General features: G+C 63.6%; 52 protein-coding genes and 1 riboswitch (2 of these 53 cut by a window edge). Of the genes, 30 read left to right on the forward strand and 22 right to left on the reverse strand.

Going from position 1 to position 56,930, the window contains the following annotated elements:
• The 3 genes in view from CIT26_RS25245 to CIT26_RS25255 are tightly spaced (at most 5 nt apart) and all read left to right on the forward strand, a layout consistent with a single transcriptional unit that may run on beyond the window.
• Positions 1 to 1,127, forward strand: partial view of a DUF5682 family protein gene (locus CIT26_RS25245; protein WP_095495082.1) — the end only. The gene continues 1,132 nt to the left of window position 1, outside the view; only the last 1,127 of its 2,259 coding nucleotides appear in the window; its start codon lies beyond the left edge, outside the window; it ends in the stop codon at positions 1,125 to 1,127.
• Positions 1,120 to 2,361 (forward strand): VWA domain-containing protein, encoded by a 1,242-nt coding sequence (locus tag CIT26_RS25250; RefSeq protein WP_095495083.1) that lies wholly within the window; start codon positions 1,120 to 1,122, stop codon positions 2,359 to 2,361. Before CIT26_RS25245 ends, CIT26_RS25250 begins: the two co-directional genes overlap by 8 nt.
• A gap of 5 nt (positions 2,362 to 2,366) precedes the next feature.
• A complete protein-coding gene (locus CIT26_RS25255) occupies positions 2,367 to 3,785 on the forward strand; it encodes an FAD-binding oxidoreductase (RefSeq protein ID WP_095495084.1) in 1,419 nt (472 codons plus the stop codon).
• Positions 3,786 to 3,827: 42 nt separating this feature from the next.
• On the opposite strand, the gene CIT26_RS25260 is transcribed toward CIT26_RS25255, so the two are convergent.
• The 3 genes from CIT26_RS25260 to CIT26_RS25270 form a co-directional block, all read right to left on the reverse strand.
• Positions 3,828 to 4,757, reverse strand: a complete 930-nt coding sequence (locus tag CIT26_RS25260; protein WP_095495085.1) for a pseudouridine-5'-phosphate glycosidase — start codon at positions 4,755 to 4,757, stop codon at positions 3,828 to 3,830.
• Positions 4,758 to 4,789: 32 nt separating this feature from the next.
• Positions 4,790 to 5,935, reverse strand: a complete 1,146-nt coding sequence (locus tag CIT26_RS25265) for a carbohydrate kinase (RefSeq protein WP_245319546.1) — start codon at positions 5,933 to 5,935, stop codon at positions 4,790 to 4,792.
• Between the two features lie 226 nt (positions 5,936 to 6,161).
• Positions 6,162 to 7,022, reverse strand: a complete 861-nt coding sequence (locus CIT26_RS25270; protein WP_095495086.1) for a MurR/RpiR family transcriptional regulator — start codon at positions 7,020 to 7,022, stop codon at positions 6,162 to 6,164.
• Positions 7,023 to 7,228: 206 nt separating this feature from the next.
• Between CIT26_RS25270 and murA the strand changes: the two genes are divergently transcribed.
• From murA to CIT26_RS25315, 9 genes are all read left to right on the forward strand, one after another.
• Positions 7,229 to 8,485: a UDP-N-acetylglucosamine 1-carboxyvinyltransferase gene (murA, locus tag CIT26_RS25275; RefSeq protein ID WP_095495087.1), complete on the forward strand. Its 1,257-nt coding sequence runs from the start codon at positions 7,229 to 7,231 to the stop codon at positions 8,483 to 8,485.
• Entirely contained in the window at positions 8,482 to 9,366 is an 885-nt protein-coding gene (locus tag CIT26_RS25280) for a glucosamine kinase nucleotide-binding domain-containing protein (protein WP_095495088.1), read from the forward strand. The genes murA and CIT26_RS25280 overlap by 4 nt, the downstream gene beginning before the upstream one ends.
• A gap of 198 nt (positions 9,367 to 9,564) precedes the next feature.
• Positions 9,565 to 10,488 (forward strand): N-acetylmuramic acid 6-phosphate etherase, encoded by a 924-nt coding sequence (gene murQ / locus CIT26_RS25285; protein ID WP_095495089.1) that lies wholly within the window; start codon positions 9,565 to 9,567, stop codon positions 10,486 to 10,488.
• A gap of 112 nt (positions 10,489 to 10,600) precedes the next feature.
• A complete protein-coding gene (locus CIT26_RS25290; protein WP_095495090.1) occupies positions 10,601 to 12,139 on the forward strand; it encodes an ABC transporter substrate-binding protein in 1,539 nt (512 codons plus the stop codon).
• Between the two features lie 43 nt (positions 12,140 to 12,182).
• Positions 12,183 to 13,142: an ABC transporter permease gene (locus CIT26_RS25295; RefSeq protein ID WP_095495091.1), complete on the forward strand. Its 960-nt coding sequence runs from the start codon at positions 12,183 to 12,185 to the stop codon at positions 13,140 to 13,142.
• The gene (locus tag CIT26_RS25300) at positions 13,142 to 13,978 is read left to right on the forward strand and encodes an ABC transporter permease (RefSeq protein WP_095495092.1); all 837 of its coding nucleotides are present in this window, start codon (positions 13,142 to 13,144) and stop codon (positions 13,976 to 13,978) included. Before CIT26_RS25295 ends, CIT26_RS25300 begins: the two co-directional genes overlap by 1 nt.
• Positions 13,975 to 15,723 carry an ABC transporter ATP-binding protein gene (locus CIT26_RS25305; RefSeq protein WP_095495093.1) on the forward strand — a complete coding sequence of 583 codons (1,749 nt, stop codon included), beginning with the start codon at positions 13,975 to 13,977 and terminating at the stop codon, positions 15,721 to 15,723. The genes CIT26_RS25300 and CIT26_RS25305 overlap by 4 nt, the downstream gene beginning before the upstream one ends.
• A 265-nt stretch (positions 15,724 to 15,988) precedes the next feature.
• Positions 15,989 to 16,993, forward strand: a complete 1,005-nt coding sequence (locus tag CIT26_RS25310) for a serine hydrolase domain-containing protein (RefSeq protein ID WP_095495094.1) — start codon at positions 15,989 to 15,991, stop codon at positions 16,991 to 16,993.
• Positions 16,994 to 17,001: 8 nt separating this feature from the next.
• Positions 17,002 to 18,117, forward strand: coding sequence for an anhydro-N-acetylmuramic acid kinase (locus CIT26_RS25315; protein ID WP_095495095.1), 1,116 nt, complete (start codon positions 17,002 to 17,004; stop codon positions 18,115 to 18,117).
• Here the strand turns inward: CIT26_RS25315 and CIT26_RS25320 are convergent, their stop codons facing one another.
• Complete coding sequence (locus tag CIT26_RS25320; RefSeq protein WP_095495096.1) at positions 18,118 to 18,543, reverse strand: GNAT family N-acetyltransferase; 426 nt, start codon at positions 18,541 to 18,543, stop codon at positions 18,118 to 18,120. It abuts the gene before it with no gap.
• Positions 18,544 to 18,668: 125 nt separating this feature from the next.
• Complete coding sequence (locus CIT26_RS25325) at positions 18,669 to 19,847, reverse strand: MFS transporter (protein ID WP_095495097.1); 1,179 nt, start codon at positions 19,845 to 19,847, stop codon at positions 18,669 to 18,671.
• 48 nt (positions 19,848 to 19,895) lie between these two features.
• Here CIT26_RS25325 and CIT26_RS25330 point away from each other — a divergent pair, with 48 nt between their 5' ends.
• Positions 19,896 to 20,435, forward strand: a complete 540-nt coding sequence (locus CIT26_RS25330; protein ID WP_095495098.1) for an Lrp/AsnC family transcriptional regulator — start codon at positions 19,896 to 19,898, stop codon at positions 20,433 to 20,435.
• A gap of 17 nt (positions 20,436 to 20,452) precedes the next feature.
• Here CIT26_RS25330 and CIT26_RS25335 read toward each other — a convergent pair whose 3' ends face one another.
• The 6 genes from CIT26_RS25335 to CIT26_RS25360 all read right to left on the reverse strand — a co-directional run bounded on the left by CIT26_RS25335 (position 20,453) and on the right by CIT26_RS25360 (position 26,430).
• Positions 20,453 to 21,289, reverse strand: coding sequence for a GNAT family N-acetyltransferase (locus CIT26_RS25335; RefSeq protein ID WP_095495249.1), 837 nt, complete (start codon positions 21,287 to 21,289; stop codon positions 20,453 to 20,455).
• A gap of 5 nt (positions 21,290 to 21,294) precedes the next feature.
• Positions 21,295 to 22,041, reverse strand: a complete 747-nt coding sequence (locus CIT26_RS25340) for an aspartate/glutamate racemase family protein (protein WP_245319547.1) — start codon at positions 22,039 to 22,041, stop codon at positions 21,295 to 21,297.
• 8 nt (positions 22,042 to 22,049) lie between these two features.
• A complete protein-coding gene (locus CIT26_RS25345) occupies positions 22,050 to 22,868 on the reverse strand; it encodes an ABC transporter permease (protein WP_095495100.1) in 819 nt (272 codons plus the stop codon).
• Between the two features lies 1 nt (position 22,869).
• On the reverse strand, positions 22,870 to 23,781 hold the full coding sequence (locus tag CIT26_RS25350; RefSeq protein WP_095495250.1) for an ABC transporter permease: 912 nt from the start codon (positions 23,779 to 23,781) through the stop codon (positions 22,870 to 22,872).
• Positions 23,782 to 24,018: 237 nt separating this feature from the next.
• A complete protein-coding gene (locus CIT26_RS25355; protein WP_095495101.1) occupies positions 24,019 to 25,308 on the reverse strand; it encodes an ABC transporter substrate-binding protein in 1,290 nt (429 codons plus the stop codon).
• Between the two features lie 33 nt (positions 25,309 to 25,341).
• Positions 25,342 to 26,430, reverse strand: coding sequence for an ABC transporter ATP-binding protein (locus tag CIT26_RS25360; RefSeq protein ID WP_095495102.1), 1,089 nt, complete (start codon positions 26,428 to 26,430; stop codon positions 25,342 to 25,344).
• Between the two features lie 260 nt (positions 26,431 to 26,690).
• Here CIT26_RS25360 and CIT26_RS25365 point away from each other — a divergent pair, with 260 nt between their 5' ends.
• Entirely contained in the window at positions 26,691 to 27,404 is a 714-nt protein-coding gene (locus CIT26_RS25365) for a GntR family transcriptional regulator (protein ID WP_095495103.1), read from the forward strand.
• A 164-nt stretch (positions 27,405 to 27,568) separates the two neighbouring features.
• Here the strand turns inward: CIT26_RS25365 and CIT26_RS25370 are convergent, their stop codons facing one another.
• From CIT26_RS25370 to CIT26_RS25400, 7 genes are all read right to left on the reverse strand, one after another.
• Complete coding sequence (locus CIT26_RS25370; protein WP_167391532.1) at positions 27,569 to 28,153, reverse strand: HupE/UreJ family protein; 585 nt, start codon at positions 28,151 to 28,153, stop codon at positions 27,569 to 27,571.
• Positions 28,154 to 28,190: 37 nt separating this feature from the next.
• Positions 28,191 to 28,712, reverse strand: coding sequence for a hypothetical protein (locus tag CIT26_RS25375; RefSeq protein ID WP_095495105.1), 522 nt, complete (start codon positions 28,710 to 28,712; stop codon positions 28,191 to 28,193).
• Between the two features lie 2 nt (positions 28,713 to 28,714).
• Complete coding sequence (locus CIT26_RS25380) at positions 28,715 to 29,923, reverse strand: agmatinase family protein (protein ID WP_095495106.1); 1,209 nt, start codon at positions 29,921 to 29,923, stop codon at positions 28,715 to 28,717.
• A 12-nt stretch (positions 29,924 to 29,935) separates the two neighbouring features.
• Positions 29,936 to 30,745 carry an ATP-binding cassette domain-containing protein gene (locus CIT26_RS25385; RefSeq protein WP_095495107.1) on the reverse strand — a complete coding sequence of 270 codons (810 nt, stop codon included), beginning with the start codon at positions 30,743 to 30,745 and terminating at the stop codon, positions 29,936 to 29,938.
• Positions 30,742 to 31,554 (reverse strand): ABC transporter permease, encoded by an 813-nt coding sequence (locus CIT26_RS25390; RefSeq protein WP_095495251.1) that lies wholly within the window; start codon positions 31,552 to 31,554, stop codon positions 30,742 to 30,744. The genes CIT26_RS25385 and CIT26_RS25390 overlap by 4 nt, the downstream gene beginning before the upstream one ends.
• A gap of 105 nt (positions 31,555 to 31,659) precedes the next feature.
• On the reverse strand, positions 31,660 to 32,724 hold the full coding sequence (locus CIT26_RS25395) for a putative urea ABC transporter substrate-binding protein (RefSeq protein WP_095495108.1): 1,065 nt from the start codon (positions 32,722 to 32,724) through the stop codon (positions 31,660 to 31,662).
• Positions 32,725 to 32,824: 100 nt separating this feature from the next.
• Positions 32,825 to 32,939, reverse strand: a riboswitch (guanidine-I (ykkC/yxkD leader).
• A gap of 139 nt (positions 32,940 to 33,078) precedes the next feature.
• The gene (locus tag CIT26_RS25400) at positions 33,079 to 33,765 is read right to left on the reverse strand and encodes a GntR family transcriptional regulator (RefSeq protein ID WP_095495109.1); all 687 of its coding nucleotides are present in this window, start codon (positions 33,763 to 33,765) and stop codon (positions 33,079 to 33,081) included.
• A gap of 296 nt (positions 33,766 to 34,061) precedes the next feature.
• Here CIT26_RS25400 and CIT26_RS25405 point away from each other — a divergent pair, with 296 nt between their 5' ends.
• From CIT26_RS25405 to CIT26_RS25460, 12 genes are all read left to right on the forward strand, one after another.
• Complete coding sequence (locus tag CIT26_RS25405; RefSeq protein WP_095495110.1) at positions 34,062 to 35,189, forward strand: BMP family ABC transporter substrate-binding protein; 1,128 nt, start codon at positions 34,062 to 34,064, stop codon at positions 35,187 to 35,189.
• Between the two features lie 57 nt (positions 35,190 to 35,246).
• Positions 35,247 to 36,371: an ABC transporter permease gene (locus CIT26_RS25410; RefSeq protein ID WP_245319562.1), complete on the forward strand. Its 1,125-nt coding sequence runs from the start codon at positions 35,247 to 35,249 to the stop codon at positions 36,369 to 36,371.
• Positions 36,371 to 37,297: an ABC transporter permease gene (locus CIT26_RS25415; RefSeq protein WP_095495112.1), complete on the forward strand. Its 927-nt coding sequence runs from the start codon at positions 36,371 to 36,373 to the stop codon at positions 37,295 to 37,297. Before CIT26_RS25410 ends, CIT26_RS25415 begins: the two co-directional genes overlap by 1 nt.
• A gap of 25 nt (positions 37,298 to 37,322) precedes the next feature.
• Entirely contained in the window at positions 37,323 to 38,024 is a 702-nt protein-coding gene (biuH, locus tag CIT26_RS25420; RefSeq protein ID WP_095495113.1) for a biuret amidohydrolase, read from the forward strand.
• A 9-nt stretch (positions 38,025 to 38,033) separates the two neighbouring features.
• Positions 38,034 to 39,563 (forward strand): ABC transporter ATP-binding protein, encoded by a 1,530-nt coding sequence (locus tag CIT26_RS25425; RefSeq protein WP_095495114.1) that lies wholly within the window; start codon positions 38,034 to 38,036, stop codon positions 39,561 to 39,563.
• Complete coding sequence (locus CIT26_RS25430; protein WP_095495115.1) at positions 39,563 to 40,231, forward strand: cysteine hydrolase family protein; 669 nt, start codon at positions 39,563 to 39,565, stop codon at positions 40,229 to 40,231. Before CIT26_RS25425 ends, CIT26_RS25430 begins: the two co-directional genes overlap by 1 nt.
• Positions 40,224 to 40,574 (forward strand): cupin domain-containing protein, encoded by a 351-nt coding sequence (locus tag CIT26_RS25435; RefSeq protein ID WP_095495116.1) that lies wholly within the window; start codon positions 40,224 to 40,226, stop codon positions 40,572 to 40,574. Before CIT26_RS25430 ends, CIT26_RS25435 begins: the two co-directional genes overlap by 8 nt.
• Entirely contained in the window at positions 40,571 to 42,403 is a 1,833-nt protein-coding gene (atzF, locus tag CIT26_RS25440; protein ID WP_095495117.1) for an allophanate hydrolase, read from the forward strand. Before CIT26_RS25435 ends, atzF begins: the two co-directional genes overlap by 4 nt.
• 338 nt (positions 42,404 to 42,741) lie before the next feature.
• Positions 42,742 to 43,065 carry a hypothetical protein gene (locus tag CIT26_RS25445; protein ID WP_095495118.1) on the forward strand — a complete coding sequence of 108 codons (324 nt, stop codon included), beginning with the start codon at positions 42,742 to 42,744 and terminating at the stop codon, positions 43,063 to 43,065.
• A gap of 372 nt (positions 43,066 to 43,437) precedes the next feature.
• The gene (locus CIT26_RS25450) at positions 43,438 to 45,579 is read left to right on the forward strand and encodes a di-heme oxidoredictase family protein (RefSeq protein WP_095495119.1); all 2,142 of its coding nucleotides are present in this window, start codon (positions 43,438 to 43,440) and stop codon (positions 45,577 to 45,579) included.
• Positions 45,576 to 47,006, forward strand: a complete 1,431-nt coding sequence (locus CIT26_RS25455) for a putative sulfate exporter family transporter (RefSeq protein WP_095495120.1) — start codon at positions 45,576 to 45,578, stop codon at positions 47,004 to 47,006. Before CIT26_RS25450 ends, CIT26_RS25455 begins: the two co-directional genes overlap by 4 nt.
• 45 nt (positions 47,007 to 47,051) lie before the next feature.
• The gene (locus tag CIT26_RS25460) at positions 47,052 to 47,759 is read left to right on the forward strand and encodes a phosphoadenylyl-sulfate reductase (RefSeq protein WP_095495121.1); all 708 of its coding nucleotides are present in this window, start codon (positions 47,052 to 47,054) and stop codon (positions 47,757 to 47,759) included.
• A gap of 118 nt (positions 47,760 to 47,877) precedes the next feature.
• Here the strand turns inward: CIT26_RS25460 and CIT26_RS25465 are convergent, their stop codons facing one another.
• Complete coding sequence (locus CIT26_RS25465; RefSeq protein WP_143747911.1) at positions 47,878 to 48,120, reverse strand: hypothetical protein; 243 nt, start codon at positions 48,118 to 48,120, stop codon at positions 47,878 to 47,880.
• Positions 48,121 to 48,969: 849 nt separating this feature from the next.
• Here CIT26_RS25465 and CIT26_RS25470 point away from each other — a divergent pair.
• Positions 48,970 to 52,212, forward strand: a complete 3,243-nt coding sequence (locus CIT26_RS25470; protein ID WP_095495123.1) for an AfsR/SARP family transcriptional regulator — start codon at positions 48,970 to 48,972, stop codon at positions 52,210 to 52,212.
• Positions 52,213 to 52,272: 60 nt separating this feature from the next.
• Here CIT26_RS25470 and CIT26_RS25475 read toward each other — a convergent pair whose 3' ends face one another.
• The 3 genes from CIT26_RS25475 to CIT26_RS25485 form a co-directional block, all read right to left on the reverse strand.
• Complete coding sequence (locus CIT26_RS25475) at positions 52,273 to 52,908, reverse strand: LysE/ArgO family amino acid transporter (RefSeq protein ID WP_095495124.1); 636 nt, start codon at positions 52,906 to 52,908, stop codon at positions 52,273 to 52,275.
• 353 nt (positions 52,909 to 53,261) lie between these two features.
• A complete protein-coding gene (locus CIT26_RS25480) occupies positions 53,262 to 54,281 on the reverse strand; it encodes an isopenicillin N synthase family dioxygenase (protein ID WP_095495125.1) in 1,020 nt (339 codons plus the stop codon).
• A 211-nt stretch (positions 54,282 to 54,492) separates the two neighbouring features.
• Positions 54,493 to 55,203 (reverse strand): SDR family NAD(P)-dependent oxidoreductase, encoded by a 711-nt coding sequence (locus CIT26_RS25485; protein ID WP_095495126.1) that lies wholly within the window; start codon positions 55,201 to 55,203, stop codon positions 54,493 to 54,495.
• A 416-nt stretch (positions 55,204 to 55,619) separates the two neighbouring features.
• On the opposite strand from CIT26_RS25485, the gene CIT26_RS25490 reads away from it, so the two are divergent.
• The 3 genes in view from CIT26_RS25490 to CIT26_RS25500 are tightly spaced (each overlapping or abutting the next) and all read left to right on the forward strand, a layout consistent with a single transcriptional unit that may run on beyond the window.
• Complete coding sequence (locus tag CIT26_RS25490; protein ID WP_095495127.1) at positions 55,620 to 56,534, forward strand: SRPBCC family protein; 915 nt, start codon at positions 55,620 to 55,622, stop codon at positions 56,532 to 56,534.
• Entirely contained in the window at positions 56,534 to 56,764 is a 231-nt protein-coding gene (locus CIT26_RS25495) for an AbrB/MazE/SpoVT family DNA-binding domain-containing protein (protein WP_095495128.1), read from the forward strand. The genes CIT26_RS25490 and CIT26_RS25495 overlap by 1 nt, the downstream gene beginning before the upstream one ends.
• On the forward strand, positions 56,754 to 56,930 hold the start of the coding sequence (locus CIT26_RS25500; RefSeq protein WP_095495129.1) for a PIN domain-containing protein. It continues 231 nt past the right edge of the window; only the first 177 of its 408 coding nucleotides appear in the window; the start codon lies at positions 56,754 to 56,756; the stop codon falls past the right edge of the window. The genes CIT26_RS25495 and CIT26_RS25500 overlap by 11 nt, the downstream gene beginning before the upstream one ends.

Genomic DNA, 56,930 nt, shown 5'->3' on the forward strand with positions numbered 1-56,930 from the left:
ATCTGCAGCGCAACCAGAAGGCGGCGCGGCTGAAACCTGAAGCGCTGGAGCGGGAACTATCCGTCGACCTGCGAAGCGACAGCGGGCTGTTTCGTTCGACATTGCTGCATCGGCTGAACGTGCTTGGTGTGCATTGGGGCAAGTTGACGGACGCCGGTCGCAGCCGTGGCACCTTCCGCGAGCGGTGGACCCTGGCCTGGGAGCCGGAATATGCCGTTCGCCTGGTGGAGAACCTGATCTACGGGCCGACCATCGAAAAGGCCGCCAACGGCCGCCTGATCCAGATGATCGAAGCCGCAGCAACCCTCGATACTCTTGCGGCACTGGTCCAGGGCGCCATCACGGCAGGCCTGTCGGAAGCATCGACGGCCGGTCTCGCGGCCTTGGAGGCGCGCGCGGCGCGCAGCAGCGAATGCCTGGAGATTCTGGCCTCGGTGCCGCCGCTCGCCGACATCATCCGCTACGGCGAGGCCCGCAAAACGGAGACGAACCGGCTTTCCGGCCTCATGGAGCGGCTGATCGTCGAAGGTGCGATCGCGCTTCCCTATGCGGCACGCGACCTGGATGAGCAGGCCGCCGCGACGCTGGCTAGCGCGATGCGCAAGGCCGATGAGGCGATCAGGCTGGTCGAGCCCGGGGAAGACGTGCTGAACGGATGGCGCAACGGGCTGGCTGCCGTGCTGGAGGGGTCAAGGGCGACGGCGCTGCTGGCCGGATGCGCCGCGCACCTGCTCTACGAGGCCGGCCGCCTGTCCGCCGAAGCCGCAGCCGGGCTGCTCGCGCGACGCCTGTCGCCGGGCACGCCAGTCGCCGAGGCGGCGGGGTTCTTCGAGGGCTTCTTCAGCACAGCCGGTCAACGGCTGATCTATGACGAAGGTCTGCGCGGCGCGGTCGATTCCTGGCTCAAATCTCTCGACGAAGATGCTTTCATCGCGCACCTGCCGTTGCTGCGCCGCGTCTTTTCCAATCTGGACAGCATGGAGCGCCGGCGGCTGATCGAAGCGGTTCTCGGCCGCGCCGCGCGCTTGCCGGCTGGCCTAACGCCGACGCCGGATGGCGGCGAGGCATGGCGCCGACACCTGGAACAGCTTGGACCATTGCTCATGGGAGGAAACGGCAATGGATGACGAGGGCGAAATGAACGGGCCCGGCCCACTCACTGCAGATGCCGGAGGGGAGCGCCGCTGGCGCCTGGCGATCGGCGCCGATGACGAGGCGTCGGCGGCACTTTCCAGCGACGACAAACGACTTTCGGCGGCACTCGATGCTCTCTACGGCGATGGTGCCAGCGCGGCGGCCAGTGACCCGCGCAAGCGGCGTGGCGGGCTTGGCCGCTCGGCACCGCGCGTTGCGCAATGGATGGGCGACATTCGCTCCTTCTTTCCCGCGCAGGTCGTTCAGATTGTCCAGAAGGACGCTTTCGAACGGCTGGACCTGAAGCAGATGCTGATGGAGCCGGAGTTCCTCAAGGCGATCGAGGCGGACGTCAACCTGGTCGCCGACCTGATTTCGCTGCGTTCGGTCATGCCGGCCAAGACCAAGGACATCGCCCGCACGATCATCGCCGACATCGTCGCCATGCTGATGCAGAAGCTGGAGCAGAAGACCGCCGAGACGATACGCGGCGCGCTCGACCGATCGAAGCGCACCAACCGTCCGCGTGCGCGCGATATCGACTGGCAGCGCACCATCTCGGCGAACCTTCGCCACTACCAGCCCGAGCACAAAACTATCGTGCCGGAGAAGCTGGTTGGTTTCATGCGCAAGCAGCGCCGGCTGGTCGATCTTGACGAAGTCGTTCTCTGCGTCGACCAGTCCGGCTCGATGGCAAGCTCGGTCGTCTACGCCTCGATCTTCGCGGCGGTGATGGCCTCGCTGCCGGTCGTGCGCACCAAGCTCGTCTGTTTCGATACGGCCATAGTCGACCTTACCGAAGAACTCAGCGATCCCGTCGAAGTGCTGTTCGGCGTGCAGCTTGGCGGCGGCACCGATATCAACCAGGCCGTCGCCTATTGCGCCGACCGTATCGAGCGGCCAACCAAGTCGCATCTGGTGCTGATCACCGACCTCTACGAAGGCGGCAATGGACAGGAGTTGCTGCGGCGGCTGGCGGCGCTGGTTCGATCCGGCGTCAATGTCGTCGTGCTTCTGGCACTGACCGACCAAGGCCGGCCCGGCTACGATCCGGCAATGGCAGGTTCGGTTGCCGCACTTGGCATTCCGGTCTTCGCCTGCACGCCGGATTTGTTTCCGGACATGATGGCGGCGGCATTGCGCCGGGAAGATATCGACGCCTGGGCCGCGGGAGCCGACATCAAGCTGGTTCGCGCCGAGGCCGAGGCGCCTAGGGCGAACGAGTGAGCCCCATGTCACAGAAGGTTGCCGAGCTCCTGTTGCGGCTGGAAAAACGGCTGGACAGATCAGCGATCGTTTCGGCCGATGAGGCCGGACCGCGCTACAGGGAAGATCCCGACGGCAAGACCAGCGCACTGCCGGAGTTCGTCTTGCGTCCGCGCACGGCCGGCGAGGTGTCGGACATACTGCGCCTGTGCAACGAGGCGCGGCAAAGCCTTGTCGTCCAGGGCGGCCGGACCGGGCTTGCCGGTGCGGCTCGCATCCAGCCCGGCGAAGCGGTGCTGTCGCTGGAGCGCATGACGGCGATCGAGACCCCCGACCGCGAGGCGGCGACGATCGTCGCCGAGGCCGGCGCGCCGCTGCAGATGGTGCAGGACGCGGCCGATGCGGCCGGCTTGCTGTTCGGCGTCGACATCGGCGCGCGCGGCACGGCCACGGTCGGCGGCAATGTCGCCACCAATGCCGGCGGTATCCGCGTACTGCGCTACGGCATGTACCGCGCGCAGGTGCTCGGGCTGGAAGCGGTGCTTGCCGACGGTAGCATCCTGACGTCGCTCAAGGGCTTGCCCAAGGACAATTCCGGCTATGATCTCAACCAGCTCTTCATTGGCAGCGAAGGCACGCTGGGCGTCGTCACGCGCGCCTGCCTGCGGCTGCACCCGAAGCCGGCCACCGAGGTCAACGCCTTCTGCGCGCTTGCTTCGCTCGACGCGGCGATCGCGCTGCTCGGTCTGCTCAGACAGAGACTTGGACCCCTGCTCTCGGCCTATGAAGTGAATTTCGCGCCGCTCTATGGCGCCATGGTCGCCGGCATGGATGCGCCGGCGCCGCTGCCCGTCGGCTCGCCCGTCTATGTGCTCGCCGAGATACAGGGCAGCGAGCCCGACCGCGACGGCGAACGTTTTGCCGCTGTGCTGATGCAGGCGGTCGAGGACGGCGTGATCGACGACGTGGTGGTCTCGCAGTCGCCGCGCGAATTCCGCGCGCTGTGGGCGGTGCGAGAGGACGCCAATCGCTTCCTGTTTTCGATAAAAGACCTGGTCGGCGTCGACATCAGCATTCCGCTGGCGCGGATGGGGACTTTCCTGCGGGAAGCTGAAGCGGCAATCCAGGCCGTTGACCGCAACGCCGACATCTACGTCTTCGGCCATCTCGGCGATGGCAATCTGCACTATCAGGTGCGCACCGTGGATCCGGCGGCCGCATACGATATCGTCTATCGGGGCGTCGCTGAGGCTGGCGGCGGCGTCTCGGCCGAGCATGGCATCGGCCTCGACAAGAAGGAATGGTTGCACCTCGTGCGCAGCGATGCCGAGATCGCGGCCATGCGGCGCTTGAAAGCGGCTTTCGATCCGAACAATATCCTCAATACCGGGCGGGTCTTCGACCTCGCGCCGGCGGCTAGCATACGTGACGTGCCGCCCCAATGAGGCTGGAGATCGAAGGCCGGTAGCGCAGGACTGGTGCTGACTCTAACTGCCCACGCGCTTCAACCGCGCATGCGCCACGGCAATGCGGGCAGCGAGCGCGGCGTTGTTGCCGACCAGCGCAATATTGGCCTTCAGGCTGCGACCCTGCGAAAGCTCATTGATACGGGCGAGCAGGAACGGCGTCAGTTCCTTACGCTCGATGCCGCGTGTCTCGGCTTCGGCCACCGCCGCCGCGATCGTGCCGTCGATGAAGGCCGGATCGAGCGCATCCACTTCCGGAATTGGATTGGCGACGAGGATGCCGGTGCACGAGCCGATCTGCTCGTGCAGCAGCATGGCCTGCGCAATGTCCTCCGGCGTATCGAGGCGGTGATCGGCTTTCAGTCCGCTGGAGCGCGTATAGAAGGCCGGAAAATCGTCGCTCTGATAGGCAATCACCGGCACGCGCTGGGTCTCCAGATATTCCAGCGTTTTTGCAATATCGAGGATCGATTTCACGCCGGCGCAGACGACGGTCGTGCCGGTCTGGCCGAGTTCGGTCAGGTCGGCCGAGATATCGAAAGTGGCCTCGGCGCCACGATGCACGCCGCCGACGCCGCCCGTCGCGAAAATGCCGATGCCGGCGAGTGCGGCGATCCGCATCGTCGCCGAAACCGTGGTTCCGGCCGAGCCGCCGCCCACCATGATGGCGGCGAGGTCGCGCCCGGAGGCCTTGACCACGTCTTTTGCCGCTGCCAGCTGCTCCAGCTCCCGGTCACCGAGCCCGACTTTGATCTTGCCGGCGACCACCGCGATCGTGGCGGGCACAGCACCGTTCTCGCGCACCACGGTTTCAACGCCACGCGCAGTCTCCAGATTGGCAGGAAAAGGCATGCCATGGGTGATGATCGTCGATTCCAGGGCCACCACCGCGCGGCCTTCACGAAGTGCTGCCGCGACTTCGTCGTTCAGGTGGAGAAGGGAAGGTTTCATCGTCAATTTCGCTTTCAGGGTTCGGCTCGCGTTCAGGCGGGAATTCGGTACATGCCGGCGGTGAGGAAGCGCGGCGACAGATCGGGATGAACGCTGGATTCGCTCTCGGTGGTCAGCGTGGCGAGCAGCGCGCCGGTGCGCGCAGCGTGAGGAACGGGATCTCCCGAAAGCACCTTGTACATGGTGCCGGCAATCATCGCGTCGCCTGCACCGGTGATGTCGACGGCGCGGGCCGGGACGGAACGCATCGTCGCCACGCCGCTCTCGGTCGCCACTGCAAATCCATGAGCGCCCATGGTCACGATCACCTCGCTGGCGCCGGCCGCGCGCAGCGCCGCCGCAGCCTCCTTCGGCTTCAGCCGCCTGTCGGCATCGGTGATGCCAAGCATCATATTGGCCTCGTCATGGTTGGTGAACAAAAGATCGATGCCGGTCAGGTCCTTCGGCAGGCGTGCCGATTTCGGCGACGACACCGTGTCGACGGCGAGCTTGAAGCGCGCGCCCTGCTTGCGTGACATCAGCGACTTGATCGTCGCAGCCGGCAGGTTGCAATCGATGAACACCCATGTCGCCGAAGCCAGATGCGGCCAGAAGCGGTCGAGATAGGAGGGCGAAAACAGATCGAATATCTCCATGTCGGCGATGCCGAGCACGAGATCGTTATTGAGGTCGAGGATCGCTGCATATTCCGCCGTCGGCCGCTCCGTGGTGGTGATCACCTGGCTGACATCGGCGCCGAGGTCGCGCAGATGCCGCACCAGCGAGCGGCCGGTCTCGTCGTCGCCGACAATCGAGACGAAGCTTATGTCGACGCCGAGGCGGACAAGGTTCTCGGCGACGTTGCGGGCGACGCCGCCGAAGCTGCGATAGCCGTCGACCGGGTTCGACGTCCCGAAGATCAGATCCTTCTTGGCGTGATACTTACGGTCCAGAACTGCGCCGCCGATGCAGATCATGCGCTTGGATGCCGGCAAGACATAGCCGCGACCAAGAATGTAGCCCTTGTTTACGAGCTGCACGATGTGGGCCGCGACGGTCGAGCGGGCAATGCCGAGCGACGTTGCTATGTCCTGCTGGCCGGCGAAGGGATTCGCCGCGATGAGATCCAGAACCGCTTGTTCCTGTGCTCCAAGGTCGTCCATCGCCTCACCCGGCCCGTTCATTCTGTGGCCGAACATTTTCGATATCAACAACAACAACAGATGCTATTGTCAACATTTGTTTGCGAAGAGAGCGCAATGCAGCATCGTGAACCGGAAAGCGCCAACCAAGCGATGCGATGCTCGGCCACCTCAGAACAGTCGAACGCAACCTTCTGGGCCGGTAGTTCTGAAAGCCGCGCTCCTCGGCGCGGTCGAGATACTTGAATCGCGGCGGGTCGGGGATCGAACCCGGTTTCTCACGTTACGAGGATCGGTCCGCTTTCAGCACCGAGACGGCCACTTCGCTGTTGTGGACATAGTCATTGGCGTCCGGCTGCTTTTGCACGAGCAGGATGAACAGCAAGTCGGTCAGCGTCAGCTGCGCATCGCGTGCGGTGATGGACGAGGAGCGTGCCCGCTCTTCGTCGGCGATAGTGTAGAGGCGGATGTCGGCGACGCGGCTCAACGGATTGTCATGCAGGCCGGTGACGGCGATCACCGTCGTGCCGCGCTTACGGGCAAGTTCGGCTATCCGCAAGGTTTCGATGCTGGCACCGGAATAGGAGAGCGCGAACAGCACGTCGCCGGGTCCGAGCGTCGAGACGTTGGCCATCTGCACATGGCTGTCGCTGTCGTGCAGCACATTACGGCCGAGCTTCATCAGCTTGTAGGAAAAATCGCGCGCCACCAGCGAGGAGGCGCCGACGCCGACCAGATGAATACGACGCGCGCGGTCCAGCATTTCCAGCGCCCTGGAGATGATCCGCTCGCTGTTGGCGGCGACGGTCTGCTGCATCGACAGAAGCTTGCTGCCGATCAGCTTCTTCAGGATGATCTGGTAGCTGTCGCCGACCTCGATCGAGCCGTGGATCACTCCAGCCGGCACTTGCCATTCCTGCAACTTCGCCTCGCTGACCGCGAGCTTCAGCTCCTGATAGCTGGCATAGCCGAGCTTCTGGCTGAACTTGACGACGCTCGACTGGCTGCGGCCGATCTCGGCCGCGAGAGCCGCCGTCGACAGGCGCAGCATCCGGTCCGGGTTGTCGATGATAAATTGCCCGATCTGGCGATCACCGGGCGCCATGGTTTCGAGCCTGGCCTCGATCTTCTTCAGGACGGACATCAAGTTCCTTTGCGCTGTTCAAGACGCCAGCCGGTCACCGGTTCTGGGCAATGCCAGCTCAAGGAATAAATTATTCCAACTCTGATTGACAGCCAAGAATGATCCATCGACTCTCGAACCGATATAGGTTCGGCCCTCGATTCGAACATGAAAGACAGCTTGCAAGGGCGTAGTCTCGCAGAGACGACAGATAAGGTTCCAGAGCCATGGACAAATTGCGGATCGTCGGCGGACAGAGGCTGCAAGGCGCGGTGACGATCTCCGGCGCCAAGAACGCGGCTCTGCCGCAGATCGCGGCGGCGCTGCTCAGCCCCTACCCGCTGGAGCTGACGAACCTGCCTGATGTGACCGATGTCGAAAATATGCTTGGGGTCGTCACGCTTCACGGCGCCGAGGTCACCAGATCGGCCCGTGCCGCCACCATCGATACAAGTGCTGCCCTCTCGAAGGAGACATCCTACGACACGGTCAGGCGCATGCGCGCGACGGTCCTTGTTCTCGGCCCGCTGCTTGCCCGCTTCGGGCAGGCAAGGGTTTCGCTGCCTGGCGGATGCGCGATCGGCGCACGACCGGTCGATATGCATGTCGCGGCGCTCGCCGCACTTGGCGCCGACATTGCCATCGAGAACGGGTTGATTGTTGCTTCAGCGCCGACCGGATTGAGAGGCGCGCGCATCGTGCTGAGCTCGCCGTCGGTCGGAGCGACCGAAACCGCGATGATGGCCGCGACCGCGGCGAAGGGCGAGACCGAAATCCTCAATGCGGCGCGCGAGCCGGAGGTGGCGGACCTCGCCGCCTGCCTGAACGCCATGGGTGCCCGGATTGAGGGTGCCGGCACGCACCGCATCCTGATCGAGGGCAGCAGCAACTGGCGTGCTGCCACGCACGACATCATCCCGGACCGGATCGAGGCCGGCACCTACGCGATTGCCGCAGCCATCACCGGTGGCCAGCTCGAGCTGACCCATGCACGGCTCGAGCACATGGCATCGGTGGTGCAGCTGCTCGAGGCCACCGGCGTGAAGGTCTGGCCCGGCGATCGCGGACTGATCGTGTTGAGGGACGGACCTCTCAGGGCGGTCGACGTTGCGACAGAACCCTACCCTGGCTTTCCAACGGATCTCCAGGCCCAGTTCATGGCGTTGATGTGCTGTGCCGACGGCGCATCGCTGTTGCGCGAGACGATCTTCGAGAACCGCTTCATGCATGTGCCCGAGCTGATGCGGCTCGGCGCCAACATCAAGCTGCAAGGGACCATGGCGCTGGTGCGCGGCGGTGAGAAGCTGAAGGGCGCGCAGGTGATGGCCACCGATCTGCGCGCCTCCGTCTCGCTGGTGCTGGCGGCGCTGGTCTGCGAAGGCGAGACAGTCATCAACCGGGTCTATCACCTTGACCGCGGCTACGAGCAGCTGGACCGCAAGCTCCGCCTGTGCGGCGCTCAGATCGAGCGGATAAGCGGATGAGTGCCGCCGCCGCGTCTGCGCATTATTTCCTGGGCGTCGACGGCGGCGGAACCGGCTGCCGGGCGCGCATCGAAGACGAAGCGGGAACGGTGCTGGGGCAAGGCCTGTCGGGCCCGGCAACGACGCGGCTCGGCATCGATGCGGCCTGGGCCTCCGTTGCCAAAGCGTTTGGCGCGGCGATCGAGGAGGCAGGTTTCGGGACGGCGGAGATCGCCCGGATCCGGGCAGGAATTGGCCTCGCCGGCATCGGGCGCAAGGGTGCGCTGGAGGCGCTTCGAGCGATTGCACATCCCTTTGCCAGCATTGACTTCGTCAGCGACGGCGTCGGCGCCTGCCTTGGCGCGCATTCGGGCCAGGACGGCGCCATCGTCATTGCCGGCACCGGCTCGATCGGCATCGGTTTTGTCGACGGGCGCGAGCTGCGCGTCGGCGGCTACGGCTTTCCGATCTCCGACGAGGGAAGCGGCGCCGATCTTGGACTGAAGGCCGTGCAGCTCGCCTTGCGCGCCCACGATGGCCGGCACGATCGGACGGCGCTGCTGGCGGAGGTCATGCAGCGTTTCAAGGACGACCCGATCGAGGCGGTCGCCTGGATGGACCGCGCCACAGCGACCGACTATGCCGCCTTCGCACCGATGGTGATCCGCCACGCCGACCAGGGGGATCCGGTCGGACGGCGCATCGTGCAAAGTGCGGCCGAGCACGTCGATACTTTCGTGCGTGTGCTTTTCGAAAAAGGCGCGCCACGGGTGACGTTGCTCGGTGGGTTGTCCAGCCCGCTCGAACCATGGCTTGCTCCCGACGTCCGCCGGCGTCTGAAGCCCGCCGATGGCGACGCCGTTTCAGGGGCCATCATCCTGGCCAAAAAGTCCCCTTGGTGACCGATAGCGTTTCCAACGTTAAGGAATATTATATTCCACCATCCGTTGACACTGCGAATATTCAATTCTAGAAAGTTAACAAAGCAGAAACCGGGACAGCCGACACGAAGCCAATGCCGCCCGCTGGCACTGGTCGACGCTTGGCGCGGCATCACATTAGTACTTGCTGCCGACGGCAAGAACTTTGAAAGCAAGTGGATGAGCGAACAAGGGTTGATGTCGGAGCTGGAGCGGTTGGTTTCCGAGGATCGGAACCCGAAGACGATGGATATCGACCTGCTGCCGACCATCGATATCCTGCGCAAGATCAATGACGAGGACAGAGGCGTTCCGGCCGCCATCGAGAAGGTCATTCCGGAAATCGCCGCCGCCGTAGACCGGATCGTCGGTGCTTTCCAGAAAGGTGCGCGGCTTGTCTATATGGGTGCCGGCACGAGCGGCCGGCTGGGGGTGCTCGACGCTTCGGAGTGTCCGCCGACTTTCGGCGTGCCCGAGACCATGGTGGTGGGCCTGATCGCCGGCGGTCCCGATGCGCTGGTGCGGTCCGCTGAGGGCGCAGAGGATGATCCAAAACAGGGCATGAAGGCCCTGCAGGAGATCAATCTCACCGCCGACGATGTGGTGGTCGGCATCGCGGTCAGCGGGCGCACGCCCTATGTCATTGGCGGCTTGACCTATGCAAAGCAGGTGGGAGCGACGACCGTAGCGCTGTCCTGCAACCCCAGATCGATTATTGCCGGCATTGCCGACATTGCCATCTCTCCGCTTGTCGGCCCCGAGGTTCTCACCGGCTCGACCCGGCTGAAGTCGGGAACGGCGCAAAAGCTCGTCCTCAACATGCTGACGACCGCCAGCATGATCCGGATCGGCAAGAGCTATCAGAACCTGATGGTGGACCTTAATCCCAGCAACAAGAAGCTCGTCGCCAGGGCCGTCAGGATGGTGATGCAGACGACCGGCTGCGCTGCGCAACAGGCACGACAGGCACTCGACCAGACCGGCAATGACGTCAAGCTGGCGATCCTGGTGACGATCACCGGCATGGGCGTCGAAGAGGCGCGCAAGGCGCTTGGCAATGCGGGAGGGTTCCTGCGAAAGGCGATAGGCGAAAAGACGGTGTGAAGCCGCATGGATACTGGGCCGATAGACTGGGCCGATATTCTGGAGGCACGTGTCCCTTTGAAGCGGTCCGGGGAACTGCAAGGCATCAAGTTCGATCACATGGGAGACGACGATGGTACAGCACCTTACGAAGAAACTGCTTTCCGGCATGACGCTATCTGGCATTGCCTTGGCGGCACTGCTCGGCATTGCGGCAGTCCCGGTGCAGGCGGATGCGGCGACGTTGCGTATGGCCTGGTCACAGGACGCCACCGGGCTTGATCCGCACAAGCAGACGGCCTTCTCGTCACTGCGGCTGCTGGAGCTGATCTACGAACCGCTGGTGCGGCTCGACACCAGCCTGCAGATCACCCCGGCCATCGCCGATTCCTGGCAGTTCTCGCCGGACGGCAAGGAGCTGACCTTCAAGCTCAATCCGAAAGCAAAATTCCAGAACGGCGCAGCGGTGACGTCAGCCGATGTGAAGGCATCGTTCGAGCGGATACTCGATGAAAAGACAAGTGCAGCCGCCCGCGCCAACTTTCTTTCGATCGCCAGCATCGATACGCCAGATCCGGCCACTGTCGTGTTTCACCTGTCGCAGCCGGATGTTCCGATCCTGACGGCGATGAGCGACATCAACGCAGCCATTGTCCCTGCCAGCGAAATCGCAGCCGGCTCGATCGGCACGACGACGATCGGCTCGGGTCCGTTCAAGCTCGAGAAATGGGATCCGAATTCCAAGGAAGTGCTTGTCGCCAACAACGACTGGGCCGGTGGCGCGACCGGCGTCGAGGGCATCGACATCTCGGTGCTTCCGGACGAAACGGCGATCCTGGCGGCGCTGCGTACCAAGCAGATCGATTTCGCGCTGCTCAACGACCCGCTTGTCGCCACGCTGGTTCCAAAGGAAGCCGGCCTGCAATTGAACCGCATGCCGGTTCTTGCCTATCACGTGCTGCAGCTCAATCCGTCACGCAAACCGATGACCGAGCTCAAGGTGCGTCAAGCCATCTCTTGCGCCATCGACCGGCAGGAGGTGCTGGACACCGCCTCGCTTGGCGAAGGCAAGATCACCGGTCCACTGACGATCCCTGCTCTGGCGACCGATCCGAACCAATTGTTCTGCTACACGCGCGACATCGAGAAGGCCAAGAAGCTGATGGCCGAGGCCGGCTATGCCGACGGCTTTTCAGCGAGCGTGATCGGCGCCACCGGCGAGCCGCCGACGGCGGCAGCCGAAGCCCAGGTCATCCAGTCGCAGCTCGCCGAGATCGGTGTGAAGCTCGACATCAAGATGATGGAGCTCAATGTCTATGTCGATGCCTGGCTGAAGGGCGATTTCGACATGGCCATCGCCTTGAACGGCGGCAGGGCCGATCCCTACACCATGTATAATCGCTACTGGACCAAGGCCGGAAATCTGCAGAAGGTGGCGAACTATATCGATGACACGCTCGACGGCCTGATGCAGAAGGGCCGCACCGAGACCGACCCGGCGGCGCGCAAGGTGATCTTTGGCGATTTCGAGAAGCATATCACCGAGATGTCGCCCTGGATCTGGCTCTACACCTCGTACAGCTATACGGCCCAGCAGAAGAATGTCGGGGGATTCGTGCCCGTGCCTACGGGATCGCTGTTCAGCCTCGCCAAGGTGACGCTCCAGCAGTAACCAATTCCGGCTTCGGACCCATCGCCCGAGAGGTATTCTTCGCGTGAACTATCTGATGCGACGGCTGGCGACGTTTCCTCTCGTCCTGATTGGCGTGTCCGTTCTCGTTTTCGTGGCGATCCGGATGGTTCCGGGCGACTCGATCACGGCGATGCTGGGGACCGAAGCCGGCCTCCTTACGCCCGCCCAGCGTGATGCGCTTGCGGCCTATTTCGGCATCGACCAGCCCTGGTTCATCCAGTACTGGCGCTGGCTGCTCGGTCTCTTGCACGGCAATCTGGGCATCTCGGTCACCTATGGCAAGCCGGTCCTCGACGTCATCCTCGAGCGCTTCCCGCTTACGCTCGAGCTGGCGCTGCTGGCGATGATCATCGCGCTTGCGGTCGGCATGCCGGCGGGGGTTTTCGCCGCCACGCACAATGAGAAGCTGTCGGATCTCGGCGTGCGGGTGGTCGCGATGATCGGTCAGTCGACGCCGAATTTCGTCCTTGGCTTACTGATCATCTACACTCTGTCCGCCGGCTTTGGCGTGCTGCCGGCGATGGGCGCGTTTTCACCCCTGTGGCAGGATCCGTTGCGCAATCTGGGCCAATTGCTCCTGCCCGCGGTGACGCTTGGATTTGCCTTCGCGGCCTCGGTAACCCGGATATCGCGTTCGGCCATGCTCGACGTGCTGAGCGACGACTATGTCAGGACGGCCCGCAGCAAGGGCGCGTCCAACCGCAGCGTCATCTGGCGCCACGCCTTGCCCAATGCGCTGATCCCAGTCGTGACGCTGAGCGGTATCGAGTTCGGTTACCTCCTGGGCGGCGCCGTCATCGTCGAGCAGATCTATGCGCTGCCGGGTCTCGGACGCATGGTCCTGGATGCGATCCTGCAGCGCGACTATGCGCTGGTGCAGGGTAGCGTCTTGTTCATCGCCTTCAACTTCATGATCGTCAATCTCCTGGTCGACCTCGCCTATGTCGCACTCGATCCGCGCATCCGGCTGGGGGAGCGTTGATGCGTATTCTGCGTGCCATCTTCGCGCATACCAGCGGCCGGATCGGCGGTGCGATCGTCGCGCTCTATCTGCTGCTTGCCGTGCTCGGAATGCTGGGACTGACGCCGCACAATCCGCTGATGCAGTATCGCGTCGACCGGCTGCATGCGCCGGATAGCGCCTACTGGATGGGCACCGACCTGTTCGGCCGCGATGTGGCAAGCCGGCTAATGACCGGGATCGGCCAATCCTTCACGGTGGCATTCTTCTCGGTCGCCTTCGCCACGCTCGCCGGCACCATCCTCGGGCTGGCGGCAGCGTGGTTCGGACGCTGGGACGGCCTGCTCATGCGCATCATGGACGTGCTGCTGGCGTTCCCGGCGATCCTTCTGGCACTGCTGATCGTCACGGTTGCGGGGCCGGGAACATGGACCAGCATCGTTGCCATCGCCATCGTCTACACGCCGATCTTCACGCGAGTCGTGCGCGGCCCTGCTCTGTCGCTCAAGGCGCGTGAATTCGTCGACGCCGCGCGCACTTTCGGCTCCAGTTCAAGCTACATCCTCACGCGGCACTTGCTGCTCAACCTGGTGGCGCCGTTGACCGTTCAGGTCACCCTGGCGCTGGCCTGGGCATTGTTGACGGAGGCCGGCTTGAGCTTCCTCGGCCTTGGCACACAGCCGCCCGCCGCGTCGCTCGGTTTGATGCTGAGCGACAGCCGCAACCTCATGGAAACGGCCCCCTGGCTGATGATCTTCCCGGGGCTCGCCATCATGATCAGCATCCTGGGCTTCAACCTGCTTGGCGATGCCTTGCGCGATATCCTCGATCCGAAGATGCGGAGGTCGATCGCGTGATTCCGCTTCTGTCCGTCAGCGACCTTCGCGTCGGCTTCGGCCGCAACCCTGAAGCCAATGAGGTCGTTCGCGGCGTCAGTTTCGACCTCGCCGACGGCGAGACACTGGCAATCGTCGGCGAAAGCGGCTCGGGCAAATCGGTCACCGCGCTGTCAATCAACCGTCTCGTCGATTATGGCGGCGGCCGCATCACCGGCGGCTCGATCAAGCTGAGACGGGCCGACAACAGCGTCGTCGACCTGTTGACGGCGACAGAGCAGCAACTGACAAAAATCCGCGGCGCCGAGATCGGCATGATTTTTCAGGAGCCGATGACGTCGCTCAATCCGGTGCTGACCATCGGCACGCAGATCGAGGAATCATTTCGCCTGCATCGCGGCCTGACCGGCCGGCAGGCCACGGCAGCAGCGAAGGATGCGCTCGATCGCGTACGCATTCCCGATGCCGCGCGGCGGCTGGAATACACGCCGAACCAGCTGTCGGGCGGGATGCTGCAGCGTGTGATGATCGCCATGGCGCTCGCCTGCAATCCACGCCTGCTCATCGCCGACGAGCCGACGACGGCGCTTGACGTGACGGTGCAGGCGCAGATCATGGCGCTGCTCGCCGAGCTCAAGCGGGAGACCGGCATGTCGATGATCTTCATCACGCACGACATCGGCCTGGTCGCCGGCATCGCCGACAAGATCATGGTGATGCAAGGCGGCGAGGCCGTCGAGCAAGGCGAGCTGAACCAGATACTCGACCATCCGCAGCATCCCTACACGCAGCATCTGCTGCACGCCGTGCCGCATTTCGCCAGCGGTCGCGCGACGCGTTCGGACGGGCGACGCGAAAAGGACAAAGGCACTGAGCCGGCGCTGAAGGTCGACGGCCTGGTGGTGCGGTTTCCCGTCAAATCAGGGTTTTTCGGCCGCGCCAGCGGCGCCGTGCATGCGGTCGACGGTGTGGATTTCGACCTGATGCCCGGCGAAACTTTGGCCATCGTCGGCGAGAGCGGTTCCGGCAAGTCCACCACCGCGCGCGCCGTCCTGGGGCTGGTGCGATCGACGCGCGGCACATTCTCGGCCGGCGCACGGAAGGCTGCCGCCGAGCAGAGCGCCCTGCCCGTGCAAATGGTGTTCCAGAACCCCTACGCTTCGCTCAATCCCAGGCTCACCATCGCGAGCATTCTGGCGGAACCGGTGATCGCCACCGGCGGCCGTGTGAACGCGCAGACGCGGGCGAAAATGGCCGCGCTGCTGAAACGCGTCGGCCTGCCGGAAAGCAGTCTTGAACGATACCCGCATGAATTTTCGGGCGGGCAGCGGCAAAGGCTGTGCATCGCTCGCGCGCTGATGCTCAACCCTTCCGTCGTCGTCCTGGACGAAGCGGTCTCCGCGCTCGATGTCTCGGTGCAGGCCAGGGTGCTGGAGCTGCTGGTCGACCTGCAGCGCGAGTTCGGGCTGGCTTATCTGTTCATCTCGCATGACATGGCCGTCGTGGAACGGATCGCTCACCGCATCGCGGTGATCTATGCCGGCCAGATTGTCGAGATCGGCGATGCCACATCAGTGTTGTCGGAGCCGAAGCACTCCTACACCAAGAAGCTTATTGCTGCCGTTCCCACCATCGACCGGCGGCATGAGCGTTTCGAGATTGATACGCGCCAGGTCCCCTCACTGGTGCGGCCGCTGGGATTTGAACCAAGTCCGGCCAAGTGGGATAAGTTCGGGCCGGATCACAGAGCGAGGGTGGAGGCGTGATGGATATCACCCAAAATTATCCAGACGCAGCGGGACAGCACCCCCCTCTGTCCTACCCTCTTTGCCAAAACTTGGCATCTCCCCCGCAAGGGGGGAGATCGGATGTCGCCGCCGTTTTCGCCAATCGCCGACGTTGTAGAAGTGAGCGGGGCGCCGAAACTGCCGATCTCCCCCCTTGCGGGGGAGATGTCCGGCAGGACAGAGGGGGGTGGGAAGGATCACCAACTTTTCGGTTTGACCACACACTGTCGGATGGAGGCGCGCGATGACCGACCTCGCCGACCTCTTCTCTCGTGCCTTCGCCCCTCTCGAAGCGGCGGTGGCGGCCTCGCGCATTCCCGGCGGCGTGCTCGGCGTTGTCGACCGGGACGGCCAACGCTTCGTCCGGGCAACCGGCTCGGCTCAAATCGTGCCGAAGGTCAGGCCCATGCATATCGAGACCTGGTTCGATCTGGCCTCGCTGACCAAAATCATCTTCACGACGCCACGCATCCTGGCGCTGGCGGAGGAAGGCGTCATCGATCTCGACGCGCCGCTGATCTCGGTTCTATCAGATCTTCGCCAGTACGATGAAAGGGCCTGGGAGCGGAGGGTGACGTGTCGCCAGTGCCTCGGCCACCAGACGCCGTTTCCCGCCGTCGCACCGATCTACACCTATGGGCGCGACCCCGAGCTGTTGCGGGCTTTCGTCCTGCAGCGCGAATGGCAGGCCGGGGAACCGGTCTATTCCGATATCAATTTCATCCTGCTTGGCTTTGCCCTGGAGCGCCTGTCGGGGAAGACCATCCGCGACATGGACCCCGGCCCGGGCTTTGCGTTCTCCGCCGAGCCGGATGCCTCGGCGGCGACGGAAGACTGCACCTGGCGTCATCGCGTACTCTGCGGCGAGGTCCACGACGACAATTGCTCGGCGCTGCAAGGTGCGGGTCACGCCGGGCTGTTCGGAACGGCTGCATCGATCCTCGATTTTGCGAAAGGGGTGCTGGACGGGACCGGCGCATCCGCGCGTACGATCGCGCTGATGCGCACGCCCTTGTCCTCGACCCGCACCCATGGCTGGGAGCGGCCCCATGAGGGCTGGTCCGGCGGCCGGCTGTGCAGCCCCGGGACGATCGGGCATACCGGCTTTACCGGTACCGGGCTGTGGATCGACTTCGACAAAGACAAGGCATGGACCTTGCTCACCAACCGGATCCATCCGACACGTCATTTCAACAGCGGGATCGCAGCGCTTCGCCAATCGGTCGGCGATCTCGTCAACGGAGCCTAGGGATAGATATGGAACCAATCTGGGCCGTCGGCCTGATGACCGGCACCGTCCTTGACGGCAATATCGACGTCGCGCTGATCAAGACCGACGGCGAGCGCATCGCGGATTTCGGCACCTACACGCTGGCGCCCTACCCCAGGTCGATCCGGACCCTACTGGAGGAGACGTTGCGCCAGGCCAGGGTGTGGAATTTCACCGGACCGGAGCCGGCGATCTTTGGCGAAGCTGAAGAAGCGCTGACGCGCGCCCAGTCAGCAGCCGTCAAGGACCTGGTCGAAAGCTACGGGCTGACGATGGCCGATATCGGCGTCGTCGGCTTTCATGGCCAGACCGTGCTGCATCGCGCCCCGCAAACCGGCCGGCTCGGCCAGACCCGCCAGCTCGGCGATGGGGCATTGATGCATGCCATACTGGGCACCAAGGTCGCCTACGACTTCCGCTCGGCCGACATGCGCGCCGGCGGGCAAGGGGCGCCGCTGTCCGCGGCCTACCACGCCGCGCTGCTGCGCGATGCCGATATCAGCGGCGACACGGCGGTCCTCAATCTCGGCGGCGTCGCCAACATCACCTGGTGGGACGGCAAGGACTATGTCGTCGCCTTCGATACCGGACCGGCCAATGCGCCGTTGAACGATTTCATCAAAGCGAAAGGGCTTGGCGACATGGATCGCGACGGCGCGCTCGCGCGGACCGGCACCGTCGACGAAGCCAAGCTGGCCAAGCTCCTGCAGCATCCCTATCTGGCCAAGCCCTATCCAAAGTCGCTTGACCGGTTCGATTTCGGCGCAGCCATGGCGGATGGGATGAACGCTGAGGATGGCGCCGCACTGCTGACGGCCTTCACCGCCGCAGCCGTCAGCAAGGCGCTCGACCTCCTGCCGCACCGGCCGAAGCGGCTGGTGGTCAGCGGTGGCGGCCGCCACAACCCGACGATCATGGCCATGCTTGCCAGCCGCGCCGGCGTCGAAGCCGTGCCGGCGGAGGCGCTCGGCTGGAAGGGTGACGCGGTGGAGGCGGAGTGCTTTGCCTTCCTTGCGGTTCGCGTGCTCAGGGGTCTGCCGATCAGCTTCCCGACCACTACCGGGGTGCCACAGCCGATGCGCGGCGGGCGCCTTGCCGGCTGATCAAGTCGACAATTTCTTCTGCAAGAAGACGCGGGCGCGGCCGACGGGAAAATCGGGAAGCACGCCGAAAGGCTGATATCCCTGACGCTCATAGACGTTTGCCGCTTTCGGATTGAACGTGTCGATCAGGGCGCCATGACAGCCGCGTGCGACGGCCTCCTGTTCGGCTGCGTCCAGCATCCTGCCGGCCATGCGCTGGCCGCGCAGTCGCTCATCAACCCACAGCCATTGCACATAGAGCCAGCCCCAGGCGGTGTATCCCGAGATGCCGGCGACAACCGCGCCGTGCTTGTCGCGCACGAACACGGCGAGCACCTTCCTATTGGCCGGACCGACTTCGCTGTCGTTGAACGCGCTGAGCCGCTCCCCGAGAAAAGCGAGTTCTTTCGGCGAAGGGTCGGCGGTGGTTTCAAGCGTCATGTTCATCGCTTGTCCAGACAGGCTCACAGCCGGATACCCGTATACAGCGCTTCAGGACGCGTGGCACTTTCATTTGCATTTATCGAAGGAAAGGAGGGGAGCGCAAGCTCTGCCGCCGCGTGGCTCCGCGACTACACGGGCCGCGGCGAATGCCACGCCGCCACCGAAGCGGCAACAAGCATGAGCAGCGCTGCGACCATTGCAGATGCCGCAAAACCAAAGCTGGAATAAAGCGGTCCGAAGGCGGTGGTGCCGACAAACACCGCGAGGTAGGTCACCGCGCTGTTCAAACCCATGATCGTGCCGCGCCGCGCCGGATCGAGCGCCGAGAGGCGCATCACCAGGACGTTCAACCCGAAATGATTGGCAAGGCCCCAGACCGCCACCATCGCGATGGTCAGGCCGAGGCTGCCGCTTGATGCGGCAAGCGCGACATACACGACCGCGACCAGCAGATAGGCGAACGGCATGACGCGTCGCGCGCCGAGGCGATCGATCGCGCCGTCAAGAAGTGCCGCCATGCCGAAGCCAACGCCATAGGCGAGCGCGGCCAAGCCGTTCGCGCTGACCGGCCGTCCCAAGCCATTGTGAAGGTGATCGCCGAGATAGCCATACACACCGTAGAAGGCGGTCATGAAGGCGCCGCAGGCGACCAGAAGCGGCACTATGCCGGGAACGGCCAAGGCGCCGAGCGGCGTCGGCGCCGGGCCACTTTTCCTGACATCGCTCAGCGACGTCAGCGTAAGACCGGTCAATGCAAGCGCCGCAAGCACTGCGACCGCCGCGAAAACAGCGCGCCAGTGCAGCAGATCGGCAAGCACCGCCGACAATGAGACGCCGGCCACCATGCTCAGGGTCCATCCGGTCAGCACGACGCCGATCGTCCCGCTTTCGCGGCCAGGCGGCGCGATCGCAGCGGCGCTGGCGTAGATTGCCGGCATGGCGACGCCCGCGGCGATGCCGGCGAGAAACTGGGCCGCAGCCAGCGCGGTTACCGTCGGCGCGGCGGCGCTGGCGAGGAGCGCTATCGCCAGCAGCAGCAACGCCCCTTGCAGCATGCGGCGAGCGCCAAGCCGGTCGATATAGCGGGCCAGGAACAAGGCGCTTGCGGATGTCCCGAGGCCGAACGCGGCGGACGCGATCATGACGGCCGGCACGCTCGTCGCAAACGACGCCGCCACCGCCGGTGCTATCGGACCGAGGACCAGCGAGTTCGAGCCGATCACGGCGATGCATCCGGTGAGCAGATAGGCGAGCGCCGGGATAGGCGGCCTTGCCGTCAATGTTGCGACTTGATCACTGTTCGTCATACGGCGATAATCGCCGTATTAAATTCTGTATCAATAAGGAATTTCACCATGGATGAAGAAACAGATGGCATTCTGCAGAACAGGCCTGCTGCCCGCGATGTCGACGCAACCGACCGAAAGATATTAGGCGTTCTGGTCGACGACGCCACGATCAGCTATGCCGAGCTCGGTGATCGTGTCGGCCTGTCGCCGCCGGCAGTGCATGAACGGGTGAAGCGGCTTCGGCGCAGCGGCGCCATTCGCAACACCGCGGCAATCATCGATCCCAAGGCGGTGCGCAAGCCGTTGCTCGCTTTCGTGCACATCGACACCAAGGGCTGGGGAAAGACCCCCGAACTGATGGCGATTTCCGAGCACCCGGAAGTCGAGGAGATTCATTCGGTGGCCGGCGACACATGCATGCTGATCAAGGTCCGCACCGAGGACACAAGGGCGCTCGAAGGCCTGCTGTCGCGGCTTTACGAAACGCCTGGCGTGACCTCGACGCGAAGCTATGTGGTTCTGTCGACCTATCTCGAGCGGCCGGTGCAGCCCGGGATCACGACCGAATGGCCGACGCCCCGGCACATGGCCAAGCCGCTGTATTAGGGTTGGCCTGGGTTCAATCAACCAAGTTCCAAGGTCGTTATCGCAAAGACGCCGGACTGCGCGAGCTGCGGCGCCTTTCCCTTGTACATTCGAGCGGTTTCGAAGCCCGGTTGAAGACCAGTGGACGACAGCAAAGCTGCAAATTGCCCGCTGGTCTCGGGAACGTCGAGATGGATATTTCCGGGTCCGGAGGCATTGGCGAGTGCCGCGAAGAGACGGCTTGCCGCGTCCAGACTGTTGGCAAAGAGCGGGCCTATCTTGCAACCGTCCCGGCACTGGCGCGCGACGCCATATCCCTCGATCGCGCCGTCCCTGACGATCGCAAGCGCCACGTGCGGCGGACGCAGCCAGTGTTCCAGGAAGGACCGCCTCGGAGCGGGAAAGAACCGGCTGTCGTAGTCCAGGACGTCGGGCACGAGTTCCGGGCCTATGGCACGGATGTTGCTGTCGGCGGCTGCCGGAACATTCGGCGATCCGACGAACCGGATCGTCCGGTAGACCGGCGCAAACTCCATGCTGCGATAGTTGGCCTGCTGTTCGACGACACCATCGAGGCCGATGGTGCGGTTTCCGAGCCGCGCCATGCCGGCATCCCAGACCGCCTTGCCATGGCCCTCTCCACGCCTGTCCGGCCGACAGATGTAGAGGCCGATGAAGCCGAAATCGTCGCCATAGGCCACAGCCGAAATACCGGCCACCATCTCGCCATCGACAATGGCGCCGATGAAGCCGTCGGGATCCGCCGCCTGGAACGCTGCGGCATCGCCAAGGCCAGGGTTCCAGCCTTCCGCTGCCGCCCAGTCGACAAGGATTTCCACTTCTTCAAGTGCGAGCGTTCTGATCGTTCGGCGCATTGCGATCACTCGGCGGCAACAGTACCGGGGGCGAAGGATTTCAATTCGCCACGATAAGGCTTTGCCAGCGGGCTTGCATAGGCGCCACGCTTGGAGGTCGACAGGCCAAGCGCGATCAAGGCCTCGGCCTGCTTGACCGCTGCGCCGACGCCGTCGATGACTGGAACGCCGAATTCCTGCTGCAGCTCGGCGGCGAGATCGGCCATGCCGGCACAGCCGAGCACGATGGCCTCGGCGCGATCCTCCTCGAGCGCGCGCGCGATCTCGCGGCGCAATTTCAGGATCGCGTCCGATGCCGGATCTTCGAGCGCAAGAACCGGAATATCGGCAGCGCGCACGCGTGCCCGCCCCGCCATGCCATAGCGCTGCACCAGCGCTTCGACCGGCACGCGCGAGCGCTCAGTCGTGGTGACGACGGTAAAGCGCTGGGCGATGAACGAGGCCGTGCTGAGCGCTGCCTCGCAGATGCCGATGACCGGAATGTTGGCCATGGCGCGCGCGGCATCGAGGCCGGTATCGTCGAAACAGGCGATGATCGCGGCCTGCGCGCCCGAGCGCTCGCCGGTGGCGATCTCGACCAGCAGGCCCGGCACGGCCAGCGCCTCGTCATAGTAGCCTTCGATCGATACCGGACCCATCGACGATGTGACGGCGACGATGTCCGTCTCGGCGCCGGCGACCAACCGCGCCGCCGCTGCAATGGTTTCAGTCATGCTGGCGGTGGTGTTCGGATTGACAACGAGGATTTGCACTGAAGGTCTCATGCACGCGCTCGGCGGCGGCCGACATAGACGATTGCACCGAGCGTCAGCAGGATCACCAGGAAGGAAAATACGGTGGTCACGGTGCCCAGCGCATAGAGCACCGGCGTCGTGACATTCGTCGTCATGCCGTAGATCTCGAGCGGCAGCGTGTTGAACGTGCCCGAGGTCATCAGCGTGCGGGCGAACTCGTCATAGGACAGCGTGAAACCGAACAGGCCGACACCGATCAGGCTGGGCGCGATCATCGGCAGGACGACATGCGCGAAGGTCTGCCATGAGGTCGCGCCCAAGTCCCGCGCGGCCTCCTCATAGGCCGGCGAGAACCGGTTGAAGACGGCGAACATGATCAGCACGCCGAAGGGCAAAGTCCATGTCAGATGCGCACCGAAGGCGGATGTATACCAGGCGGGGCGCAAGCCGATCTGCTGGAAGACGACGCCGATGCCGAGCGAGATGATGATCGACGGCACGACCAGGCTGGCGACGGCCAGATAAAACAGTGCGGTGGCGCCGCGAAATTTTTGGCGGAAGGCAAGACCGGCAAGCAGCGACACGCCGACGGTGACGATCATCACCATCAGGCCAAGGATGAAGGAGCGTTTGAAACTGCCGCCGAAATCGCCGACCGCCTGGCGCTCGAACAGATTGGCGAACCAGTGCAGCGAAACGCCGTTCAATGGGAATGTCAGCCCGCCATTCTCGCCCTGGAAGGAGAGGATCAGGATCGCCGAGAGCGGGCCGTAGAGAAACAGCACGAAAAGGGCGAAGAAGGCCGCCAGCACGTAGAATTCGAGGGTGCGCTTGTCGTGGCTCACGTCACAGCTCCTTGCGAATGTCGACGATGCGCAGGATGCCGGCGACCATCAGCAGCACCAGCACCAGGAGCACGACCGCGTTGGCGGCCGCCGCCGGATATTGCAGCAGCGACATCTGGTTTTTCATCATCAGCGCGACGGAGGCGCTCTGCCCGCCGGACATCACCTGCACCGTCGAAAAATCGGCCATCACCAGCGTGACGACAAAGATGGTGCCGATCGCCATACCGGGCTTGGCAAGCGGGATAACGACGTTCCACAACACCTGCCAGCCGGACGCGCCAGCATCACGAGCGGCCTCGATCAGCGACTTGTCGATACGCATCAGCGTGTTGAAGATCGGCGTCACCATGAACAGCGTGTAGAGATGCACCATGGCGAGCACCACGGCGAATTCGGAATAGAGCAGCCACTCGATCGGCTTCGGGATCAGTCCGATCTGCACCAGCGTCGAGTTGACCAGGCCGTTGCGGCCAAGCACTGGAATCCACGAGATCATGCGGATGATGTTGGAGGTCAGGAACGGCACGGTGCAGATGAGGAACAGCACCATCTGCATGGCCGTGGTCCTGATATGGAAGGCGAGGAAATAGGCGACCCAGAAGCCGATAAGCAGCGTCAGCGCCCAGACGATGGCGGCATATTTCAGCGTGTTCAGATAGGTTTTCCAGGTGACCCAGGAGCCGAGCGTGTCGGAATAGTTGGTGGTCAGGAAATCCGGGTACATCGCCGCGAAGTCGTAGTCCCAGAAGGAGACCACGGCGATCATCAGGATCGGCAGGAGGAGGAATGCGCCGAGGATCAGCGCCAGCGGCGTCGCCTGGAGGTAGGGGGCGAAGCGGGCAAGAGACAGGCGGCGTCTGGTCGGCTTTGCGGACGTGACGAGAGCGGATTGTTCGAGTGCGGCTGCCATGAACATCTCGATGAAAATCGGCGATGCGGCCGAGGCCGCGTTTTCCTTCTCCCCCTGTGGGAGAAGGTGGATTGGCGCGCAGCGGCTAGACGGATGAGGGGTGCTGGGAGAAACTCAGCGTTGGCGATCCGTCCAACACCCCTCATCCGACCGAGCTGAGCCTGTCCTCGGGCTTGCCGGAGGCAAGACCCGTGGGCTCGGCCACCTTCTCCCACAAGGGGAGAAGGCAAGAAGGCACTACGCAGCGATGAATTCGTTCCAGCGCCTCACCATGTAGCGGTCCTCGTCCATGACCGAGTTCCAGCAGGCGACCTTACCCATGCGCTCGACGAAGGAGCCACCGTCGCGCACGGCGCCTGCCTTCTCCATGACCTTGCCGTCCGGCGCCATGATATCGCCCTTGGCCGGCTTGCCGTCGACCCAGTAGCCCCATTCGTCCTCGGACATGAACTGCTTGGCCGTATCCATGGCGGCCGAGTAGTAGCCCTGGCGGTTGAGATAGGCGCCGACCCAGCCGGACAGGTACCAGTTGATATATTCGTAGGCGGCGTCAAGCTCGGCGCCCTTGAGATGCGCTGCCAGGCCAAGGCCGCCGCCCCATGAGCGATAGCCTTCCTTAAGCGGCTGGTACTTGCAGGCGATGCCCTTGGAGCGCACCGCCGCGACCGCCGGAGACCACATCGACTGGATGACCACTTCGCCTGAAGCCATCAGGTTGACGCTCTCGTCGAACGATTTCCAGAACGCCCGGAACTGGCCGTCCTGCTTGGCCTTGATCAGGAAGTCGATCGTCTTGTCGATCTCCTCCTTGGTCATGTTGCCCTTGTCGGCATATTTGATGTTGCCCATGGCTTCCATGATCATCGCCGCATCCATGATGCCGATCGACGGGATGTTGAGGATGGCGGCCTTGCCCTTGAAGGCCGGATCCATGATGTCGGCCCAGGTGGTGATATCGCGACCGACAAGGTCGGGGCGGATGCCGAGCGTATCGGCATTGTAGATGGTCGGCACCATCGTCATCCACTGGGTCGGTTCCTTGGCGAAGGTCTTGGCGTCCTGCGCCTCGACGAAGCCGACGGTATGCGGCGCGGTGCCCTGGGCGATGACGCTGTCGGGCGTCAGCTTGCCGGTGATGAACAGCGGTACGATCTTGTCGTAGTATTTCAGCTTCTTGACATCCATCGGCTGCATCACACCGGACGGATAGACCTTCTTGGCGATCCAGTATTCGATGTCGGCGATGTCGTAGCTGTCCGGCTGGGTCACAGCGCGCTGGGCGGCGGCATCGGAATCGGTCGCCGTCATCTCCAGCGTGATGCCGAGATCGGCCTTGCACTTGTCGGCAATGGCGTTGAGGTTGGACACGCCGGTGCCGAACTGGCGCAGCGTGATCGGGTTCTGCGCCCAGATCGTCGGGAACCCGGTGATGGCACCCGAACCGGCGGCAAGACCGACGGCGGCAGCACCTGTCTTGAGCAGCGAGCGGCGGGAAATTCCTATCTTCTTGTCGGTGGTGTTGGTCATGTCAGTTCCCCTGTTTTGATTGGTTGTTCTGGTTCAGGAATCGAGACGGCCAAGGACGATCGCGTCCTCGGGATCCCAGGCGATCGGCACGGCGTCGCCGACGGCGACCGGCTTGGCGAAGAAGCTGGTGTCGTCGACGATCACGGTAAAATCCTCGATGCCGGCGCCGTTGACCGAGAGCTTCACGGTCGAGCCGCGGTATTCGACGTTGGAGGCGATGCCGGTGAAGCCCAGCCCGGTGGCCGGCGGATCACCGATCCGCACATGGTCGGTACGAATGGCGATATCGATCGGCTCGCCGATCGCCCTGCCCTGCCCGCTGGCCGCTAGCGAGGCGCCACCCGGCACATCGAAGACAACCATGCCGTCGCGGCTGCCGCTGACGCGGCCGGAGACGACGTTGTGATCGCCCATGAAACGGGCGACGAACGCAGTGGCCGGCCGCTCGAAGACGACGCGCGGATGCGCCGCCTGCTCGATGCGGCCGTCATTCATAACCACGATGAGGTCGGCGAGCGCCATGGCCTCCTCCTGGCTGTGGGTAACGTGGACGAAGGTGATGCCGAGCGACGTCTGCAGCTTCTTCAGTTCCGCCCGCATGCGGATTTTCAGGAACGGGTCGAGCGCCGAGAGCGGTTCGTCGAGCAACAGCGCCTCGGGGTCGGTGATCAGCGCGCGGGCCAGAGCGACGCGCTGCTGCTGTCCGCCCGAAAGCTGCGACGGGCGGCGGCCGGCATAGGCTTCCATCTGCATCAGCTTCAACATGACGAGCGCCTTGGCGCGGCGCTCCTCCTTGCCGACGCCCTTCATCTTGAGGCTGAACGCAACATTGTCGATCAGGTCGAGATGCGGAAACAGCGCGTAGGACTGGAACATCATGGCGGTGCCGCGCCTGGCCGGCGGCAGGTCGGTGACCACCGTGTTGCCGAGACGCACGTCGCCGCTCGATAGGCTTTCGTGCCCGGCAATCATGCGCAGCGTCGAGGTCTTGCCGCAGCCGGACGGGCCGAGCAGGCAGCAATAGGTTCCCGCGGGGATTTTCAGGCTGATGTCTTCGACGGCAGTGGTGGCGCCATAGATTTTCGAAACGGACACGATGTCGATTTCGGCGGCTTTGGACATCCGGTTTCCTCTCTAAATCAACTTAAGCAAAGCATCATGCATGCCAATTGCCCTGCATCGGCCTCAAACGACTGATTTCTTGGGTAAATCGGGACTACATCCGGCCGCCCGCCGAAACGGCACGCTTGTGCTATGCACAAATTATAGGCGATAGCCGGCGATTCTCGCAAAAATCGTATGCAATCTTTCCTGACATCGTATTCACTTTGGCCCTCTGCAAGCGACCCGATTCAGGGTAGAAAGGCGCAGGGACTACCATCATGAATATAGCCGACCAGACTTTCCCTGCTGTCGACAGTGCCAACGAGGATCGCGCCCAGACGATCCGCGATCAGTTGCGCGACGCGATCGTCGATCGCCGGCTGGCACCTGGAACCAAGCTGTCGGAAGGCGAGGTCGGCACTTTGTTCGATGTCAGCCGCACCGTGGCGCGCGCGGCGCTGCAGATGCTCTCCTTCGAGGGATTGGTGCGGACCGAGCGCAATCGCGGCGCCTTCGTCGCCAATCCGTCGCCGGAGGAAGCGCGTCAGGTCTTTGCTTCGCGTCGGCTCATCGAGCCCGGCATCGCGATTGCCGCAGCCGGGCGGATGACGCCGGCGCATGTCGCCGCCTTCAAGGCTCAGCTCGATGAGGAGGGCCGCTTCATTGCCGAACGCGGACCAAATGCAAGGCGGTCGGAAATCAAAGCTTCGGGCGATTTTCACCTGCTGCTGGCTTCGGTTGCCGGAAACGCCATCCTCCAGCGCTTCATGGAAGAACTGGTGGCGCGGTCATCGCTGGTGATCGCGCTCTATGGCCGCTCGGGCGTCTCGAGCTGCGGTCATAGCGAGCACATGAATATCCTGGAGGCGCTGGAAAATGGCAATTCCGAACGCGCCAGCGCGCTGATGCTGCATCACATCGACCATATCGAGGCCGACCTCGATCTGCGCGTCCGGGGCGGTCCGGCGCTCAGGCAGGCGCTCGAGTTCTGAGGCCTGCCGATCGGCGGTCAGGAGACTGCGCTTCTCAAAGCCGCTCAGCTCGGACCTTCAAGACCTGGTACAGCATATCGCGAATGCGCTGCAGCCTCATCAACCATTTCTGGCTCATCTGCATTCCAGTTCTGTTTGCCGACTGCCTGCGTTGATCGCCTCACTCAGAAAGTTTGTGCCGCCATGGCCATTCCAACCAGCGAGGTGGCGACCCCAGCGGTGCGGACCGTCATCGGCCAACGGGCGAGCTTGAAGACGGACAATACCCCGATCGCATGCAGCATGGACGTGCCGAGCACGAAACCAGCGGCGTAGGCGATGCCGCTGGCGCTCTCGGGGATCTCGAGGCCGTGGGCATTGCCGTGGAAGAGGCCGAACAAGGCCGTCAGTGCTGCCGCGGCGGCCAGCGGCAGCGGCCTGGCAAGACCGACCATGGCGCCGAAGACCACCAGCGACAGCGCGATGCCGGTTTCAAGGGAAGGCAGGCCGATGCCGGCCATGCCGAGCAAGGCTCCGGCGACCATGGCCGAGACAAAGAACAGCGGCACAAGCACAATACTGCGCCCGCCGGCGCGAGCGCCGATCATGCCGACTGCGACCATGGCGAGCAGATGATCCATGCCGAAGAGCGGATGTTCGAGGCCGGCGAAAAAGCCGTGGATGTGGGCGCCGCCGCTATGGGCAAACGCCAGCGACGGTGTGACGGCGGCGAGAGCTGAAAGGATGCCAAATCTTACAAATGTTTTCATGATTGTACCTGTTCGATGAGAGTGACGGGATCTGGTTTCAGTGCCCGGGAACGGCGAATTGCGAGGTGGCGGAACGGTCCGCGAGAGCGCGCGCCGCGGCGAAGCCGAGAGGCTTTTGCTCAGTGCCATCGTGATAGATGAAAGCGAGGCGGCGGCGGTGCGATGTCAGGCGCGCCGGCAACGGGTGATAGGCGACGCCGGTGCCGCCGACGAGCGGCATGACAGCGCCGACGTCGACCAGATCCTCGGTCTCGACGCGCAGCAGATGAAGCCGCATGCCGTTCGCGGTCTCGCCGACAAACGGTATGCCGGCAAGCCGCAGAAAGCTGGATGGGTCCGGCGCCCGCGCAAAGCCTTCGAGGAAGGCGGTTTCAACAAGATCGAGGTCGACGGAAGCGAGATCAACCGGTGACTCTTGGGCCTGGTCATGTGGTAGATGCGGCGTCTGCCATTGAACCGGCTTGCCCGCAGGTCCGTTGTGGCCGAGGGCGTGCGGATGATCATGATGATGGTGGCCGTCGCCATGGTCATGACTGTGGTAGTGATGATCGTCATGCATGGTCAAAAACTCACCGGTTTGTCGATGATCGATTTATGCTTGCCGAGATTGCCGTGGGCGACCATCGAGCCGAGCGCCTCGACGACGACACGCACGCCGAACAGCGCCGTGATGTCCGACGTGTCGTAGGGCGGCGAAACCTCGACCACCTCCAGTCCGCAAATACCGGGCGCCGTCACCAGCCCAAGCAGCTTGAGCGCCTCGCGCGGTAGGAAGCCGCCCGGCTCAGGCCAGCCTGTGCCGGGCACGAAACCGCAATCGAGGCTGTCGACATCGAAAGAGATGTAGACGGCGTCGGTGTCTTTCCATGCGAGTTCGAGCGCGATTTCCGCCGCCTTCTCAAGTCCCATCTGCTCGATGTCGGCAATGGTGAGCACGTTGGTGCCGCGTTTTCTCGCCTCGGCGACGCCGTAGCGGGGAACCTGCCAGCCGCCGATGCCGAGTTGCACGAGATTGGTCGCCGAGACATTCGGCAGGTTGGTCGCCCAATGCCAGGGCGTGGTGTGCATGCGCTCGTCGAGGTCCTTTTCCTGGATGTCGATGTGGCGATCGAAATGGATAATGCCGATGCGCTTCGAGGTCACGTCGGCGATGCCGCGCACGCAAGGAAAGCCGATCGAATGGTCGCCGCCCAGCATGATCGGCAGCGCGCCGGACGAGGCGACATGACTGACGCCCTTGGTGATCTGGTCGAAGCTCTTTTCGAGGTTGGCGGGAATGGTGAACACGTCGCCGGCGTCGCACAGCGTCATCTGCTCACGCAGATCGACGCCGAGTTCGTAATTGTACGGCGTGTAGAGCGCCGAGATGCGACGAATGCCTTGCGGCCCGAAGCGGGTTCCCGGCCGGTAGGTGGTGCCGCTGTCGAAAGGAATGCCGATGACGGCAGCATCATATTTACCGACGTCGCGGACGTTCTCGACATAGGGCGCCTTGAGAAAGGTGTTGATGCCGGCGAAATGCGGCAGCTCGCCGCGCGCGAATGTCGGGATCGATTTGTCGACGATCGACTCCGACCCTGGCAGGCCCATGTCGAGCGCCCATTGCTGCTCCTTGCGCCAACCGCTTTCCGGCAGCTTGCCCTCGGCCTCGATCGACTTCCAGCCCTGCGTTCCGCGGGCGTCGAAGTCCGGGTGGTGGAAACGTTCCCTGGCCTCCCGGGCGACGAGCCCTGCCCGGCGGTGGCTGCGTTCGGGGATATTTCTGGACATTCACGGTCTCCGTTACGACGCCGTCGTCGCCATTGCTGTTTCCGGTCGGGTCGTCCCGACCATCGCGGCCACCTTGGCCAAGTGATGAGAGGAAGCCCGGGTCTTGCGATCGAGCTTCAGATCGTAGGTGATCGTCGCGCCGTAAGCGGACGGGAACTGCGGATCGTGGCGCACCTTGTCGAAGACCAGCACGCGGGTGCCGAGCTTGAAGGCCTCACCGATATCGTGGGTGACCATCACCACCGTCATGCCGTGCTCGGTCCAGAGCTCGGTCAGCAGGTCGTGCATCTCGACGCGGATGCCGGGATCGAGTGCCCCGAACGGCTCGTCGAGAAGCAGGATCTGCGGACGGCCGAGCAAGGTCTGCGCAATCGCCAGCCGCTGCAGCATGCCGCCGGAAAGCGATGCCGGATAAAGGTCGCGCGCATGGGCGAGCCCGACCCGCGCCAGCATGGCTTCGGCCTCTTGCCTGGCATTTCTACGCCTGGCGCCGAAGACGCGGCCAAACGGCCCGCCCGAGCGAAAGTCTTCGACCAGCAGCAGGTTCTGGATGGCGGTCAGATGTGGAAACACCGAATAGCGCTGAAAGACGATGCCGCGCTGCGGCGTCGGCTCGGGCACGATCGGGCCATCGCCGACGATGACGACGCCACTGCTCTGCTGCTCCTGGCCGAGCAGAATGCGCAGGAACGTCGATTTCCCGCAGCCGCTGGCGCCGACCAGCGACAGGAATTCGCCGGCCTCGGCGGTGACGTTGACCCGCTCGAGCACACGGGCATCGCCGTAGCTCTTTTCCAGCCCGTGAACGACGATGCGGCTCATCTGGCCTCCACGGGATGCGCCCAAGGGGACACCGCCCGCGACAGCCGCACCAGCAGCCAGTCGGTGATGACGGCAAGCAGCGTGATCCAGGCGACATAGGGCAGGATGACGTCCATCGAGAGATAGCGGCGGACGAGGAAGATGCGGTAACCCAGCCCTTCGGTCGAGGCGATGGCTTCGGCGGCGATCAGGAAAAGCCAGGCCGGCCCGAGTGCCAGCCGCACGCAGGTGATGAGGCGCGGCATGACTTGCGGCAGCACCAGCCGCAAGACCATGGTCCAGCTGTTGCCGCCAAGTGTTTGCGCCTTGGCCACCAGTTCGGGCGGCAACTCCCGCACCCGGTTGGCGATGTCGCGCACCATCACCGGCGCGACGCCGACGGCGATCAGCGTGATCTTGGCCGTTTCGCCGAGGCCAAGTGCGATGAACAGGATCGGCAGCAGCGCCAGCGGTGGGATAACGCAAACGACGGTGACGAAGGGCAGCAGGAAGGCCCGCACCCGCGGGATGAAGCCGATAGCGATGCCAAGCGAAAGCGCGGCGAACGTGGCCACGCCCACGCCCGCGAACAGCCTGATGAGACTGGCATAGGTGTCGACCCAAAGAATGAGGTCGCCGGAGCGTTTGTCCGGAACCGTGGCAAGGTCAAGAAAGGCCGACCACATCTGTACCGGCGAAGGCAGCAGCTTGTCGCTGGGATTGACGGCCAGTCGCTGCGCCGAAGCGGCCAGATAGGCGATCGCCACGAACAAGAATGGCAAGCCGCCGAAGAACAAGGCGCTGCCGCGCGAGACCTTCGCATTGATCATGCGAAGACGCACCTTCGGCCTTGGCGGGGACGGGCGCGCGGTGCCCTCCCCGCCCGTCTCGGAGACTTCATCCCTGGCACTCATTTCCTTGGCCAGCATGTCGCGTCAGGGCGTTGCGGTTGCGGCCTCGGCCATGAAGGCTGGATCGAAACGCAGCTTGACGTTCTTGGCGTCGCCCAGAGTGGATCCGTCGGGAAAACTCATGCCGACCACGTCGACACTCGTCGCATTGGTGCCGAGGATGCCGTGGCTGAACAGGAAGTTGCGGACCAGATCCATCGTCCTCGGCAATTCGGTGCCGTTGGTGAACTCGACCGCCTTGGCTGGGTCGAAGAACATTGCCGTCGAAGCGAGCTGCGCGTCGAAGCCCGCGAGGTCGGTACCGGACGCCTTGGCCATCTCCTCCTTGGCTGCCTTGCCTTCCGGCGTGTCCGAAGTCATCAGCTCCATCGCTTCGTACCACGCGCCGACAAGCGCCTTGCCCAGTGCCGGATTGTCCTTCAGCGTCTCGGTGTTGACGACCATCAAGTCGATGATCTCACCGGGAATCTGCGAGGAATCGAAAACCTTCTGCGCACCCGGCATGGCGACGATCTCGGAAACCAGCGGGTTCCAGGTAACGACCGAGGTGACGTCGCTGGTGCCGTAGGCGGCAACCATGTCGGCGTCGGACGTGTTGACGACGGTGATGTCCTTCTCGGCGAGCTTGACCGTGTCCAGTGCCCGCGCCAGCAGGTAATGCGAGACGGAGAGCTCGACGAGATTGACCTTCTGGCCGGCAATGTCGGCGAGCGCGGCCTTGTCCTTGAGAATCACGGCATCATTGCCGTTGGAGAAGTCGCCGATGATCAAAGCGGTGGTGTCGACGCCGCCGCCTGCGGGGATCGACAGCGCGTCCATGTTGGTCATCGAACAGCCGTCGAAACCGCCGGCCGTGTACTGGTTGATGCTTTCGACATAGTCGTTGATGCGGGTGATCTCGACATTAATGCCGTTTTTTTCAGCCCATTTCTTCATGATGCCGCTATCGGACAGATAGCCCCACGGCATCCAGCCGACATAGATCGACCAGCATATCTTGAAGTCTTTCTTGGGCGCCGCGTCGGCGGCGGAAACGATGGGAAGGCTGAGCGATGCGGCTAGGATGATTGCGGCCAGCTTGCGAAGCATTGCGTACCCCTGTTCGCGATCCGGATTGCGTCCGGACTTTATGTTGGGGCTTACGGAGCGCGCATCCGGGAGAGGTTCGCGCCAGCAAACCCGTGCAGGGTTCTCCCGGGATTTTGGCCCGCCGTGTTCCGCCGGATGCCTCAGTGCATCCCTGGCGGTCGCATCTCTTGGACCAGCACCGCTTTGTCGCGGCCGGAACCCTAGACGCTCTGCACGCCATCAACGAAGCAAGGAGCATGCCAAAGCCGAATTGTGCCAAATCCCGGCATTTGTGAAGCTGTGCGGCTTCGAGCATTCGCACGAGTGACGCGAAAATCATCGCATCGCCGACGGATTGGGCAGTTCGCCTGATTGCTAGGTAGACATCCCGATCGAATCCGTCCCCGGCTTCTTCGGGTCAACCGCGGCAAACACGGCGCTCGCCTCGCTAACGATGGAAACGTGATCCTTGGCTGCTTGTCCTGCGGCAGCGACGTCGCCGCGCATGATTGCGGTAACGATGACGTCATGCTCCTGCCAGGATTTGGCCAGGCGGCCCGGCAGCATGAATTGCGCGCGCCGGAACGGCGCCAGCCGGCTGCGTGTCATGACGGTCAGTTCATAGATGTGCTTGCTGTGCGCGCCGCGATAGAGCCGGGTGTGGAACTCGGTGTTGAAATACTCGTAGTCCTCCTCTGCACCCAGTTGCACGAGGCGCGCCGATGCCTGGTGCTCGATTTCAAGCGCGCGGCGCTCGGCCGTAGTCATGCGCTCGGCCGAGAACCGTGCGCAGATCGCTTCAAGCTCGGCCATGCTCTCGAACATCGAGGCAAGATGCTCCTGCGTCACCACGGCGACGGTGGCGCCGCGGTTGGGCCGCCTTTCGACCAACCCCATGGCGCTCAGCCGGCCAAGCGCCTCCCTGACGGGGGTGCGCGACACGTCGAAGCGGGCAGCGAGTGAGGCCTCGTCGAGCTTTTCGCCGGGGCGCAGGAAACCGGTGACGATCCGGTCGCCGATCGCCCTCACCATCTGATCGACGGTCGTGCCCGACCTGATCAAGCTGCGCTTCCCCGACAATTCTCCTCCGTCCAGTCTTTTTCGCGGCCGTGCGGCAAGTGGCTCGCCGGAAGTTTCGACTCGGGCGCCCTCTATGCCTTTATTTTAATCTAGATGTCAAACTGGCTAATTGAAAGGCAAAAAGTGTATGCAATTGCCTTTCGCTTGAGCACGGCAAATTGGCACCACAACTGATTTAATTGGATAAATTCTAGCTTTTGAACTGGCACAGCGATTGCATGCACTTTTACGAGAAGGGAAGTAATCGACCCGGAAAAGGACCAACAGGGAGCATTCACATGACCGAGAGATTCATGCTTAGCCGCCGCGATCTGCTCAAGACCTCCGCCGCCGGAGCGGCGCTCGGTCTGGCCTCGGCGTCATTCCCGATCAGCAGGGCGTTCGCCGCTGCCGTCACTGTCGGCTTCATCTATGTCGGACCGAAGGACGACTACGGCTATAACCAGGCGCATGCCGAGGGTGCCGCCACATTGAAGGCCATCGAGGGCATCTCCGTGGTCGAGGAGGAGAACGTCCCCGAAACGGTCGATGTCCAGAAGACGATGGAATCGATGATCAACCTCGACGGCGCGTCGCTGATCTTCCCGACCTCCTTCGGCTATTTCGATCCGCATATGCTGGCCATGTGCGAGAAATTCCCCGACATGCAGTTCCGCCATTGCGGCGGCATGTGGAACAAGGACAAGCATCCGATGAATGCCGGTTCCTATTTCGGCTATATCGGCATGGGCCAGTACCTCAACGGCGTCGCCGCCGGCCACGCCACCAAGACCAAGAAGATCGGCTTCGTCGCCGCAAAACCCATTCCGCAGGTTCTGCTCAACATCAATTCCTTCCTGCTCGGCGCACGCTCGGTCGACCCGGCCATCACCTGCCAGGTGATCTTCACCGGCGAATGGTCGCTGGCGGTCAAGGAGGCGGAAGCCACCAATGCACTGGTCGATCAGGGTGCCGACGTCATCACCTGCCATGTCGACAGCCCGAAAGTGGTGGTCGAAACGGCGGCGGGGCGCGGCGCCTTCATCTGCGGCTACCATGCCAATCAGAGCCCGCTGGCGCCGGAAAAATATCTGACCGGCGCGGAATGGAACTGGGCGAAGGTCTACAAGATGTTCGTCGACGACCTCGTGGCCGGCAAGCCGATGCCCAATTTCACGCGCGGCGGACTGGCCGACGGCTTCGTCAAGATGAGCCCGCTCGGCCCCGCCGTCAGCGAGGCGGCGCGCGCGCAGTTCGACGGCACGCTCGCCGAAATGATGAAGGGCGGCTTTTCGGTGATCAAGGGGCCGTTGAAGAACAACAAGGGCGATGTCGTCGCAACCGAGGGCCAGACCTTCGTCGAAGCGGCGATCGAGCTGGAAAGCATGGACTATCTCGTCGAGGGTGTCGTCGGCTCGACCGCTTGAGCATGGATCGGAGACGGGGCCATGGCAGACACGGTGAGCAGTGCGAGCGTGCCAGTGATGCTCGGCGCCCGGGGCTATCCGACGGCGCTCGAATGGATCGCCCGGCGGGCGGAAGCCTTCGTCATCCCGGTCGCGGCGCTGATCGTCGGCATGGCCCTGTTCAGCCTGTTCATCGCGCTGGTCGGCAAGTCGCCGGTGCAGCTCTATGAAACGATGTGGCGCGGCGGCTTCGGATCGTGGTTCTCGATCCAGAACTCGCTGTCGCGGGCCGCACCCTTGCTGCTTGCGGCGCTCTGCGTGGCACTGCCGGCCCGGCTCGGGCTCGTCGTCATCGGTGGCGAAGGCGCGATCGTGCTGGGCGGCGTTGCCGCGGCTGCCATGGGCGTGGCCACCAGCGGCGCCCCCGCCTTTTTCGTTATTCTTGCCATGGGCGTGGCGGGCCTGGCCGCCGGCGGCATCTGGATCGGTGCCGTCGGCGCGCTACGCCACTACCGTGCCGTCAACGAAACCATATCGAGCCTTTTGATGGCCTATATCGCCATCGCCCTGATGAACCATCTGGTGGAAGGGCCACTGCGCGATCCCGCCTCGCTCAACAAACCCTCGACCGAGCCGCTGGCGGAGGCCTACCGCATCGGCAACATTCCGGGCATGGACGTGCATTGGGGCCTGGTCGTCGGCGTCATCGCCTGCATTCTGTCCTGGCTGCTGATCGAAAAGACCAGCTGGGGGTTCGCCGCCCGCATCGCCGGCGGCAATGTCAGGGCAGCCCAGGTCCAGGGACTTGCCGTCGGACCGCTGATCGTCGGTTTCACCGCGCTGGCCGGCGGCTTCGCCGGTCTTGCCGGCATGCTGGAAGTTGCCGCCGTGCAAGGCAGCGCCAACGCCTCGCTCGCCGCCGGCTATGGGTATACCGGTATCCTGGTCGCCTTCCTCGCCCGCCACAATCCGCTCGCCATCATCCCGGTCGCCTTCCTGCTTGGCGGCATCGACGCCTCCGGCGGGCTGATCCAGCGCCGCATGGATCTGCCCGACGCCACCGTGCTGGTGCTGCAAGGCATGCTCTTCGTCGTCATCCTGTTCAGCGAAACCTTCTACGGCCGCTTCAAGGCCTTTAATCCCGACCTCTGGCAGAGGGGCGATCTCTTGAAGAGGCCCGATCTCCTGAAGGGAACTGCCTGATGGATGCAACCGAGATCGGCCTCTGGGGCGTTCCGCTCGCCGTGCTCGGCGGCGCCATCCGCGTGTCGACGCCCTTCATCTTCGTGTCGCTGGGCGAAGCCATCACCGAGCGTTCGGGGCGCATCAATCTCGGTCTCGAAGGCACGCTGGTGTTCGGCGCGATGACCGCCTATGCCGTGGCGGTGATGACCGGCTCGCCGTGGCTCGGCCTGCTGGCCGCCGCCGCTGCCGGTCTTTGTTTCGGCCTGTTCCACGGCTGGATCTGCAAATTCCGTGGGGTCAATGACATCGCCATCGGCATTGCGCTGATGCTGTTCGGCTCGGGTCTCGCCTTCTTCTTCGGCAAACCGTTCATCCGGCCCTCGGCGCCCGACCTGCCGGCCATCCCCTTTGGCGGCTGGTCCGATATTCCGCAGGTGCAGGCGGCGCTCAACGTCAACGTGCTGTTCCTGATCGGCGCAGCACTTGCCGTGTTCCTGTGGTGGGCTTTCCGCAACACCCGCGCCGGCCTGATCCTACGCGTGGTCGGCGACAGTTCCGACGCCGCGCGCGCCATGGGCCTCAACCCGAACACCGTGCGCCTCATCGCCACCGGTATCGGCGGCGCGCTGGCCGGCATCGGCGGCGCCTATCTGTCGCTCTACTATCCCGGCAGCTGGACCGAAGGCATTTCGTCGGGACAGGGGCTGATGGCGGTGGCGCTGGTCATCTTCGCGCGCTGGAACCCGCTCGGTTGCTTTGCCGCCGCGCTGCTGTTCGGCGGCGCCGGCGCGCTCGGGCCGGCGCTGCAATCGGTCGGCGTCACCCAAGGCTACTATCTGTTCTACGCCGCACCCTACATTCTCACCCTCGTCATCATGATCGCCACCTCGTCGCCGAGCCGTTCGCTGGCCGGTGCGCCGGGCGAACTGTCGATCACCAAATGACGTTTTTGGACCGGAGTTTTGCTCAATGAACGCCAGAGCCGAAATCACGCAGCGCTACATCGATGCCGATCCCTATCCATGGCCCTACAATGGCGAGCTTCGGCCCGACAACACGGCGCTGATCATCATCGACATGCAGACCGATTTCTGTGGGCCGGGCGGCTATGTCGATCATATGGGCTACGATCTCTCGCTGGTGCGGGCGCCGATCGAACCGATCAGATCGGTGCTGTCTGCCATGCGGGCGAAGGGCTACACCATTATTCATACGCGCGAGGGCCACCGGCCCGATCTCGCCGACCTGCCGGCCAACAAGCGCTGGCGCTCGCGCCGCATCAATGCCGGCATCGGCGACCCCGGACCCTGCGGGCGCATCCTGGTGCGCGGCGAGCCGGGCTGGGACATCATCCCCGACCTTTATCCGGCCGAAGGCGAGCCGATCATCGACAAGCCAGGAAAGGGCTCGTTCTGCGCCACCGACCTCAAGCTGATCCTCAACCAGCGCGGCATCGAAAACATCGTGCTGACCGGCATCACCACCGACGTCTGCGTGCACACGACGATGCGCGAAGCCAACGACCGCGGCTTCGAATGCGTGATGCTGGAGGATTGCTGCGGGGCGACCGACTACGGCAACCATCTCGCTGCGATCAAGATGATCAAGATGCAAGGCGGCGTGTTTGGCGCGGTGTCGAACTCGGCGTCCTTCGTTGCCCAGTTGCCATGAGGTTCGACCATGAGTGACCGCGGCAAAAAAGCGCTTGGCGTCGAGACCATCGGCATGAGCATGCGCTTCGGCGCCTTCACCGCGCTCGACGACGTCTCCATCAAGGTGCCGGCGGGATCGTTTCATGCGCTGCTTGGCGAAAACGGCGCGGGCAAGTCGACTCTGGTCAAATGCATCATGGGTTTTTACCACCCGACCACCGGCGACATTCTGGTCGACGGCCGCGAGGTCACGATCGCCAGTCCGAAGGATGCCTCGGCGCTCGGCCTCGGCATGGTCTACCAGCATTTTACCCTGGTCCCGTCGCTGACGGGTGCCGAGAACCTGGTCATTTCGCGCGAAAAGGTGCCGGGGATTATCGACTGGCGCAAGGAGCGCGCCGCACTTGCCCAGTTCATGGAGCGGATGCCGTTCAAGCTGCCGCTCGATGTCAAGGTGGCCGAACTCGCCGCCGGCGAGAAACAGAAGCTCGAAATCATCAAGCAGCTTTATCTCGGCCGCAGTTTTCTGGTGCTGGACGAGCCGACGTCGGTGCTGACCCCCGGCGAGGCGCAGGAAGTGCTCGGCCTCGTGCGCGGCATGACCAAGGCGGGCGACCTCACCGTGCTGATGATCTCGCACAAATTCCACGAGGTGACGGCTTTCGCCGACGACATCACGGTGCTGCGCAAGGGCAGATTGACCGGAACTGGGAAAGTATTGGAGCTGTCTCACAAGAAGATGGCGGCGATGATGATCGGCGACCAGCCGATCGCCGCGCTCGACAGCCGCGCTCCAGTGCCTGTCGGCGCCAGGCGAATCCTGACGGTGAAGGCACTGAAGGCGCCCGACCGCACCGGCCTGAAGACCATCAACATCGGCGAGCTCGATGTGAAATCCGGCGAGATCGTCGGTGTCGCCGGTATCTCCGGCAACGGCCAGAAGGAGTTTTTAGAAGTCCTGGCCGGGCAGCGCACGCGTGATGCCGGCGACGTCCTGGTGAAGGGATCGCCCTACGGCGCCAGCCGCGCCGAGGCACGCACGCTCAATGTGCGCTTCATCCCGGAGGAACCGTTGCGCAATGCCTGCGCGCCGAGGATGACGGTTGCCGAAAACATGGCTTTCCGGACCTTCGACCTGAACGAGGCCGGCAAGCCGATAAGCTGGATCCGGATGAGCGCCATCAGGGACTATGCGACGCGGCTGGTCGAGCAGTTCAAGGTTAAGACCGCCTCGCTCGCCTCGCCGATTTCGTCGCTGTCCGGCGGCAACGTCCAGCGCGCGGTGCTCGCCCGCGAACTGACCGGCGAGGTCGATCTGCTGATTGTTTCGAATCCGTGCTTCGGCCTCGACTTCTCCGCCGTCGCCGAAATCCGCGCGCGCATCATGAAGGCGCGCAACGCCGGCGCCGCGGTGCTCTTGATGTCCGAGGACCTCGACGAATTGCTGGAACTCTCCGACCGCATCTTCGTCATGTCCGACGGCGCGCTGGTCTATGAGACGCCGATCGCGCAGGCGAGCGTCCAGACGATCGGCGAGCATATGGCGGGACATCACTGATGGCGGAGATCGACGCGCTGCCGTTTCCGTTTGCCTTCACGCCTGAGGCGATGGCGCTGGTCGTCATCGACATGCAGCGCGATTTCGCCGAGCCGGGCGGCTTCGGCGCCAGCCTCGGCAACGACGTCGGCCGGGTGGTGGCGATCGTGCCGACGGTGAAGAGACTGATCGAGGGATTTCGCACCGCCGGCCTGCCGGTGATCCACACGATGGAGTGCCACAAACCCGACCTTTCCGACCTGCCGCCGGCCAAGCGCAATCGCGGCAATCCGTCGATCCGGATCGGCGATGCCGGTCCGATGGGCCGCGTGCTGGTCGTCGGCGAGCCGGGAACGGCGATCCTCGACGAGGTGGCCCCGCTGCCTGGCGAAATCGTGATCGAAAAACCCGGCAAGGGCGCGTTCTACGCTACCAGCTTCGGCGAGGACCTCAGGCGGCTCGGCGTGCAGCAGCTCGTCTTCGCCGGAGTCACGACGGAAGTCTGCGTGCAGACGACGATGCGCGAGGCCAACGACCGCGGCTATGAGTGCCTGCTGGCGGAGGATGCGACGGAAAGCTATTTTCCGGAATTCAAGGCGGCCGCGCTGGCCATGATCAGGGCGCAGGGCGCGATCGTCGGCTGGACGGCGACGACGGACCAGGTGCTCAAGGGAATTGCCAATGCCTAACACTGCATACTCGGCTCTCATCCACGGAGGCTGGCGTGAACTGGCATTTGAGCATTTTCGCGAAGGCATCACGGTGCATTGGCTGCTCAAGGGCGGACCGGCGGAACCGTCCGTCGCGATCCTGAACTATCGGCCCGGCGCCGGCGTGCCGCGCCATCGCCATGTCGCACTGGAAACCATCGTCGTGCTGGAAGGCACCCAGAGCGACGAGGACGGCGACTATCTTGCCGGAAGCGTGATCCTGAACCCGGTCGGGACCGAGCATTCAGTGTGGACGAAAGACGGTTGCGTCGTGCTGATCCAGTGGAATCTGCCGGTGGTCATTCTGGACGAGACGAAATGAGCGACATCCGCTTCGATATCGGCAGCCTGCACGCGGCCTATGCCTCCGGCATGTCAGTTACGGCCGTCGTTGAAACTGTGTTTCAGCGCATAGCGGAAGCGGACGATCCAGGCATCTTCATCCATCTGGCGAGCAAGGCGGACCTGCTCGCCGAAGCCGAGGCACTCGGCGGATTCGATCCCGTGGCAAAGCCGCTCTGGGGCGTGCCGTTCGCGGTCAAGGACAACATCGATGTTGCCGGCATGCCGACCACGGCGGCCTGCGCCGAATATGCCTATTTGCCGGCGAAAGACGCCACCGTCGTCGCGCGCCTGAGGGCAGCCGGCGCGCTGGTCGTCGGAAAAACCAATCTCGACCAATTCGCCACCGGGCTAGTCGGCGTGCGCACGCCCTATCCGATCCCGAGAAACGCGATCGACCCGAAACTGGTGCCGGGCGGTTCGTCGTGCGGCTCGGCCGTGGCGACGGCGCGCGGTATTGTTTCCTTCGCGCTCGGCACCGATACCGCGGGCTCCGGCCGCATTCCCGCCGGCCTCAACAACATCGTCGGACTAAAGCCGACCGTCGGCGCGCTGTCGGCCGCCGGCGTGGTGCCGGCCTGCCGCACGCTCGACTGCGTCTCCGTCTTCGCGCTCACCGTCGATGACGCCTACAGCGTCTTCAGGGCCGCGGCGGCCAAAGATGACGCCGATCCTTATTCGCGCGCGATCGCGGCACCGCCGCTCGGTCCGCGTCCACCCGTTCTGTCTGTCGGCGTTCCGGCAAAGACGGACCGGGAATTTTTTGGCGACGCGGCCATGCAGGCGGGATTCGAAACGGCGCTGCGGACGCTGGAGGAGCTCGGCTGCCGACTGATCGAAATTCCCTTCGGCGATTTCTACGCCACCGCCAACCTGCTCTACGAAGGCGCCTGGGTGGCGGAGCGCTATGCGGCGATCGCGGATTTCATGGACGTGAACGAAGCAGCCATGCACCCGGTGACGCGCACAATCATCGGCGGCGCACGAAAACTTTCCGCAGCAGATGCTTTCAAAGGCCTCTATGCGCTGCAGGCCTACAAGGCCAGGCTCGCGCCTGTCATAGCCTCGGTCGACCTTTTCTGCGTGCCGACCGCGCCGACGCACTATTCGCTGGAGACTGTTTTGGCCGATCCGATCGTCACCAACAGCCGGCTCGGCACCTACACCAACTTCGTCAATCTGCTCGACATGTGCGGCATCGCCGTACCGACGGGCAAGCGCGACGACGGCTTGCCGATGAGCGTCACTTTGCTTGCCGCCGCCGGCAAGGACGCCCTGACGGCGTCGCTGGCCAGCGGGCTGCATGCAGCCAGCGGTCTCGGCCTTGGCGCGACAGGATGGGCGATGCCTGCCAACGTCGCTAAAATCCCGGAGTTCGATGACGACATGATCGAGCTCGTGGTCGTCGGCGCGCATCTGTCGGGAATGCCGCTCAACGGCCAACTATGCGCGCTTGGCGCGCGAATGAGCAGAGCCGCCAGGACAGTCGCCTCCTATCAGCTTTATGCACTCGCCGGCCAATCCGTGCCGAAGCCCGGGCTCGTGCGTGTTGCCGATGGCGACGGGAAGTCGATCGATGTCGAGGTTTGGCGGCTTTCAGCAGACGCGTTCGGACGCTTCGTGGCCGCGATCCCGCCGCCGCTCGGCATAGGCACGATCGAACTCGATGGCGGGACATCGGCCAAAGGCTTCCTGGTCGAGACCGCCGGGTTGTCACAGGCTATCGACATTTCAGCCTATGGCGGTTGGCGCAGCTTCATCGCAAAAGCCGGCAGAGAGCGACAGCGACCGGAAGCCGTTTCGACGTAAGCGTTGTTCTGACTCCACCCTCGTCGGCGCGGATGATAGGGAAGACGATCCAATCTGACGATCCGACTTAGGGGATGGTTTCGTATTTAGGCTTGTCCCTAGACTTGTAGACTTGAACCGAAAGGCGAGGTTCGGCGCTTCCGGAGGCATCGGTCGCGAGCTGCTTTGGTCGACCGGTCACAAGATCGAGCGGCTGTATCAGAAGGCGGTTGGCGAACGCCGCGGTCCGCCATTAATCGGCAACGCTTGGAGCACTCGCAAAAGTCCCCTATTGTCATACCGTGGGGTCTTTTCGAAGTTGAGCATTGGGCCCTCGGCACCGAGAAGGTCAAGCAGACATGAAGCTCGTCCTCATCGCTCTCGCTGTCGCCCATAACTGGTATTCCGGCCACCATGATCCGGTCACCGGCTACGAATGCTGCGACAACAAGGACTGCCGGGTCATCAGTCCGCGCTATGTCGAGCCGCTGCCGGGCGGCAACTTCAACATCCGCACCGGGTCCAAGACAAGATACTTCATCCCCAAGAACCGGGTTTTGGAGAGCGAAGACAGCCAATATCACATCTGCACGTCCGCCCCGCATATGACGATCCGCTGCTTCTTCGCCCCGCACACTGAGGCAAAAGCCATGGGCAGCGTTGCGGGCTCACTTGAGAGGTAGGCTGAGCCTCCGGCCGGACACGGCGCGCATCCGCGAGCTGAATGATTTTTTTAGGTCAGCCATCGACTAATTGTTTGTATCGACCGATTTGAACGACCGGCCGTTCGCACCGGCAACGTCAGCGCGACCTCAAATCATAGCAGCGATGCTCGGCTCGCAATTGGTACCGGCGAGCCAGTCACGCCGAATGCCGTAAGCCATCCGTAAGCGCGCGTGTGCGAAAGTTGCACCGTGAGTGGCAGGCGTCACCAAGCGCTTGCAACCGCCGGAGATCTCGCGATGCGAACAGTGGCTCCAACAGATTTCGTCGGGACTCATCAGATCCGGCGATGGTCCGTGCTGTCGGGTTTTTCTTCTCGCCGGACCATCGCAATGGCGGCGATATTTCTCAGCCTGCTGCCGGGTTCGGGTGTCGCTGGGGAGCAGACTCCCGATTGGCGCCTGAGCGCTCGCATCGTCGCGGTCGGGCTGCCCGACGTGGCCGGCGTGCGCGAGGTGGGCCGCTTTCATGTCGGCGGGCCGATACCTGGAAATCCGGAATTCCTTATGGCGACGCGCGAAGGGCGGGTGCTCGATCCGCTCAGGGTTCTCGTCGCCGTGGGCAGCAATTTCGGCGTACCGCCAGGCGATCCAGCATTTGAGGTCGGGGCGATCCTGTCCATCGATCCGCGCGCCGGCAAGTCTGATGGCGCCATTGTCGTTCCGCAGGACCTCACCGGCAACGACGGAGATGGGAGGGTTCAACTCTACACGGCACAGAGTGAACGGTTCCTCAACCAGCGGTACAATGCCGGGGCTCGAACCGCGCGCCTCGCAGCCGCGACCGGACCACGATATATTTCGATCAACAACGCGTTCGGAAGGCCCTGGATCGCTAACGCCCCGAACGGGGTGGCTGGCGAGGGCAGCGTCACGGTCGTCGACCCCGACGGTGCGCCGCTCGCCAACGCGCCAAGCCGCGAGGCCGGCGGCGTGTTCGCCGGCCAGCATACCGATCGCGAGCAGACGCCGAAAGCACAGCCCAGCGGCTGGCTTGGCAAGCTGCTGAACTATCAGGCAAGCGGCCAGCTGACATCGGGCGGCATGCAGACGGGCGCGCTCGGAACGGCGTTTCTCGGTCCGTCGCCGGACGGCAGCGGCTTTGCCGTGTTCGCCGCGGTCACCGCCGATGGCGGCGTGGTTCAAATCCATGTCCAGGACGGCGTCGACGGCTTGGCCGGGCCCGGCACGGTAAGCACCGGCCTGGGCACGGTAAGCACCAGCCTGGGCACGGTAAGCACCGGCCTGGGCACGGTAAGCACCGGCCTGGGCACGGTAAGCACCGGCCTGGGCACGGTAAGCTCCGGCCACGGCATCGGCGACGATCCCGGCGTCATCGGCATCGCCTTCAAGTGGAACCCGGACCGCGCTCTCTACATCGCCGATCCAGGCCGTGACCGGCTGGTGCTGCTTGAACTGGAGGACGACCGACGGCATTTCACGGTGGCCAGGACCCGCCCGATCTCGCTGCCGGAATTCGACCGTCCGGTCGACATCGCCGCTGCCATTCCCGAAATCGCCAATCCGCAGTTCTCGAGCCATACGACACTGGCCGGCGGGTCCGATCTGTTCGTCGCCAATCGCGGCGACGGTTCGCTGCTGCGCTTGAGCCAGGACGGCCGGCTTCTCGCCCGGGCGACGATCGAGGTTCCAGGGCTCGGCCCTTTGGGAGCCGATCGCCTTCGCGCGATCGCGACGTCGGCGGACGCACAGCATATCTGGATAACGATTGGCGGCGAGGTTCCGGGATTTCCGGGCCACGAAGGGGCGCTCGTCGAGGTTGGGGCCTTCGATGAGCACGGCGCGGCGGCAGCGACGCAGGAGACACAGGGCGCTGCCGCCGACGCCAATCTTGCGGCGCGCGGAAAAAAGTCGTTCCTGACCGATTTCACGCCGCGCATGGGCCTCGGCCCACTGTTCAATGCGGCGTCCTGCGTGGCCTGCCATCCCGGTCCCGGCGGCGCGAGCATTGATGAAAGCCACTTTGCGCGCAGGATAGCCCACATGGATCCGGTGTCTGGGCGCACGGTTCCGATCGATCATCCCAACAGCCCGGTCGCCAGACGCCATGCCCTGCGCGCTGGCATGGGGATCGTGCCGGCGGCGATGCCGCGCCAGGCCAACGTGATTTCGCTGCGCATGCCGCTCGCTCTCTACGGGATCGCTGGGATCGACGAGATACCCGACAGCGTCATCGAAGCGCAGGCGGTCAGCAAGGGCGACGGCATCAAAGGCCGCGCGCATCATGTCGTCGACTCCCAAGGCGCATCGCGGGTCGGCCGATACGGCTGGAAGGCTGATATCGCTACCCTCAAAGACATGGTGGCGAACGCTTTCGCAAACGAACTCGGCGTCACCAGCGCGACTGTCAGCCGCGAGGCGGACGCGCAGCCAATCGAAGGCGATACCGCACAGATCGACGCGGTCGCTTCCTATCTGCGAACGCTCCGCCTGCCCGATGGGGCAAAGCCATGAGCCTCGCCCTGACGCTCTCCCATGCGCCGGAAAAAATGCGCCCGGTCTTGCCCGGCGTCATCGTTGCTGCGGCACTCGCCCTTGCGGCCGGCTGGATCGCCGGCGGATTGGGCGAGCCGCTGTCGCGCAACCCGGTCCTCGTCGCCATGCTCTTCGGACTGCTGATCGGCAGCAGCTTCGCCTGTCCAGATGCCTTGCGCCCGGGGCTCGACTTCACCAAACGCTATCTGTTGCGGCTCGCCGTGGTGCTGGTCGGCTTCCGCATCACGGCGCGGCTGTTCCTGGATCTGGGGTTCATGCCGCTCGCGGTGGCGGCCATCGAGCTGATCCTGGTGCTGACGCTGCTCTACGCCATCGCGCGCAAGCTGTTCAGGCTCGACGCTGAGATCGCGCTGCTTGTCGCCGTCGGCAGCGCCGTCTGCGGCGCCGCGGCGATCCTCTCGATGGCCGCGCTCGTGCGTGCACGCGACCAGAGCGCCGGCATCGCCATCGCCTTGATCACGCTGAGCGGCACGGTGGCGTTGCTCGCCTATCCGGTCATGTTCCTGGGCGGATGGCTGCCGCATCTCGACGACCGCCTGTATGGTGTGTTCGTCGGGGCGAGCATTTTCGAACTGGCGCAAGTCTACGGCGCCTCCTTCGCCATTTCCGATGACGCGCTGAACACCGCCACGCTGGTCAAGCTCAGCAAAGTGCTGATGCTCGTCCCGCTGCTGCTCGCCGCCAGCCTGGTCTTTCGCAGCCGCAACAAGGCGCAAGAGGCCGCGCCGATACCGTTCCCGTGGTTCATCGTCGCGTTCATCGGCGTGGTGATGCTCAATTCGGAGATCACCCTCAATCCGCAACTGCGCCGCGTCATCCTCGATGTCGACCAGTTCCTGTTCCTGATGGTGATGATCGCGCTTGGCATCACCACCCGGGTCGGCCGGCTCGGAGAGGCCGGCGGCGCCTGGCGCCTGGTCGGCGTGGGTTTCGTCGGGGTGGCTCTGTCGGCGGCCCTGGCCTATGGCGCATTGATCCCGTTCTCGGCGACCTTCCGGGCCGCATCACCTTCATCGAGCCAAAGCGCGATGCTCGGCAGCCATGGCGGACGGCTTTTCGCCTCGGTCGGTTGCGCCAAATGCCATGTGCCGGCGCTGGAGGGTGTCAACGGCGAAATCCAGCTCTACTCCGACCTCTTGCTGCACGATATGGGGCCGGCGCTCGACGACAAAATCGTCCAGGGCGATGCCGTCGGCGCCGAATGGCGGACCACGCCGCTCGTCGGCATCCGCCTGCGCCAACGCTACCTGCACGACGGCCGCGCGACCACGCTGCGCGATGCCGTCTTCGCCCATGGCGGCACGGCACAGATCGTGCGCGACCGCTTCTTCGACCTGGACGAGACCGACCGCCAGGCGCTCCTCGATTTCGTGGCGAAGCTATGATGCGGCCTCGTCACGCCACCACCGTTTTTGATCGGCCGAACCGCCATGTATGAAGCCCTCATCGCAGAGCTGAACCATCTCGACGGACCCGACCTGCTGGCGCCGCTCGTCAGCGACGTGTTTTGCGGAAACATAGCGCTCGTGTCCTCGTTCGGCGCGGAATCCGCGGTGCTGCTGCATATGGCGGCCTCGATCGACCGTTCGCTCCCCATCATCACGCTCGACACCGGAAAGCTGTTCGCGGAGACGATCGCCTATCGCGCGCAGCTGACAGCTTTGCTCGGTCTCACCGATCTGCGCGTCATCACGCCTCAGGCGAATGTCTTGCAGGTGCTCGACGGCGCTGGATCGCTGCACCGCCGCGATCCGGACCGATGCTGCCACATCCGCAAGGTTCTGCCACTCGAAAATGCCCTGACTGGTTTCAAGGCCTGGATTTCCGGTCGCAAGCGATATCATGGCGGCCTTCGCGCGGACGTTCCGACGCTCGAGGAAACTGGCGGACGCCTGAAAATCGATCCGCTTGCCCGCTTCACCGGTCAACAGATCGAAGCCTATCTCGATTACCATGATCTTCCCCGGCATCCGCTCCTCGAAAAAGGCTACCTCTCGATCGGCTGCGCGCCCTGCACGGTCGCGTGCGGCAGCGCGGACAATCCGCGCGCGGGCCGCTGGAGCGGACTGTCGAAGATGGAGTGCGGGATTCACCGGTCGCCCATTCTCTCTCGCAATTCGGCCCCGCCTGCTTCCTGATTTCCGGTTGCGCAGAGATCGTCCGCACCCCGGGCAATCGGCCATTGCCGCTTCATCTGCGAAGCCACTACGAATTGTCGCATGATTGAAACTAGGCAAGCTCGCGAAAACCAGGAGATCAGCAGCCGGGAAACCAGATGACCGTACCGATGTGCGCGGATGCCACCGCGCGCAGGATGAACTCGTGAGTTTGGAAAGGACTGCCAGGCAGTCCATGAGCTCGCCAGGACGCTCTCGACCGATGGGCCAGTGATGGTCCGCCGCTCAGTGCGGTCTCGTCGTGCGAGACGATGCAGGCCCGCGCCGACAGGACCTCGGTCGCGAACGGCCCGGCAGTTAGCCACAGCACGATGACGTTCACGAGTTCATCCGTGGCATCGCTCCTCACCAAGGTCGGGAGAACATCGGGTTCGCCTCCAGATCGGGATCTGCACCGATTGAACCGGGTCGTCGTCAGCGGCTCGTGAACAGCACGTGATCGGCGGTCGACGCGCGGCAGACGGCTCCGAGGCTTGCAGGCGGGAGGAATCACGCTGCCCTCACGCAAGGCGCAGAAAAAGGTGGCCTCGACCCTTGGGGCAACGGAGGATGAGCGAGCCGACATCAAGCCCTGGGCGCCGAACGCCGTACATCGAGTGCTTCCTCAAAGTCCACGAGGTTTCCTATGACTAGGATCGAAATGGCAACTGTCCAGGATACGAACGGTGCGACTGCGGTCTCTTATCGGACCTGGAGCCTTTTCGCGGCATCGCAGCTTTCCACTATCGCTTACGCCCTCGCAGCGGTACCGGACTGGCAGATGGTGCCCGTGTTCGCGATCAACGCTGTTTGCTGCATTTCCATCATCCTGCTCACGTTTCATAAGCGTCATGAGCATCGGAGCCAACGCAAACCGCACGGCGATACGGTCGATCCGGAACCCGTTCAGCCCGAGGTCCTCAACCGATTTTCGCTTTCCCATGGCTTGGCGGACGTCGACAATTTACACGATGCCGACAGGCCCCAGTTTCAAGGGGAGCTTTCGGTGATGTTCCGCGAGCCTCCAGAGACGGTCCGATGTGTCTGCGTATCGCGCGCGTTGTCAGTGCCGCCTCATCTGCGAAGCCACTACGAATTGTCGCTTGATTACGCTACCCTAAGGTCAATCTGGGCGGCGGAACGGTCATCGCGGCACGACCGACGCTCGATGATTGGTCGAGCGGGAGCCCTCATGACCCCCCTAGACGCCGTTGAAGCCGATGCGAGGCGCCCGCTGTCGGGCACAGGCCGGATCGCCAAGCTGGCGGCGCCGCGCAGCGCTAGGATATTGAGGCGGAACCGCGTTCTCGAAGCGATCGATCGGAAGTCGCGGTCAACCATATGCTGGGTGGCTGCGCCGGCCGGCTACGGCAAGACGACGGCGGTAATCGATTATCTCGAAAGCACAGTGGCACCGCATGTGTGGTTCCGCATCGACGAAGGCGACCAGGATATTGCGCGCTTCTTTCAATATCTGGCGCAGTCAATCGCCGCACCCGCGGTTGGAAACATGCCGGTCTTCGGCGTCGAATATGCCGAGCAGCCGAGGGAGTTCGCCAGGCGCTTCTTCAGAGCCTATTTCGCGCGGCTGAAGCCGGGCACCATCCTGGTCCTCGATGATCTGCACGATGCCGACACGCCCGAATTCCGGGCGGTGCTTTCCGTGATGTTCCGTGAGCTTCCTGACACGGTCCGCTGCATCTGCGTCTCGCGCACGTTTCCCCATGAGGAACTAGGCGACCTCGTTCTCAAGGGCCAAATGGCCGTTATCGACCGACGGGCGCTCGAATTCTCGACATCGGAAGCACGCGATTTCGTCAAACTGCGTTCGAAGAACGGCGTCGTTTCAGTCGATGTCGAACCGGCGCGCGGCTGGGCGATCGGGCTGGTTCTCCTCGCTGATCACGGCTCGGCGATCGGACCCGACGACACGAACGGGACAGCACCTGGCGGGCAGAACGCGCTGTCGGACATCCTCGGCCGTCATTTCTTCCTTTCCCTTCCCGCTGCCGATCAGGACATGCTGCTGAAACTCAATCTGCTGCCCGAAATCAGCGCCGAACTGGCGGACGTGATGATCGGGTCGGGCGAAGCAGGAAAGCTGCTCGACAGGCTCTACAGGCGGCAGTTGCTGGTCACGCGCTTGGAAAACAGCCGCGACACCTTTTACCTGCACGACCTCTTGCGGGACTTTCTTGACCGGCGCTTCGCACAGCACGTGGTCATGGAAGAGCAGCGATCGCTTAGGCGAAAGGCGGCGAAGGTCCTCGCGGACGCCGGTCGTTATGACGAAGCCATACCGCTTGCCCTGCAGGCAGAGGACTGGGACCAAGCGAGTGAGCTCATGCTGAGCCGCGCGGAGGCCGTGCTGGCGCAGGGACATCGGACAACCTTCATCGAATGGGTCGGCCGGTTGCCAGAAGCTTTCATGAACGGCTGGCATTTCTATTGGCTGGGCGTGGCCCACATGCCGGACGACGCAGCGGCAGAGCACTGGCTGTCGAAGGCATGGCATGCCTTTGGCGAGGCCGACGATCGGCGCGGGCTTTGTCTTACGGTGTCGCGCGCGGTGCTGGTCAAGACGGACAGTTGGCGGACCTACGAGGGTCTTTCGGCCTGGACCCGGCGGGCGTTCGAAATCATCGAGCGCGGCCTGCCGGAGCTGCCTTCCGAGGAAGCGATGCTGGTGCGCATCGGCATGGTGCGGGCGCTGAACTTCGGCGACGACTACTATGGCAACAGCCCGGCCGGACAAGCGCTGGAAACCGAACTCCTGGAGCGGTTGACCCGGAACCCCGAGCACGATCCGAGTGGATTGCGGCTGCTTGCCAGCGTATCCCTGATCGAGCATTCGGTGTCGATCATGCGCGCCGATCTGTTCACCAAGGCCGTCGACAGCGTCGTCGAAGATTTGAGCGACAAGAACGTGCTGCCTTGGGTCCTTGGCATGTGGCTGGTCGAGTTTGGCGCCAAGAGCGGCCGTTATTTCCCCTACAAGAGACGGGGTTTTCCCTATCCTTCAGCCGAAGCGGCGTTGCGGGAGGCGATCGCCATCGGCGAGCGCGAGTCGCTGAAGGGCGTGGAGTTCGGTGGCCTCTATCATCTTCAGATGCAGATGAAATTCCGCAATGATTTCGCCGAGCTCCACCAAGTGATCGAGCGCCTAGCCGAGATCGCCGACAGCCGTTTCAGCACGCAGGTCGCCATCGTCGCCAATTGCTGCGCTACGCTTCATGCCAGGCAAAGCGATTTCGCGGCTGCCTATCAGGACTGCGAGCGCTTCATGGCCGCGAGCGAGGCCGCCAACGAGCCGATGGTCGAGCGCTGGGCGCACAATATCACGAAATTCCAGGTGTTTCTCGCCGACAGGAAGCCTCGCGAAGCCGCCACCTTGCTTGGCGATTTGCTGCCGCGGCTGGACGGCGGCGCCCGCAAACGTACCGAGATATGCATTCTGGCAGCGGCCGCGCTGGAGAGTCTGTGGGACGGGGATCCGCACTATGGCGACCGGCTGAAGCTCTTCATGGAGGCGCTGCGCGACATCAGTTGGCCAATGGTGCTCCTCAACGTCCCGGAGTTGCTCGCCGAACTGCTTGGCGATGCGCTTGAGCGCGGCATCGAGCCCAAGCTTTGCCGGTCGCTGATCGGCGAACGCCGGCTGGACGTGCCGCAGCGGCGGCCCGCGGCCTGGCCATGGCCGCTCAAGGTCCACGTTCTCGGAGGCTTTCGGCTCGAATTCGATGGAAACCCTCTTAATCTCGGCGCCAAGCCACCGACGAAGGCTCTCGACATCCTACGGGTGCTGGCGATCTCGAAAGACAACACCTGCTCGCTGGAGACCCTTCAGGACTGGCTGTGGCCCGACCTCGACGGCGATCAGGCACGGGCGGCATGCGAGCAAGCGCTGCATCGGCTGCGCAAGCTGCTCGGGCGGATCGACCTCATCGTCCAGCGCGAAGGCAAGCTTCGGCTCGCATCGGACAAGGTCTGGGTCGACCTCGCCGACTGGGATGCACGGCTCAAGGCCATCACGACAACCAATGGCGGGGCGTCGGGACTGCGCCTGGAAGCGGAAGCGCTCTTCCTTGCATTCCCCGGTCCGCTGTTTCTGCACGAGCGAGCCAGCTTCTGGTCGCTCGCCGCCGCTGAAAAAGTGCGTCGCGATCTGATCGATCTCGCCTTGCGGATTGGCCAGCGGCTGGAGGCGACCAACGCCGATGAAGCGCGCTCGATCTATCTGAGGACGTTGGACCTCTATCCGGATGCCGGACCCGTTTGCAAGGCGCTGATCAAGGAGCGGCTGTCGCGCCGTGATTTCGAAGGTGCGGTCGACGATTATTGGCGCTACGAACGGGCGCTGCGTGCTGCCGGAGAAGCGGCGCCTGTGGAAATACGCGCCTTGGTCGACCCCTATCTTGTGCGGCACACGCCCTGAAGTCGATATGCCGCGCTGTCTCACGAAATCCTGGGCTATCGTCGGTCCGGCGGCCATCACTCAAGCTCCGTGCAGGATGTTTGCAGCCAGGAGAAGGGCTGCCAGGATCAGAACGAGACCGGCGATCGCGTCCATCCGCTTGCGGCAGATCGGGCGGTCGAAGCGGCGCGACAGGCTCACCCCGGCCAGGCTCCAGCCATAGAACTTGATTGCGGAAGCCGTGAGGAACCCGGCTGCGAACCCCGCCTGTTCCTCGCTGCCGTAGCTGAACGAGAGAACGCCGACGAGAAACATCGCCTCGAGCCAAACCAGAGGATTGAGCCAGGTGACGGCGAGCATCGACCCGATCGCCCGAGATCTGGACTTGCCGCCTGTTGTGGCAGCCGCCGTACTGCGTTTCCGGCTGATGTTGAGCAAGGTGCGCGCGCCCCACCAGGCGAGGAATACGGCGCATACCGCCTGCAGGACACCGGAGATTGCGGGATGGTGCGTCAGCAGCGTTCCAAGCCCGCCGATTCCCATGGTCACCAAAGCGATTTCCGAGACGTAACCGGTGGAAGCGACCGCAAAGGGGTGGCTGCGCGTCAGTCCCGCCTGGATCAGCATGAGGTTCTGGGGGCCGAGGGAAAAGATAAGCCCGAGGCCGAACACGAAGCCGGACGCCGCTGCCGGCGACAACAGGGCGTCGGCTGTCATGTCACGCCACCTGGCTTTTTCGCTCCCGCACCCTTCTGCATCTGCCGCCTCCCACGCGACGCAGTGTGGAAGGCAGGCGCATATGGATCGCTTACGGCAAAGCCGGCAGTCCCAGTTCACGGTTCGACGACCACAGCTGATTTGCCGAAATCGCACGAAAAAAATGGCCGGGCTCGAATACGGCCCGGCCAAAAGAAGGTTACAACCTTCAGAGGGGAACGCCGTTCAACGGAATGGGAGGAAACCGTCGAACGGTCTTACCTGTTTGAGCTTGTTTGGGCGTGTTGGCGACGAACAAAATTCCAAAAGCCGGCGGGACAACGAAAATTCCCGTTCTATTTGCTCAGACGTCTTCAGACAGGTGACGCCCTCGTCTCAAGGAGATCGGCATAGTGCCGGCGCGCCACGTCAGAATGCGAGCGCAAGCGACTTTTCAGCACGTTGGTTCCGACGTCACGAACCAGCGGATTGTCCGGATCGCTCGCCGGTCCGTGCGCCTCGGCAGCCAGTTCTTCAGGCAGGGTGAGCAACGGGATCGTCGCATCTAGCTGGGCGCTGAAGAAGAACGGAACGGAAATCCGCTCGACACCGGCCGGCGGCGTGACGACACGGTGGACCGTCGCCCTGAGATAACCGTTCGATGCCAGTTCGAGGAGCTCGCCGATGTTGACCACCAGCGTTCCGGGGATGGGATCCACATTCACCCAGCTTCCGTCGTATTCGACCTGCAGCCCCCTGTTGTTGTCCTGAAGCAGGAGCGTCAGGAAACCGCCGTCCTTATGTGCGCCGACGCCCTGGTCGCCGCCGGTTGCGTTGCGTCCGGGATAGCGCACGATCTTCATGCGATGGTTGGGCTCACCGCTATAGATCGGATCGAAAGCGTCCTCGGCCTGGTCGAGCGACAGCGCGAAAGCCTTCAGCAGGCGGATCGCCACCGCCGTCGCCTTGGTCTGCCATGCCAGCAGCGCCGGCTTGAGTTCCGGCAGGGCCGAAGGCCACTGGTTCGGCCCTTGCAGCCGCGTCCAGGCAGGAATGCCCGGCCCCTGTGGAATGGGTCGACGCTCGACGCCGATGTCGAGCTGTTCGCGCCAATCGGCCTTGCCCTTGGTCAGTTCGCCACCGGTGCGCGTGTAGCCGCGGAATTGCGGGGACTTGACCATTTCGATGGCCAGCTTGTCGGTTTCCGGCAAGGCAAAGAACCGCCGCGAGGCGTCGAGCACCTCGTCGATCTCCACAGCCGAAATTCCGTGGCCGCTGAGATAGAAGAAGCCGACATCGCGGGCCGCAGTGCGCAGGTCGAACAGAAAGGTCCGACGCTCCGACGCGCCGTGTTCGAGACGGCTGAGATCGAGCACGGGTACAATCCTGGCCATGGTCAACCTCCTCCTGCCTCAGGCTTGGATCAGGCCCTTACGGTGACACGCAGGTCGTTGCGATCAAAGCAATGGTCGATCCAATCTCGATGCCAATGGAGAAAGTCAGCGCTGCGTTTGGCGGCCAGCAGGCAAATAACGTCCGAACGGGTGTTCCATGGCACGAAGGCATCATGGCAAACACATGCACGAATTGCAGTCCGGCCGAGACTCAGAAATTTTCGACCCACGGCCTGAGTTCGAGTTCCCAAGTCCAGGCGCTGCGATGCTGCCGGTGGATTGCGAGATAGGTTTCGGCGATCGCGTCGGGAGATAGCCGGCGATCCTGCCGGTCGGGTTCGCCGGCCTGTCCAGGCCTATTCTGTCCGGGCTCGTTCGGCGCGATCACACCGTCGATGATGAAATGCGCGACATGGATGTTTTTCGGGGCAAGTTCGCGGGCCATGGATTGCGCCAGCCCGCGCAGGCCGAACTTTGGCATGGCAAAGCCGGCCGAACCCGGAAACCCTTTGATGCTGGCGGTGGCGCCGGTGAACAGGATCGAGCCGGAGCCGCGGGAAAGCAACCGGCGCGCGGCCTGCTGGCCGACCAGGAACCCGCCATAGGCGCCGACCAGCAATGCCTGTCTGACCGCTTCGGGTTCGAGGTCGGCGATCGGTCCGCGGGCGCGGCCGCTGGCGTTGAAAACCACAAGCGACAGAGGACCGGCGTTGTCGGCGACATCGAACAGGTTTTCGACCGACGCGACATCGGCAACGTCCGTTTCGACCGCCAACGCTCCGGTCTCGTCGACCAGCGTGGTCAGCTTGCCGACGTTGCGGGCAGCCAGGACCACGCGAAATCCCTCCTTGGCGAGAAGACGTGCAAGCGAGGCGCTCAGCCCCGGTCCTGCTCCAGCGATAATTGCCACATCTGATGTCATGGAGCTTCTCCCTTACGGATTCTGGTGTGGTACGGATTCTAGTGCGGCGGATTGGCGATTCAGGTCCTGCCACTCGTATTTCTGAGGCAGATCGGAAGTCGGATTTCGAGCCGACATGGATATGTTCGCCGAGACGAAGGCCGGTCGACCGATCGAGGCTCCCGGCCGTGACGATTGTCATGGCATTCGAAGGTTTTCTGTTGTCTCAGGTCGCTCTCCATCTGCCCTCCTCTTTAGTGAATGCGGCTTGATTGCGGGCGTGCAGATTGCTCGACAAGTCAAACGAGGCGCCATAGCCGGGTATTGACAAAATATTTTGTCAATACGAAAAAGAGAATGCTTGAGCTTGGGCGGGCGGCCGTATCGGCCAGTAGTGGCGTCGTACCTGGCAACGCCGAACCCTGAAAGGAGTTCCCATGCCAGTCAAGAAAGACGAAACCGGAAAGCGCTGGGTCGAGATGGAGTTCATTACGCCCGGTACACCCGAGCAGGTGTGGCGGGCGATGGCGACGGGTCCCGGCAATACCGCCTGGTTCACAAAGACCAAGATAGACGAGCATGTCGGCGGCAGGCTTCATTTCGACTTCGGTCCCAATGGAGCCTCCACCGGCGAAGTGACGATCTGGGAGCCGCCCTACCGTTTCGGCTATGTCGAACGCGAGTGGAGCGAAGGGGCGCCGCCCGTCGCAACGGAGATCACCGTGACCAGCCGGTCGGGTGATCGGTGCGTTGTTCGCATGGTCCATTCGCTGTTTGCCTCGACCGACGATTGGGACGATCAGTTGGAAGGATTCGAGAGCGGCTGGCCCGGCTTTTTCGAGGTGCTACGCGTTTACCTTTCGAACTTCGCCGGCGAAAAGGCCGCCAGCTTCAGCGTCATGGCCAGCACGCAGGCCGACCAGTTCTCGACTTGGAGGCGACCTACCGAGACGATCGGCCTGGCCGGCGCAAGCGTCGGTGAGGAGCGGAATGGCCCGCAGCAGCCGGAGAGACTATCCGGCATAGTCGAACGCGTGCGGCAGGACGACAAGCAGCGCTTCATCGTGCTGCGCCTGAATTTGCCTGCTCCCGGCATCGCCCTGATCGGAACCTATGGTACCGAGGGCGGCGCGAATGCCAGCATGGCCCTGTATCTTTATGGCGACGACGCCGAGCAGCGCGCCGCGGAGGGCGAGACTAAGTGGCGGAACTGGTTTGGCGAAACCTTCAAGCGTCCGCGCTGGCGGATGCTTCCGGATCAGCCGGCCAGAAGGTCGGCATCGAGCGGTCTCTTGATATTGGTTTCCTATGGATATACATATCACTCGACGTATATCCATAGGAGAGTGTGATGCAGGTCGCCAAATGGGGCAACAGCCTCGCTGTCCGTCTTCCTGCCGTCGTGGTCGAGGCCCTCGAACTCAAAGAAGGCGATGAGATTGAAATCCATGTCGCCGAAGCCCGACGACTCGGCGTCGCGCGCAAACCTGCGCGCGAGGAATTGCTGAAGCGGCTTCGCGCCTTCCGCGGTCGCCTTCCCGCCGATTTCAAGTTCGATCGGGATGAGGCGAATGCCCGGTAGCTTCTTCGACACCAATGTCCTTGTCTATATCGCGTCGGGCGATTCCGTAAAAGCCGACCAGGCGGAGATGGCCATCGCCGCTGGCGGCGCGATCAGCGTGCAGGTTCTCAACGAGCTCTCCAATGTCGCCCGCCGCAAGATGCGGCTGTCGTGGATGGAGACCCAC

The organism is Mesorhizobium temperatum (genome assembly GCF_002284575.1).
GTDB lineage: Bacteria > Pseudomonadota > Alphaproteobacteria > Rhizobiales > Rhizobiaceae > Mesorhizobium > Mesorhizobium temperatum.

Bases quoted from the DNA above. Each gene is read 5' to 3' on its own strand.
- CIT26_RS25335 (WP_095495249.1), bottom strand. From the start codon at position 21,289: ATGCGCCGAACGATCAGAACGCTCGCACTTGAAGAAGTGGAAATCCTT.
- CIT26_RS25475 (WP_095495124.1), bottom strand. From the start codon at position 52,908: ATGACAGCCGACGCCCTGTTGTCGCCGGCAGCGGCGTCCGGCTTCGTG.
- murA (WP_095495087.1), top strand. From the start codon at position 7,229: ATGGACAAATTGCGGATCGTCGGCGGACAGAGGCTGCAAGGCGCGGTG.
- CIT26_RS25390 (WP_095495251.1), bottom strand. From the start codon at position 31,554: ATGATCAATGCGAAGGTCTCGCGCGGCAGCGCCTTGTTCTTCGGCGGC.
- CIT26_RS25485 (WP_095495126.1), bottom strand. From the start codon at position 55,203: ATGACATCAGATGTGGCAATTATCGCTGGAGCAGGACCGGGGCTGAGC.
- CIT26_RS25355 (WP_095495101.1), bottom strand. From the start codon at position 25,308: ATGACCAACACCACCGACAAGAAGATAGGAATTTCCCGCCGCTCGCTG.
- CIT26_RS25435 (WP_095495116.1), top strand. From the start codon at position 40,224: ATGCCTAACACTGCATACTCGGCTCTCATCCACGGAGGCTGGCGTGAA.
- CIT26_RS25290 (WP_095495090.1), top strand. From the start codon at position 10,601: ATGGTACAGCACCTTACGAAGAAACTGCTTTCCGGCATGACGCTATCT.
- CIT26_RS25270 (WP_095495086.1), bottom strand. From the start codon at position 7,022: ATGTCCGTCCTGAAGAAGATCGAGGCCAGGCTCGAAACCATGGCGCCC.
- CIT26_RS25425 (WP_095495114.1), top strand. From the start codon at position 38,034: ATGAGTGACCGCGGCAAAAAAGCGCTTGGCGTCGAGACCATCGGCATG.
- CIT26_RS25350 (WP_095495250.1), bottom strand. From the start codon at position 23,781: ATGGCAGCCGCACTCGAACAATCCGCTCTCGTCACGTCCGCAAAGCCG.
- CIT26_RS25490 (WP_095495127.1), top strand. From the start codon at position 55,620: ATGCCAGTCAAGAAAGACGAAACCGGAAAGCGCTGGGTCGAGATGGAG.
- biuH (WP_095495113.1), top strand. From the start codon at position 37,323: ATGAACGCCAGAGCCGAAATCACGCAGCGCTACATCGATGCCGATCCC.
- CIT26_RS25430 (WP_095495115.1), top strand. From the start codon at position 39,563: ATGGCGGAGATCGACGCGCTGCCGTTTCCGTTTGCCTTCACGCCTGAG.
- CIT26_RS25445 (WP_095495118.1), top strand. From the start codon at position 42,742: ATGAAGCTCGTCCTCATCGCTCTCGCTGTCGCCCATAACTGGTATTCC.
- CIT26_RS25375 (WP_095495105.1), bottom strand. From the start codon at position 28,712: ATGCATGACGATCATCACTACCACAGTCATGACCATGGCGACGGCCAC.
- CIT26_RS25360 (WP_095495102.1), bottom strand. From the start codon at position 26,430: ATGTCCAAAGCCGCCGAAATCGACATCGTGTCCGTTTCGAAAATCTAT.
- CIT26_RS25385 (WP_095495107.1), bottom strand. From the start codon at position 30,745: ATGAGCCGCATCGTCGTTCACGGGCTGGAAAAGAGCTACGGCGATGCC.
- CIT26_RS25300 (WP_095495092.1), top strand. From the start codon at position 13,142: ATGCGTATTCTGCGTGCCATCTTCGCGCATACCAGCGGCCGGATCGGC.
- CIT26_RS25480 (WP_095495125.1), bottom strand. From the start codon at position 54,281: ATGGCCAGGATTGTACCCGTGCTCGATCTCAGCCGTCTCGAACACGGC.
- CIT26_RS25250 (WP_095495083.1), top strand. From the start codon at position 1,120: ATGGATGACGAGGGCGAAATGAACGGGCCCGGCCCACTCACTGCAGAT.
- CIT26_RS25260 (WP_095495085.1), bottom strand. From the start codon at position 4,757: ATGAAACCTTCCCTTCTCCACCTGAACGACGAAGTCGCGGCAGCACTT.
- CIT26_RS25410 (WP_245319562.1), top strand. From the start codon at position 35,247: ATGCTCGGCGCCCGGGGCTATCCGACGGCGCTCGAATGGATCGCCCGG.
- CIT26_RS25470 (WP_095495123.1), top strand. From the start codon at position 48,970: ATGACCCCCCTAGACGCCGTTGAAGCCGATGCGAGGCGCCCGCTGTCG.
- CIT26_RS25365 (WP_095495103.1), top strand. From the start codon at position 26,691: ATGAATATAGCCGACCAGACTTTCCCTGCTGTCGACAGTGCCAACGAG.
- CIT26_RS25415 (WP_095495112.1), top strand. From the start codon at position 36,371: ATGGATGCAACCGAGATCGGCCTCTGGGGCGTTCCGCTCGCCGTGCTC.
- CIT26_RS25320 (WP_095495096.1), bottom strand. From the start codon at position 18,543: ATGAACATGACGCTTGAAACCACCGCCGACCCTTCGCCGAAAGAACTC.
- CIT26_RS25325 (WP_095495097.1), bottom strand. From the start codon at position 19,847: ATGACGAACAGTGATCAAGTCGCAACATTGACGGCAAGGCCGCCTATC.
- CIT26_RS25315 (WP_095495095.1), top strand. From the start codon at position 17,002: ATGGAACCAATCTGGGCCGTCGGCCTGATGACCGGCACCGTCCTTGAC.
- CIT26_RS25280 (WP_095495088.1), top strand. From the start codon at position 8,482: ATGAGTGCCGCCGCCGCGTCTGCGCATTATTTCCTGGGCGTCGACGGC.
- CIT26_RS25450 (WP_095495119.1), top strand. From the start codon at position 43,438: ATGGCGGCGATATTTCTCAGCCTGCTGCCGGGTTCGGGTGTCGCTGGG.
- CIT26_RS25330 (WP_095495098.1), top strand. From the start codon at position 19,896: ATGGATGAAGAAACAGATGGCATTCTGCAGAACAGGCCTGCTGCCCGC.
- CIT26_RS25495 (WP_095495128.1), top strand. From the start codon at position 56,534: ATGCAGGTCGCCAAATGGGGCAACAGCCTCGCTGTCCGTCTTCCTGCC.
- CIT26_RS25370 (WP_167391532.1), bottom strand. From the start codon at position 28,153: ATGAAAACATTTGTAAGATTTGGCATCCTTTCAGCTCTCGCCGCCGTC.
- CIT26_RS25265 (WP_245319546.1), bottom strand. From the start codon at position 5,935: ATGTTCGGCCACAGAATGAACGGGCCGGGTGAGGCGATGGACGACCTT.
- CIT26_RS25380 (WP_095495106.1), bottom strand. From the start codon at position 29,923: ATGTCCAGAAATATCCCCGAACGCAGCCACCGCCGGGCAGGGCTCGTC.
- CIT26_RS25460 (WP_095495121.1), top strand. From the start codon at position 47,052: ATGTATGAAGCCCTCATCGCAGAGCTGAACCATCTCGACGGACCCGAC.
- CIT26_RS25455 (WP_095495120.1), top strand. From the start codon at position 45,576: ATGAGCCTCGCCCTGACGCTCTCCCATGCGCCGGAAAAAATGCGCCCG.
- CIT26_RS25310 (WP_095495094.1), top strand. From the start codon at position 15,989: ATGACCGACCTCGCCGACCTCTTCTCTCGTGCCTTCGCCCCTCTCGAA.
- CIT26_RS25255 (WP_095495084.1), top strand. From the start codon at position 2,367: ATGTCACAGAAGGTTGCCGAGCTCCTGTTGCGGCTGGAAAAACGGCTG.
- CIT26_RS25405 (WP_095495110.1), top strand. From the start codon at position 34,062: ATGACCGAGAGATTCATGCTTAGCCGCCGCGATCTGCTCAAGACCTCC.
- CIT26_RS25395 (WP_095495108.1), bottom strand. From the start codon at position 32,724: ATGCTTCGCAAGCTGGCCGCAATCATCCTAGCCGCATCGCTCAGCCTT.
- murQ (WP_095495089.1), top strand. From the start codon at position 9,565: ATGAGCGAACAAGGGTTGATGTCGGAGCTGGAGCGGTTGGTTTCCGAG.
- atzF (WP_095495117.1), top strand. From the start codon at position 40,571: ATGAGCGACATCCGCTTCGATATCGGCAGCCTGCACGCGGCCTATGCC.